Below are 57,671 nucleotides of genomic sequence, written 5' to 3' on the forward strand. Positions count from 1 at the left end.
CACCCTGAACGCACAGCACGTGGCTGAACGACGACGGGTCGACGATGTCGATCTCCAGGAAGATCACGTCCGCGCTGCCGGGCACCGGGTTGATGCCGCGCTGCTCGGACTCCTTCTCGTCGTACTCCGCCTTGTCACCGTCCTGACGACGGTTCGCGATCAACGTGATGCGGCCGTCGTTCTCGATCGTGTCGGTGATGAACTGCCGCGCCGCCGAGTCGAACTTGATCTTGTCGACGCGGAGCTCCGTCGTGCGGGAGATGCGCGACACCAAGGAGATCACGACGATGCCGAGGATGAAGCCGAACGAGATCGTGATGCCGTCCGGCTTCTCGATGACGTTCTCCACCAACGCGTAGATCAGGATCAGCGTCAACACCGTGAAGCCCGCGGTCGCGCCGCGCTGCTTCTTGCGCCACGCCGAAACGGTCACGGCGAACGAACCCGACACCATCATCGCCAGGATTCCGGTGGCGTACGCACCGGCCTGCGCGTTCACGTCGGCCTTGAAGATGATCGTGATGATGATGCAGATGATCGTGTAGACGATCACGACGGGACGGACCGCGCGGCCCCATTCCGGTGCCATGCCGTAGGAAGGCAGGTACCGCGGCACGATGTTGATCAGGCCTGCCATCGCGGACGCACCGGCGAACCACAGGATCAGGATCGAAGAGATGTCGTAGACGGTGCCGAACGCCTCACCGAGCAGCTCGTGCGCCAAATACGCCAGAGCACGGCCGTTCGCCGGGCCGCCGGGAGCGAACTTGTCCTGCGGCACCAGCACAGTCGTGATGAACGACGTCGCGATCAGGTACACGGACATGATCAGCGCGGCGGTGGTGAGCAGCTTGCGCGTGTTGCGCACCCGGCTCTCCATCCGCTCCTCCGGCGTCTTCCCGTCCGCCGACACCAGCGGCATCATCGACACACCGGTCTCGAAACCGGACAAACCGAGCACCAGCAACGGGAACGCCAGGATCGCCGGCCCGATCACGCCGAAGACACCGTTGCCGTGCGACCCCAGCGCGGAGATCCAGCGATCCAGTGCGTCCGGCGTCGCGAAGACGTCCACAAGGCCCACCACGGCCACAACGGCGTTCAGGGCGAGGAACACCGCCACCAACGGGATCGCGACGCCCACGGCCTCGCTGAAGCCCAGCAGGAACACGCCACCCAGAATCAGCAGCAGCACGATCGTCAGAATCATCTCGGAGCCGTGCAGCGACTCCGGCACGTACGGGTTCTCCAGCGCGTGCACGGACGCGTCGGCCGCGGACAGCGTGATCGTGATGATCCACGACGTCGCCACGAACCCGAGCAGCACGAGCACGAAGATCTTGCCCCGCCAGAACGGCAGCAGGTCCTCGAGCATCGCCACCGAGCCCTGGCCGTTCGGGCTCTCCTTCGCCACCCGCCGGTACATCGGCAGCATGCCCAGCAGCGTCAACGCCACGATGAGCAACGTGGCCAAAGGCGACAACGCGCCCGCCGCCAGCGCCGCGATGCCCGGCAGGTACGACAGCGTGGAGAAGTAGTCGACGCCGGTCAGCGTCATGACCTTCCACCACGCGTGCGGCTTGGCGTGCGAGTCGTGGCTCTCCGGGCCGGACGGCGCCACGCGGTCGGCGAGCAGCCACCTCCCCAGCGGCCCGCCCGGCGGTGCCGGTCGTTCAGGACTCGGTACCTCGGCCGGGATGGCGTACTCCGTGCTCATGGCGCAGAGCATGCCACCACCAGGTGATCAAGGCCTGAAGTCGGCGGGAAAACCAGCCTCCTGAACGGACAATCCGGACGGACGGAGCGTCCCGATGCTGCCCTGGGTGTGGAGATCCAGGAACAGGTCCACCACGTCCGGGTCGAACTGCTCGCCGCGACCGGCCCACAGTTCGCGCCGCGCCCGGTTCTCGTCCAGCGCGGTCTGATGTGGACGATTCGACCGCATCGCGGCCCAAGCCACGCATACGGACAAGATGCGGGCCTCGGCACGGATGTCCGCGCCGCGCAACCCGTCCGGGTAGCCGCCGCCGTCGTACCGCTCGTGCTGCTGTTTGATCACGTGCGCCACACCCGCGAACCCCGGCACCATCCGCGCGAGCCGGTAGCCGAAGTCGGGATGTTGCCGCAGCAACCGCCACTCCTCCTCGGACAGCGCGCCCGGCTTGGTCAGCACGACCTCGGGGATGATGACCTTGCCGATGTCGTGCAGGCGCCCGGCGAGCTGCGTGATCCTGATCGTCGGCGCGTCGAGCCCGAACTCCCCCGCGGCCACGCCCGCCCAGCGCGACACCGAGCGGCTGTGGTCGTAGCGGTGCAGCCACCCGTCCACCCGGTCGGCGACCTGGCAGAGGAACTCCGCCATCGCGCCGTCGGTGTCCGGATCGACCGCGGGCAACGGCTCCGGCCCGACGGCGACCCGGTTGCGCCCGGCCGCCTTCGCCGCGTACAGCGCTCGGTCCGCGATCACCACGATGTCGTCCGGGCCGTCGCCGTGCGTCGGAAAGCTCGCCGACCCCACCGAAACGGTCACCGACAACGGGATGTCGTCGTTGCCCGCGTTGACCGGAATCGGCTTCTCCGCCACCCGTTCGCGCAGCCGGTTCGCGATCACCGACAACCGGCCGGGACCCGCGTCCGGCACCAGCAGCGCGAACTCCTCGCCGCCGTAGCGCGCGAGCACCTCACCCGAGCGGGAAGCCGCGCGCAACCGGCCCGCGACCTCCATCAGGACGTCGTCGCCCGCCGGGTGGCCGTAGTTGTCGTTGATCGACTTGAAGCGGTCGACGTCGATGATGAACACCGCGACGGACCCGTCGTTGCGGCGCGCGCGAGCGATCTCCAACGGCAGCTGGGCTTCGAAGAACCTGCGGGTGTGCAACCCGGTGAGGCTGTCCGTGATCGCGAGCTTGCGCTGGTCCGCCACGAGTCCCGCGAGCCGCGCGATGATCAGCAACGACAGCAGCGCGCTGCCCGCCGCGATCACCAGGACGTCCTGCGACGACTGGCCGACGTCGTGGATCAGCATCAGCACCGGCGCGGCCAGAGCGGCCGACGACAGCGCGATGATCCGCCCGCGGGACAGGCCGACGTCCTTGACGTGCGCGCGGTCGACGAGCCGCGCCATCGTCGGGTGCAGTGCCGCCGCGCCCATGCACAGGTTGGCGGACAACCAGATCGCGTCGAGGAAGTTGCCCGCGTGGTAGCTGCCGTCGAGGCGCTGCAGCACGTAGATCGTGTCCGCGGTGAGGATGCCGAGCAGGTTCGCCGTGAGCAGCACGAACGCCTTCGGTCGCGGACCGGCGCCGAAGATTAAACGCAGTGCCACCACGAAGAGCGCGAGATCCATCATCGGATAGCCGAGCGAGGCGATCTTCACCAGGACCGGTGACGTCAGCCGCGCCTGCGGGCCGATCACGTAGAGCCAGGACGCCATGCCCGCGACGACCGCGAGCACCGCGGCGTCGAGCAGGCTCGGCAGGTCCAGCCCCGGCGTGCGGCGGCGGATCAGCAGGATCACGCCCGCCACCATCAACGGGTAGTGGCCGAGGTAGAAGATGTCGGCGAACGACGGGTAAACCGTGTACTGGAAGACGTAGTGCGATGTGTAGAACGTCAGGTCCGCGATCGCGTAAACGACCTGGCTGAGTGCCAGGAACACCCACGGCCGCCTCCATTGGGGACGGTTGTGGCGCACACCTGTGAATGTCGCGATGGCCGCCGAGGCGCTGATCGTGCAGTAGAGCACCACCCGCACCGTTTGTCCCGTTGTCCCCGCAGGGCTGACCGGAATCAGGTAGTAGAGACCCAGCAGCAGGTGACCTGCCACCAGGTACATCCACCACGCTCCGGTACGGCCGGCACGGAAGATGGTCACACGAGACCCCTCGTTCTACGACTTGGTCGAGCCAGGTGATGATGCCCGACTTGGGATGATCGCGGCACCGTCGTTACTCCAATGAGGTGACCCACTAATACGGACGCTACCGCAAATCCCTGTTCTGTTTTCAGCGTGAAAGAAAACCGAGTGCCGCTGCGGCAGCCGGGTACGCCAGCTCACCCAATCCGCCCACGGGTGCGTCCGACGCCACTACGACGACGTTGATCTCGGGTGTGTCGCCGATCCGCGCCCACGGGTAGTCCCCGAACGATTTTTGCACGACTTTTCCCTGTTTGACGGTGATTCGCGCACCTCGTACCACGGAGACGGCATCCATGATCCCGCCTTCGACCTGTTGGCGGACACCCGACGGGTGCAGCGCGGTGCCGACGTCGACCGCCGCGGTGATATTCGTGCTGCCATCGTGTCTCGTTTCAGCGATCACCGCGATGACCGAACCGTAGTCGCGATGGCAGGCAACGGCTTGTGCTTCTCCGTCGTGCGCTTCCGCGGCGGCTTCCAGAACTTTTCTGACCCGTTGGTCAGCCAACAGCTTCAACCGGCGTTCGACCTGGTTGTCCGCCATGTCGAGGCCACTCAGGAACAGCTCGTCCGCATAAACCAACTGACCTGCGTAGACACTGCGCCAGAAGCCGGTTCTGATCGGCGGCGGCAGGATCGCGAAGTGGACCTCACCCTCCACGCCGTACGGATACTTGTTACCCGACATCATCTTCATGACCTCGGGGTTGCTCGTCATGTCGAGCATCGCGGAGAGAGGCCACGTCGAAACCGCGTGATCCCGCCAGACGGGTAGTCCTTCGTCGTTGACCGTTGCTCGTATGCGATGGACCGACAATGGACGGTACGAGTCGTGCTGGATGTCGTCGTCTCTCGTCCACACCACTTTCACCGTCTTGCCGGTGTGCCGTGCGAGTTGGACTGCCTCCAGGACGAAGTCGACCTCGAACTTCCGCCCGAACGCGCCGCCTGCTCTGGTCGGGATCACCCGGACGCTCACGAACTCTTCTTCGAGAAGTTTGCGCACCCGGTCAGGCGCTTGTGTCGGTGCCCACAACGTCAGCTCGTCGCCGTTGACTTTTGCCGTTGCCGTCGGCGGTTCCATCGGCACGTGAGCGAGCATCGGTGTGACGTAGATCTTTTCGACGTACTCACCCGGTGGCGTATTTCCTGCCGGCAAAGCGGCTTCGAGCTCGGCGGCCCACTGGTCGCTGTCCGCGTCCGGAAAACCTCCCTGCCAGGACGTTTCGAGGTTTTCGCGTGCCTTGATCGCGGTGTAGGTGTCCTCGGCGACCAGTGCGAATCCGTGGTCGAGCCGGACGACTTCGGCGTCGCGGACCCGTGAGGCGTCGAAACCCGTTGGGGTGGCGCCGATCCACGGCGGCCTGGCGACGACCGCGACCAGGTCGGCCGGCTGGTCGATGCCGTACGCGAGCTTGCCCCTGACGATCGCGTCCTGATCCACCCGTTTGACCGCCGGGTTTCCCAGCACCTGCCACTCGTCCTGCGGTGTCAGCTCGACGTCGCCAGGGGTGAGCGTCGCGGCTTCCTCCGCGAGTTCCTGATAGCTGAACCGCAGGTCTCCGTGCCGCACGAAGCCTTCGGCCGCACGGCATTCGGACTCCGCGACCTGCCAGCGTCGCGCGGCGGCCTTGACCAGCAGGTGGCGGACGGTCGCGGCGGCCGTGCGGATCGGCTCGTGGACGCGCTGCATCGTGTTGGAGTTGGCGGAGATCTGCGGGCCGTAGACGTCCGGATCGCCCTCCGCCTGCTCGATCCACAGGCTGTCGACGGAGACCTTCAGCTCCTCGGCGACCATCATGGCGATGGCGGTGCGGACTCCTTGTCCCGAGTCCGGAACCGGGACTGTGACCGTGATTCGGCCGGATTCGGCGTCGATGCGCACAAATGGATTCATCATGGAGTGGTTCACCGCGCGGCCTTCATCCGTGCGACGGCGTTCCTGATCGCCTTGCGGATCCGCGGGTACGTGCCGCACCGGCAGACGTTGTCCCGCAACGCCTCGTCGATGTCCTCGTCGGTCGGGTCGGGGTGCTTGGCCAGCAACGCGATGGTCGCCATGATCTGGCCGGGCTGGCAGTAACCGCACTGCGTGACGTCCTCGTCCAGCCACGCCAGCTGCACCGGGTGATCTTCGACGCCCTCGATGGTCAGCACGTCCTGCTCGGCCATGCTCGCCACGGTGTGCTGGCACGGCTTGAACGCCTGGCCGTCCACTATGGACGTGCACGCGCCGCAGAAGCCGACGCCGCAACCGTACTTCGTGCCGGTCAGGCCGAGGCGGTCGCGGAGCACCCAGAGCAGCGGGGTTTCGGGATCGGCTTCGACCTCGCGGATCTCACCGTTGATGTGCAGCCGGTGCATGGTCACTTCACCGAGCGTAGCGGCCGCGACCCCGTTGTAGACGGGATATCGTTGCGCGCGTGGACGGCGTTCGGTTCGGGGTGCTTGGGCCGCTGCTCGTCACGCACGGGCTGCGGGACGTCCGCATCTCCGCAGGTCAGCCCAGTCAGGTCCTGGTTCTGCTGCTCCTGCACGCCGGCCAGACCGTCAGCGTCGACCACCTCATGTCGATCTTGTGGGACGGCGATCCGCCCGCCAGCGCGCGCAAGGCCGTGCAGGTCCACGTCTCGCAGCTCAGGCGCGCTCTCAAGGACCTGCCCGGGGTGTCGCTGGAGTGGTCGCGGCAGGGGTACCGGCTCGACATCCCGGACCGGTCGCTCGACCTGCAGCTGTTCCGCGAGGCCGAGGACCCGGACGAGGCGCTGGCGCACTGGCGCGGGCCCGCGCTGGCCGAGCTGACCACGAACACGCAACTCGCGAACCAGCTGGAGGAAGAGCGGCTCGGGGCGATTGAGCGACGTGTCGACAAAGCGATCAAGGAGGGCCGCCACCACGAGGTTCTCGGCGAGCTGACCGGGTACGTCACCGAGCACCCGACCAGGGAACGGTTGCGGGGCGCGTTGATGGTCGCGCTGCACCGCAGCGGACGGCAGGCGGACGCGCTGCGGGTGTATGACGAGGGCAGGCGGCACCTGGCCGACGAGCTCGGGCTCGATCCGGGGCAGGAGCTCAAGGACCTGCACGCGGCGATCCTGCAGGGCGACATCCCCGCTGTGCCACGCGAGCTGCCCAAGGCGCCGGAACCGTTCGTGGGGCGGCAGGCCGAGATCTCGTTGATCACAGGTTCCGCGGAGACTGTGATCGCTGTGCACGGGCCGGGTGGGCAGGGAAAGAGCGCTCTCGCGACCGCCGCGGCGCACGCGATGGCCGACCGTTTTCCGGACGGGCAGCTGTACGTGGATCTGCACGGCGCCACGCCCGGTCGTTCGCCGTTGTCGTCCGCGGAGGTGCTCAGGAGGTTTCTGCGCGCTCTCGGCACACCTCCGCTCGCGGTGCCCACCGACACGTCGGAAGCGGCTGCTCTGTACCGGTCGACGCTGGCTCGCCGCAAAGTGCTGATCCTGCTGGACAACGCGGTGGACGCGGCTCAGGTCGGTCCGTTGCTGCCGGGTGAGGCCGGTTCGTCGGTGCTGATCACGAGTCGCCGGATGCTCGCGACGGTCAGCGCGTTGCACGTCCGGCTCGACCCGCTGCCGGAGGACGACGCGGTGCGGTTGCTCGGTTCTGGCAGCGATGCCGCGAAGCAGGTCGCGAAGGCCTGTGACTACCTGCCGCTCGCGCTGACGATCGCCGCCGCACGGCTGCGGTCGCGGCCGGACTGGACGACCGAGACCCTCGCCCGCCGGCTCGCGGACCAGCGGCACCGGCTGGACGAGCTGCACTTCGACGACCTCGGGGTGCGGTCGAGCTTCCAGCTGAGCTTCGAGGGGCTGTCCGACCGGTCGACCAGGGCGTTCATCCTGTTGTGCTGCCTCAACGTGCCGACCGTGAGCGAGCCGGTCGCGCAGGCGTTGCTCGGGCAGGACGACGTGGATCGCGTGCTGGATCCGTTGGTGGACGCCAAGCTCGTCGAACCGTGCGGGCCGGAGCGGTACCGGGTGCACGACCTGTTGCGGTTGTTCGGTGCCGAGCACCCCAGCGACGAGAAGCACGAGGCGCTGGAACGTGCGTTGTCGTACTACCGCGAGACTCTCACCGCGGCGTTGAAGCAGCTGCGGCCGCACGCCTACGGCGCACTGACCGGTTCCGCCACAGGACAGGACCTCGACGAACCGTTGCGGTGGCTGACGGACGAGGCGGAGAACCTGCTGGCGGCCGCGCGGTCCACGATGACCGAACACGCGCTGGCCATCGCGCACATGCTGTACCCGCATCTGTTCAAACAGGACAGAGTCGCCGATCTGGTCGAACTCGGCCAGATCGCTGCTCAGGCGGCACGCACGATCGGCACATCGGAGGCGTTGCAGACGGCGCTTCTCGTGCAGTCGGCGGCGAACCGCAGGATCGGCTCGTTCGAGACAGCCCTGGCGCAGCTCGAGGAAGTGCTGGCGGCCCGCGCCGACGACCCGTTCGGACAGGGCCGTGCGCTCGCCGGTATCGGCACGATCCAACGCGAGCTGGGCCGGCTCGACGAGGCCTCGTCCACCCTCGCGCAGGCCGTCAAGCTCATCTCGGACCACGGACCTGCTGGTGCGCAACGGGTTCCGCTCTCGGCACTTGCCCAGGTGCACCAGGTGGCCGGCCGATATTCGTCGGCGCTGGAAGCCTCGGAGGAAAGCCTGAGGTTCGCTCGTGCGGATCAGGACGCGGCCGGCACGGCGTATGCGTTGGCGTCGCAGGGTCAGGCGCTGTTCAAGCTCGGCCGGTTGGACGAGGCGCTGACGGCGCTGGACGAGTGCATCGAGCTGTGCCGGGCGACGGGCGAGCACAACGACGAGTGGCAGGCGCTGTTGTGCCGCGCGGAAGTTCTGCTGGCGTCCGGGAAACTTGACGAGGCCACGAAGGACGCCGAGCGCTGCCTGGAGATCACGAGCGCTCGTGGCGACCGGTACGGCGAGGGTGTGGCACGGCGGATGCTCGTCAAGGCAGGGCACGAAAAACACGCGGACCGGGCGGCCGAACTGCTCGGCACACCCGGTCTGCGCAAGGACAACCTGCTGGAAAGCGTGCTGGGTTGATCAGCAGCGCTGGTCGGTGGCCGCCCAGCCCTCGCCGCCGCTGCCCCACTCGAGCTGCCCGTACGCCTTGGTGCAGTCGCTGATCGTGTTGGCGCCAGTGGACCACACCTCGGCCTGGTGGTTACCGCCGCACATGTAGTCGACCAGGGTGCCGTTGGTGACGCCGGAGCAGGCCCACCAGTTGACGTTCTTGTGCGAGTTGCGGAAGCCCTCCCACACGTAGGTGTAGGACCAGTTCTTGTTGCAGCCCTTGAACTGCTTCACCGAGGCGATGTTGGTGCCACCGGACTTGATGTAGGCCGTGCTGCCGATCTGCGTCACCCGGCTGCAGTGCGGGTTGGTCTCGGCACTCGCGGGCGACGCGATGGCGAGCATGCCTCCCAGTGCGAGCACGCTCGCGCCGACGACTCCTGCGATCTTGCTGAACATGCTTCTCCCTCAATGGTTTCCTGCGAAAGGTCTGCGGTGCGACGCTCAGTCGGTGATGTAGCCGGTCATGGCGCGCCCCCTCAGCAGTCGCTCGACTGGAGCCGGGCAGTGCGGTGGACGCCGTCGGAGTCGACGTAGAGCACCTCGCCACGGGCGCAGCCGGGCGCGTAGACCATGTTTCCCCAGTGGTTGCCGGGCGTTCCCGGCGCGACGAAGCCGACGTGGTCGCTGCCCGTCCACACGGTGATGCGCAGTGCCGAGTCGCCGCCGGAGTAGTTCGAGACGCGCACCCAGTTCGTCTTGCAGCCCGGCGACCAGCGCAGCTCTGCCGTTCCGCCCTTGTACATCGGCGCGGTGTCGGCGACCGTGGTGCTGCCGGCGCACCCGGCGGTGACCGGGTCCTTGTCGTTGCAGGAACGTCCGCTGCAGGACGCCGCCTGCGCGTCCGGCGCGACGAGGAGCGTCAGCGCGGCCGCGGCGATCAGGGCTGTCGACTTCATGGCGCTGACATTGCTGAACGGCGCTCACAACGACCTGACAGGTGCACCCGGCAAGGTGTCAGCGAGGTGTCAGAACCGCATCTCACGCTACTTTTCTCAGCGTGCCGAACCCGGTGGACGCGACCAACAACTTCTCCATGCCGAAGCCGCGCGGCCGCTCACGTCGGCAGCTGGGGCCGGATCCCGTGGTGCACGGACGGGAACGGGAGCTGGCCGCGTTGGGCGCTCAGCTGAAGCGCAACGGGGTCGCGTTGCTCTGCGGCCCGCCGGGGTCCGGCAAGACCACGCTGGCCGTCCGGCTCGCGCACGAGGTCGCCGACGGGTTCCCCGGTGGTCAGCTCCGCGCCGACCTCTCCAAACACACGATGGACGAGGTGCTCGTCCGGTTCATCCGCGCGTTCACCGATCCCGAGACGCCGATCGAACCCGAGCCGCAGGACCAGCTGATCGAGCTGCTCAGCGGCCTGCGCGTCCTGTTCGTGCTCGACAACGTCAGCGAGGACCACGACCTCGGCCCGTTCCACCAGGAAGGCTCGGCGGTGATCGCGACGAGCCGTGAGCGCCTGGGAGGCGTGGACCTCGGGCCGATGAGCGTCGAGGACTCGCTGACGTTGCTGCGAGCGCACCTGGGCCCTCGGATCGACGAGGACCCTGCGGTGGCACGCGCGTTCTTGAGCGCCTGCGGGCAGCTGCCGTTGGCGTTGATCATCGCGGCGAAGCTGGCCCGGCTCCGGACGACGGCCCCGCTGGCGACGCTGGTCGAGGAGATTCCTTCCGAACGCGACAAGGTCTACAGCTCGTTCACGTGGGCGTACCGGCAGCTCTCGCCTGCGGAGGCCCGTGTGTTCCGGCTGCTCGGGGACGGGTTCGAACGGGAGTTCTCGATCTCCGCTCTCAACGCCCTGGCCGGCGAGGACGTGCGAACGGCGCGCAACAAGCTGCTCTCGCTGCACCTGCTGGAGAACGCGCCGGACGACCGGATCGCGATGCACTCGTTGTTGCGGGACTACGCGAGGACGTTGGAGCCGCGCGAGCCCGGCGGGCTCGACCGCCTGCTCGACCACTACGTGAGTGCGGCGGCTGATGAGACCGAGAACGCCGTCGCGGCCGTGGGTTTGGCGGATGATCGACGCCGCATCGCCCTTGCCGCGCAGCTGGTGGAGGCGATGTCGGTCGAGGTGCAGACCGCGGCTGTGGCGGCGGCGCGAGCGTTGGGTGAGCAGGCCGCGGAGGCGTTGGCCCTCGCCCATCTCGGGCACGCGCTGTTCGACCGCGGACGCTTCGACGCCGCCGAGGAGTGCCATGAGCAGGCGTTGGCGATCCGGCGGGAGTCACGGGCGCTGATGGGGCTGGCCAACGTGCACCTGGTGGGCGGACGCACGGACGAGGCCGTGCGGATCTACCTGGAGGTGCTGGAGATCCGGGTCGCGGAGGGCGATGCGCGCGGAGAGGCGAGAGTCTGCCTGAGCCTCGGCCGCAGCACCGGTGACATCTCCTACTACGAACGCGCCCGCGACATCAGCGTTTCGCTCGGTGACCAGGAGGGACTCTGCCGGGCGTGGAACGGCATGGGAAACCTCCACCAGCGCTCGCAGCGCCACCAGGAAGCCATCAGGTGCTACGCCGCGGCGCTGGAGGCCGTCGTCGACGCGTCCTGTCTGCTGAACATGGGCCTTGCCCACGAGGCTCTTGGCGACGACGAGAACGCGTTCAGCTGCTACGACCGGGCTGCCGAGCAGGCGTTTCTCCTGCGGGATCAGGAGATTCTCCGCGATGCCGCGCAGTTGCTGAACGCACTGGGGTTCGTCGCGGAGGCGGTGCGGCGGATGCGGCAGGCGGAGACGCTGTACCTCACAGATCACGGACTGCGCACGTAGGCGAGGGCGAACGTCGAGTCAGCCGGTGCGCCGGCCTGGTCGTAGCAGCGGATCTGCACCAGCACGCCCGGCGGGAACGAATAGCCGTTCCACGCCCAGATCCGGCAGTACCTCGGCTCCTGTCCGCTCGCGCTGACCAGCACGGCGTCGGCCGGATAGACCTTCGGGTTGCCGATCTGCGCGTACTGGACCTCGTAGAAGCCCACGCTCTTCCTCGTGACCGCAGGTGTTTCGCCGTTGCTCGCCCACGACCTCGCGTTGCCCGTTTCGAGGTAGGCGGCCGATGCGGACGGGTCGTGGTGCAGCGCGGAGTTCTGCGTGTAGGTCAGGTTCCAGTCGGTGTCGGCGTCGCACGCGACCCTGATGCGCGTGGCCTCGACCGTGCTCCGGCACCGGGCGCGGCTCTGGCCGACCGGCGAGACCATCGCGAACCCGTTGCCGCCCAACGTGGTCACCTCGTACTGGCCAGGTCCGGTGCGCATGACTCCCGGTGCGCCACCGCGATAGGCCACCGCCGGGCCGTCGCTCGCGAACACGATGGCGAACGGGAGGTTCTTCCTGCTGCCGTTCGGCGCGAAGCAGACGACGTCGACGAGCAGGTCCGCGCCCTCTGCGTGCGTTCCCGCGGTCTGGCACGAGGCCGGTTCGTAGTAGCCCCAGCCGTTGCTCAGCGCGGCGTGCACGGTGCCACCGCTGACCTCCGGAATCCGCACGACATAGGTGCCGTCGCCCGTCCTGATCAACGAGATGTATCGCTCGACGCCGTTGCGGCGCCAGGTTCCCCACTGCCACTGCCGGTGCAGCTCGACCTGCTGCCCGACCGGCTGCTCGTACTGGTGCTCCGGTGTGCTCGCGTAGGCCCACGTAGTCGGCCCGTGCGGTCCGTCCGATGTGGACGTTCCAGCCTGCTGTCGTTGTTGCTGAGTCGTTCCTGGAGGGGCTGGCACGATGATCGTCTTTTCGGTGGTGCTGGTGGGACCTGCGCTGGGTGACACCGACGGTCCTGCCGGCGGCGTGGTGGACGTGGGCGGCTCGGAACTGCCGGGCGGCTCCTGGTTCGGGGCGGCGACCTGTCTGTCCTGCACCGGCTCCACCCGTTCCGAGCCCGGCACGGCCAGCAGGAACACCACGAACCCGACGACGGCGGCCGCGGCTTTCCACACGTGCGGATCGGACGCCACGGGCCCGGCCTTGGTCATGAAGTCGGTCAGCGCCTTGACCGGCTTGGTGACCACTTCGGACACGACACGCGCCGGACTGCTGAGGAACGCGAACAGCTTGCGGTCGTCGTCGTCCGGCACCGCGACCACGCCGGGCGCCAGGTACTCGACACGTTCCCGCAGCCGCTTCGGATCCTTCGGCTTGCAGATCGCGCACGCCATCACGTGCTCCTGCAACGCCTCGTCCTCGCTGATCTTCGTGAACTCAGCGCAGCCCTTGTCCCGCGCCTCGAAGACCGCCACCCGCCGGGCAACGGCCTCGTAGGTCTCCGCGGTGGCCTCGCCGTCGGCGATGGCCTTCCGCTGCTCCGGCATCGTGTCGAGGACGGCGGCCAACGACTCGGGAGTCATCGCGTCAGTTTGGAGCCGACCGAGCGTTCGCGAAACGACCAATCAGTGGACAGATCATGGCCAGGTACACCGGACCTGGAATCACGTCAGCAAGCGGTGCGCGATCGGTAAGCGGCCTGGGCGACCGTGACTTCCATGACCTGGTTGCGCAAGCCTTGGGTAGGCCCGTTGGCCTTCGTGGTGGTGGCGTTCGTGGCGTTCTCGTTGCCGCCCTATCTGACCGGTGACCGTGCATCGGCGCGTGTGCAGTCGGACTGGGGACCGCACTATCCCCTGCTGGTGGTGCACGTCGTCTGCGCGTCGATCGCCATCATCACGTGCGTAGTCCAGATCTGGCCGTGGTTCCGCACCCGCTTCCCCGCGTGGCACCGCCGCGTAGGCCGCGTCTACGTGCTGGCCGGCGTGCTCCCAGCAGGACTGTCCGGCCTGGTCATCGGCTGGATGACACCGTTCGGCCCGGTCGCGCAGGTGAGCAACGTGATGCTGGCCGTGCTGTGGCTGCTCTTCACGTGGCTGGCGTGGCGCGCGGCCCGGCAGCGGCAGTTCCGCGACCACCGCAAGTGGATGATCCGCAGCTTCACCCTGACCGTCTCGATCATCACGAACCGGATCTGGGGCGTGGTCGCGTTCCTGCTGCTGGCGGACCGCGTGCCCGAAGCGCAGCTGCCGTACCTGGTCGCGGGGATCTCGACGTGGACCGGCTGGGTGGTGCCGCTGCTGATCTCGCAGTGGTGGCTGGAACGCAAGCCCCGTCGCAAGGCGCCGGTGCGGTCCGAGCAGCGTGAACCGGTCAGCGTGTGAGCCAGACGGTGTGCAGCTCGCGGAGCATCAGCACGGCCTCGTCCGCCTCGAGGTAACCGGCTCGCGGATACGGCACCTCGTGCGCGGACCACTCCTCGGGCGTGGATCCGACCTCCAGGTAGCAGGTGTCGTACTTGAAGTTCAGGTAGAACTCCTGTCCGGTGGGCAGAAAGCCCTCCGCCTGGATCAGTCCGTCACCGTCGCCGTTCATCTCGATCCGCCAGCCCTCGGCCCGGAGTTCGTCGAGCAGCCGGCGCCAAGCATCCCTCCGGTGAACACGCTCGCGGGTCGGGCCGGGCATGACGCGATCCAGCCGGACCTGCGCGCCGACGAGTGCCGTTCTGATCTCCTCGCCGCGCAGCGTCGCCCACACCCACAACGTCGCCGGCGAGGAACCCTGCATCCAAAGCCGGGCTCCGTCGACGTAGGAGCCTTCGTACTCCTTGAGTCCGTACAGGTCGACGCGGACCTCCAGCGCGACGCCCAACCGTTCTTCGACCACCCGTGCCGCGTCATCGAGGTCGAGGTCCACCGCGAAGTACATCGACTCGCCGATCCGATCCGTGGTCACGTCACCCAACGTAGTTGGGCTGACAAGCAGTTTTGGCGCGACTACGGTCGGCGGTCATGAGGCTACTGCTCGCTGTCCTGATGATGGCCGTCCTCGCACCCGCGACCGCCCAGGCCGCTCCGCCGACCGCCCAGTGCGTGTTCACCCCGACCCCGGAGAACCCGGCCGCCCGACCGGTCCAGCCGCCGCCCGCGACGGTTCCGGCGAAGGGCAGCGTGAAGGTCACCATCGTGACCAACTACGGCGTGGTGGTCGCGAAGCTGGACCGCGCCAACGCGCCGTGCGGGGTGGAGAACTTCGCGCACCTGGCCCGCAGCTGGTTCTACACGATGTCGCAGTGCTGGCGGCTCACGGACACCGCGCGGCTCGGTGTGCTGCAGTGCGGTGACATCTACCGCGCCGAGGAGGGCGGGCCCGGCTACAAGTTCGCCGACGAGGTGACCGGCAAGGAGACGTACCCGCGCGGCACCATCGCGTACGGCAACCAAGGGCCTGGCACGAACGGCAGCGAGTTCTTCATCGTGCACTCGTTCGCCAACATCAAGCCCCTGTACACCGTGATGGGTCACGTCACGCACGGCATGGACACGCTCGACCGGATCGTGAAGGCCGGGATCGTGCCGCAGCCGGACGGAACCCTCGACGGCGCGCCCAAGAAGCCAGTCAGGATCCTGCACGTTCTCGCAGGGTAGCCAGGATCTTCGACACCAACCCGAACGGCAGCATGCCCAAGCCGTTCAGCAGTTCGGGGCCTCGCTCGCCGGCGAGAACGCGACGGAGCACCCGCGCCAGCGGTATCGCGCCTGGGTTCTGCTCCAGGCCGGCGAGCTCGGCCTGGAGCTGCGCAGCCCACTGATCATCGCCTTCCGCCTGCAGCACCACCGCGGTCATCAACGGCGACCAGTCCCGCATGGTCTCGTGCGCCCGTTCCATCGCGCCGACGACCAACCCGCTCAGGTCCTCCGGAGCACTCGGCAACTCCGAGAGCAGATCCCACAGCCGCACGCCCTCGATCTCCTCGGCCAGCGCGCAGAAGTCGTTCAACGACATGCGTTCCGGCAGGCCGAAGGCGAACGCGAACATCGCCAGCATCTCGATCTCGTCGCGCAGGGTGGGTGCGCCGGACCGCAGTGCGATGGCCGCCGAGGCGAAGTAGTGGGCCAGCACGTGCGGCGACCCGTTGTCCACGCGGCCGAGCAGCACCGCGTAGTCGTGGTGCTGTTTGCTGATCTCGTGCGGATCCGTTGTCGCGTAGGCGAGTCCGAGCGCCTCTGCCTTCAAGTCGAGCGCACGGTCGTGCCGCCCCTGCTGATGCTCGATCGCCGCGAGCTGGTCCGCCACGTGGAACCGGCTGTCCGCCAGACCGGCCATCGTGCGGCCCGCCTCGACGGCACCGGGGTGCAGGCGCAGTCGCCCGTCCTCGATCTCGATCAGACCGTGTTCGGACAGCACCGCGAGCTCGTCGTCGGCGTCACCGACCACGTACATGTGGAGATCGTCTTCCCTGACGCAGCACAGCGTGAGGAACAGCCGCCGCGCCGGTTCCGGCAGCGACCGCACGGCATCGGCAGGATCCTCATCGCGTAAGAAGGGCTCCACACGCACCAGCTTCGTTCACATATGAGCATCCGTCAACTCGTCACCTTGGCCTGGAAATAGCGTGACGAGAGGCCCTGGCGTTGACATATGACAGAAAGGAAATCCAGCTGGAAAGAACCGGGAAAGCGATCCCGCTCACACCGGTGATCAAGCTTTCAACCAGCTGAGACTCACCCGGAAGGCCCAATGAAACCATTTGGAATTAAGGCCGACTTAAGGGTGTTTGTGATCCCGCTCGCCCTCCGGAATTAATTTCGCTGCTCATGCGCTTGCCTCACCTGAACGGCGGTTGTACCAGCCAGTAGCCTGGAAATTGGTCAACCCCCTCGCATTTACCGAACACGCCGATCCGCGCATCGGTCTGTTCGGCGTGCGCCCGAAACGGGAGATGAAGGAGACAAGGCAGTGGCACCCGAGTTCGAGCCGGCTCGACTCGACGACATCGACGATCTGCTCAGGCTGTACCGGCGGGCGCACGGCGCGAACTACCCCATCGCGATGGGCACCGACCCCGACGTCATGGCAGCCGAGATCGAGGCGAAGAGCACCACGTGGCTGGTGTGGCGCAACGAGAACCGCGTCGTCGCCTCGATCACCGGGCACGTCGAGCACGAAGACCGCCTGGGCAAGATCGCCGGGCTGGTCGTCGACCCGGACGCGCAGGGCGGCGGCATCGCGCACCACGCGGTCGGCCAGATCACCGACCGGATGCTCGCGACCGGTGAGGTCGACTCGGTCTACGGCACTGCCCGCACGATTCACATCGCGCCGCAAAGGGTGTGTCTGCGCAACGGTTTCCACGCGCTCGGGCTCGTGCCGAACCTCTTCAAGCACGCCAAGCGGGAGACCATGGCGTTGCTGGCGAAGCACCGCGACGGCGTGCTCGACCGGCGCGTCGAAGTGCACAAGGTTCCGCAGCAACTCGAAAAGCTCGTCACCGCAACGCATCGCACGATCGGCCTGCCGCATCTGCCGGAGTTCGTCGAGGGCACCGACTTCCCCGAGGCCGAGCCGTCGCGACTGGAGATCATCGAGGCACCGCAGTTCGTGCAGCGCCACTTCGAGCGCACCATCAACGACCCCGCACGCCGCTTCTACCCGCTGCACAAGCCGAACGTGCTGCTGGCGGACGAGCAGGGCGAGTACCAGCTCTACGGCCACCTCAACCGGCACGACGGCTACTGCACGATCTTCGGTGCCACGCCGGGTCCGCAGGCGGTCATCCCGCACCTCACGAGCGTCATCGACACGCTGACGAGCATGGGCGCCCCGCACGTCGAGACCCTGGTGCCGCTGCACGAGTTCGACGAGCTGAGCGCCTTGCTGGCCTTCGGTTTCCTGCCGGTGGCGCTGTACCCGGCGATGCGCAAGGACGGCGACCAGTACCAAGACTACGTGGTCATGGTGCACACGCCACAACCGCCCGACTTCCGCGGGCTCACGATCGACGAGGCGTTCCGGCCCTTCACCGAGCAGTACATCGAGCTGTGGACGCAGAAGTTCCTCAACACCAACGGAGTTTTCCGCGCATGAATCCACATCTCGGTCCAGCAACGGTGCCGGATCCGTCCTTGAGTGCCGTCCAACAGCTCTGCGACATCGCCGCGCCCTACGACCACAGCGACCAGGACCTGTTCCTGGAAGCCATGAACGAGTCGAACCGGTGGCACGCCCAGCGCAACGACTTCTTCCGCAGCCTGTGGAACGGCAAGCCCCTCAAGGACATCACCGAGCAGCCGTACGTGCACGCCAACTTCTTCAAGATGCACGAGGTGCTGTCGGTGCCGCGCGACGAGGTCGTCGTGCACGCCACCTCGTCCGGCACGACCGGGCAGAAGTCGCAGATGTTCTGGGACGCCTGGACGTTGCGGGCAGGCCAGCGGATGGTCGCGCGGATCTACGACCACAACGGGTTCATCGACGACACCGAGCCGGTGCACTACCTGATCAACCTCAACCAGCCGACGCCGAACGTGAAGCTCGGCAGCTCGTTCACCGGCCAGTTCATGACCGACTTCGCGCCTGTGCGCTCGGTGGACTACGGCCTCGCGCACACCGGTACTGGCCACGAGTTCGACGCGTTCGGCAGCATCCGCGCGTTGCGGAGCTTCGCGGACAGCGGCCTGCCGGTGCGGATCTTCGGCTTCCCCGCGTTCCTCAGCTTCACCATCGACCGCATGCGCGCCATGGGCATCGACCCGGTGAAGTTGAACGAGCGCTCGCTGGTCTGGTTCGGCGGCGGCTGGAAGGGCAACGCGGACAAGCAGATCTCCAAGGCGGAGCTGCGCGCGAAGATCACCGAGATGCTCGGCATCCCGGACGCGCGGATCCGCGACAGCTACGGCTCGGTCGAGCACTCGGTGCCGTACGTCGAGTGCTCCCACCACAACCTGCACGTGCCGACCTGGTCACGCGCGATCGTCCGCGACGTCCGGACGCTGGAACCGCTGCCGTACGGCGAGTCCGGCTACATCCAGTTCGTCTCCCCGTACATCACCTCGTCGCCCGCGCAGAGCGTGCTGATGGGTGACCTCGCCGCACTGCACGCACCTGAGGAGTGCGGTTGCGGCAACGAGACCCCGTGGTTCGAGATCCTCGGCCGCGCCGGTGTCTCCCGCAACCGTTCCTGCGCCATCGCAGCCGCAGAGCTTTTGAAGGGCAAGTAGATGAGGCACTTCTGGCAGGGCGAGTGGGTCGACGACGACTCGGTCGCACACCGTCTCGACACCCTGGAGGACCGCACCCAGCAGGTCGTCACCGGCCCGCGGCTGAGCCCGCTCGTGGTGCTCGCGGCGGCGGAGAAGCTGGTCCTGGACGATCACCGCGGCGCGCTGGCGTCGTGGGGCCTCGACTCGCTGGAGATCGAGGAGACGCTGGAGGCGCTGCGGCACGCGCTGAGCCGCCCCGAGCTGGAGCGCAAGCTCAAGCGCGAGCTCGGCAACCTCGACCCGGCGCGGATGGTCCGTCCCGACTTCCGCACGCCCACGTACGAGGCCTGGGTGCCGCTGGGGCTGCTCGCGCACGTGACCGCGGGCAACGCGCCCGCGGCGGGCGTTCTGAGCGCCGTCGAGGGCCTGTTGTCCGGCAACCTCAACGTCATCAAGGTCGCGTCGGACGACTCCGGCTTCACCGCCGAGGTGCTCGCCGCGCTGGCCTCGCACGACCACACCGGTCAAATCGCCGCACGTCTCATCGTGCTGCACTTCTCGTCGTCTCGCTCCGACTGGATGACCCGCATGCTCGGCGCGGCCGACGCTGTCGCCGTCTGGGGTGGCGAGGAGGCCATCACCAGCGTCACCGAGCTGGCCAAGCCCGGCGCACGGGTGATCGACTGGGGTCCGAAGCTGTCGTTCGCTTACCTGACGCGCGACCTGTGGTCCGATGTGGACACTCTGCACGCGCTGGCGGCGGACATCTGCGCGCTGGAGCAGCAGGCGTGCTCCAGCCCGCAGGTGATCTACCTCGACACCGAGGACCCGGCGCAGGTGTTCGCGTTCGCCGAGCGGTTCGCCTCCGTGCTGGAGCTGACCGGGCCGCTGACCCGCGAGCCCTCGCAGGCCGAGTGGGCGGAGATCACGAACACCGTGGTCGTGGCCCAGCTGGAAGAGCACCTCGGCCTCACGAAGGTGCACACCGGCGACCGCTGGCGCGTGCTGGCGGACGTGCGGCCGGCGTTGCGCACCTCGCCGCTGTACCGGACGGTGTGGGTGAAGCCGCTGCCGCGCAAGGAGATCACGTCCGTCCTGCGCCCGATGCGCCGCTACCTGCAGACCGTCGGACTCGCGGCCGAGCGCCCCGACGTCGCAACGCTCGCCCGCTCGTTCGTGTCCGTCGGCGTGCAGCGGATCACCACGCCCGGCTCGATGCTCGGCGGCGACAGCGGTGAGCCGCACGACGGCGTGTACGCGTTGCAGCGCTACAGCAACAGGATCTCCGTGCAGCTCGACGACAGGTTCGCGTTCGACGCGTCGCTGGACGACCTGGCCGAGTCGCGCCAGCTGCCGGTGCCCGCTGTTCCGGTGACGTTGAAGTCCGACTTCGAGACGCTGCAGGACCGTCCCGCCGACGTGTACTTCCGCAGCGGCGGCAGCTCCGGCGCGCCCAAGCTGTCCGCGTACACGTGGGCGGACTGGGACGAGCAGATGTGGGTCGGCGCCGAGGCGTTGCTCGCGACGGGGCTCGACCCGCGCCACGACCGGATCATGAACCTGTTCTTCAACGGGCACATGTACGCGAGCTTCGTCAGCTTCTTCTCCGCGCTGGAGCGGATGAACGCCGTGCAGTTCCCGATGGGCGGCGAGTGGGGCCAGCTCGACGCAATCGCACAGGCCATTGTGGACAACAAGGTCGACACGCTGCTGACCGCGCCGTCGTTCGTGCAGCGGCTCTTCGCCGAGCACGGCGATCAGTTGAAGGAGTACGGCGGCATCCGCAAGATCTTCTACGCGGGTGAGCACTTCGGCGCGCAGGCCATCGCGCGGCTGCGGGACGAGTTCGGCGTCCAGACGATCCGTTCGGCTGCCTACGCGACGGTCGACGCGGGCCCGGTCGGCTACCAGTGCCAGGCTTCGTCGGGCAAGGTGCACCACCTGTTCACCGGCCTGCACACATTGGAGATCCTGGACCCGTCGTCGGATCGCCCGGTGGTCGGCTCCGAGCCCGGCCGGCTCGTCTTCACCACGCACACGCGGCGTGGACAGCGGTTGGAGCGCTACGAGATCGGCGACCTCGGCCGCTGGGTCCTCGGCGACTGCGAGTGCGGCCGTCGCACGCCGCGGTTCGAGCTGTTGGGGCGCACCGGGGACGTGTTCCGGGCGGCCGCGCAGACGTTGAACTACCGCCGTTTCCTCACGATCCTGGAGGACGAGTTCAGCTACTCCGGCGCGTTGCAGATCGAGCTGAACGAGTCCTCGTCCGGCGAGGAGCTGGTGGTGCGGACGGAACGCGGCCGTGCGCCCGAGCCCGCCGCCACCCGGATGACGCTGCTGTCGCGCTACGCCGAAGTCGCGGAGGCGGTCGAGAAGGACAAGCTGCTGACCGTGCGCGTCGAGAACGCGCCGCTCGCGGACTTCTTGCGCACTCGCAGCAGTGGAAAGTTGATCGCGGTCGTCGACCAGCGCAGCAGCAGGAGTGTGTGACCATGTCCGTGCTCGACCTCATTTGCTACGCCCGCACGCACTCCCCGTTCTACAAGGAGCTGTACGACGGCATCGACCCGGCTTCCCTGGCCGACCTGCCGGTGATCGACCAGGCCGCGTTCTGGGCCGCGAACACCATCCGCCACAACCAGGTGCTGACCCGCGCGCACACCGACGGGCTGATCTTCAAGACCGGCGGCACGACCAAGGCTCCTCGGGTGTCCTTCTACACCAACGAGGAATGGGACGCGATGTGCCGCACCTACGCGGAAACGCTGCCCGCGGCGGGACTTCGGCACGGTGACCGGATCGCGAACCTGTTCGCGGCCGGGGAGCTGTACTCCAGCTTCATCTTCGCGCTGAACTCGTTGCAGCGCTCGCCGATCGACCTGGTGCAGCTGCCGATCACCGGCAGCGCGCCCGTCGAGTTCACGCTGACGACGATGCAGGACTTCGACGCCACCGTTGTCGCGGGCTTCCCGACGACGTTGTGCCGCTTGGCCTCTCATGTGGTTTCTTCCGCTGGTTCGCTGCCCTCTGTGCGGTTGATCCTGTTCAGCGGTGAGGCGCTGTACGACGATCAGCGGGCGTTGTTGTCCTCCGCGTTCCCTCAGGCCGAGTTCCGGTCGTTCGTCTACGGCAGCGTGGACGGCGGGATCATCGGAACCGCGGTGCTGGGCTCCGACGACCCGCGGGTGTTCCGGGCCTTTGTGGACAGTTCGGTGCTGGAGATCGTCGACGTCGAGACCGGTCACCCGATCACCACTCCTGGTCGTCCTGGCCGGTTGCTGCAGACGGACCTGACGCGGCGGTTGCAGCCGATGATCCGGTACCCCGTCGGCGATCTGGCCGAGTGGGTCGACGTCGAGGACGGGATCTTCCGGCTGCTCGGGCGTGCGGACGAGGGTGCCCGGGTCGGTCCCGTCACGCTGCACCTGGACCATCTGCGTGCCGCCGTCGACCGCGCCGGCGTGGTGCACAACGGCGTTCAGGTCGTGATCCGGCGGGTGGACGCGCGGGACCAGCTGGTGTTGCGGATCGCCGGTTCTCCGCAGGACGTGGCTTCAGTGCGGGACGAGGTCTACGTGATCAGCCCGCGGTTCGAGCTGCAGGTCGGGCGCGGGACCGTCGCTCCGCTGGCCGTCGAGTGGGTTTCCTCGTTGGAGGTCAACGCCCGCAGCGGCAAGACCCTGCGACTGATCGACGAACGCCCGTGCTGACGCGTTCGTTCCGGCTGGTGTGGCTCGGGCAGGTGCTGTCGCAGGGCGGCACCCGGCTGTACCAGATCGCGTTGCTGTGGTGGTTGCTGGAGCAGCTGCCCGCGTCGTCGCGCGGACTCGCGGCCGGGGCGTTCCTCGTAGTCGGCGTGCTGCCGTCGCTGACCCTGGCCGGGTACATCGGGCGGGTCATCTCGCGGGTGCCGTCGCGGACCGTGATGCTGCGGGCCGAAGCGGTGGCGTTCCTCGCGGTGTCTTCGTTGCTGCTGGTTTCCGACCCTCCTGTGTGGAGCGTCTACGTCGTCGGGCTCGTTCTGGCCACGTGCCAGGCTTTCTTCGACCCGACGTTGATGAAGGCGTTGCCGGAGCTGGTTTCTCCTGCGGACGTGCCGCGGGCGGTCAGCTACGGCTCGTCGACGCAGCCCGTCGCGAACTTCGCCGGCGCGGCATTCGGTGCGGTGTTGCTGGCCTCGGTCGGTTTCTCGGGTGCTATCGCGGTCAACGCCCTGACGTACCTGGTCTCGGTGGTCTGCCTGCTGCTGGCCCGGTTCGGTTCTGCCGGCGGCGCTCCTGGCGAGCGCGGGACGTGGGCGGTCCTGGACATGGTGCCCGGGCTGAAGCCGGTGCTGCTGGTGTTCGCCGGGGTCAACTTCTTCTCGACGCCGACCGCGCTGGTGCTGCCGCTCTACACGAAGTCCGTGCTGGGTGCGGGTGCCGGATCGTTGGCGCTGCTGGAGTCGGCGGTGTGGCTCGGGCTGATCGTCGGCGCTCTGGTGGCACCGCGGATTCCGGTGCGCGGCTCGGTGACGTCGTTCGGTGCTGTGTGCGTAGCGATGTTCGGGGTGTTCCTGGCGGTGCCCGGCGTGATCGTGTCGCTACCGGTCTACGTGGTGGCGCTGGTGTTGAGCGGGTTCTGCCTCGGGGTGTGCAACGTCAAGTTCATGACGTTGTTCCAGCAGGCGGTGCCGGACGCGGTGAAGGGGCGGTTCTTCGCGGCGCTGACGGCCGTGTTGAGCATCACCTTCCCGCTGGCCTACCTGAGCTTCGGCGTGTTCGGCGACCTGCTGGGCGCACAGGTGCTGGTGCTCGCGCAGGGTGCGGGGCTCGTGGCGCTCGGGGCGGTGCTCGCACGGCTGAAAGCCCCTGCCTTAGTGTGAGCCGGTGCGAAAGATCCTGGTCATCGGTATCGGCGCGGGCAACCCCGACCACCTGACGGTGCAGGCCGTGAAGGCGCTGCAGACGGTCGACGTGTTCTTCGTGCTGGACAAGGGGTCCGTGAAGCAGGAGCTCGTCGACCTGCGCGCGTCGATCCTCGCCGAGCACGTCACGCGCCCGTACCGCTGGGTCGAGGGCCGCGACCCTGACCGCGACCGGTCCCCTGTGAACTACGCGGCGGAGATCGACAAGTGGCGCCGCAACCGGGCGGACGTGGTCCTGTCGCTGCTGGCCGAGCTGGGTGAGGACGAGGTCGGGGCGTTCCTGGTGTGGGGCGACCCGTCCTTGTACGACTCGACGCTGGCGATTCTCGACGACCTGCTGGGTCGCGGTGAGTCGTTCGAGGTCTCGGTGATTCCCGGCGTGACGTCGGTGGCGGCGTTGACGGCCGGGCATCGCGTGTCGCTGAACCAGGTCGGCAAGCCGGTGCAGATCACCACCGGACGCCGGCTGGCCGAGGGCTGGCCGTCCGATGTGGACGACGTGGCCGTGATGCTCGATGCTTCGTACTCGTTCGAGGGCGTCGACCCGGACACGTGGATCTACTGGGGTGCGTACCTGGGCATGCCGGACGAGATCCTGGTGTCCGGGCGGGTCGGTGACGTGGCGGCGGAGATCCGTGCGGTGCGCTCGGAGGCCCGTGCCCGCAAGGGGTGGATCATGGACACCTACTTGCTGCGCAGGGCTTCCGCGGCCTCGTCGTAGAGGAACGGCAAGGTGCAGTAGCGGGTGCCTTTTTCGATTGGTGTCACCTCGTGCAGCAGTGAGCAGGAGAACACCAGTGCGTCGCCCGGTTTGGCGCGGTAGGTGCGGCGGCCGTACTCGGGGAACCTCAGTTCGCCGCCCTCGAAGTCGTCGTTGAGGTTGATCGTGACGGCGAACCGGCGGTGCGCGGTGGCCTTCGTCGTGTTGTCGCGGTGGGCTTTGAAGTGGCCGCCGGTCTCTTCGTAGCAGGCGATGATCCAGCGCTCGACCCGCGTGGCCTGGAACTGGAACGCTTTCTGGATCTCCGGGATCAGCCTGCGTTCTGTTCGGGCTTTGAGCTCGTCCTTGAGATGGCCTTGGAGGGTCAGGTCGCTGCGGCGTTTGTGGGTGTGGTCGTGGACGACGACCGTGCCGCCCCTGTCGTCGTCGCGCATGAAGCCGCTGTCGTGGCCGCCTTCGTTTTTGTAGTGGGCCACGAGTTCTTGGCAGAACTCCGGTTCCAGCACGCGCGGCACGGTGAGGATGGGCGCGGCCAGGTCCAGCTCGGTTTCTTGGGGCAGAGGCGTGTTCGCGGGCACCACGGCCTGCACGCGCAGGTTCTCGTCGAGCAGAACCGACGCGTCGCCGACGCCGTAGAGGCTCGCGATCTGGCCGTCGTCGACGATCACCGTCACGCCGTCGGGCGGGTCCTGTGGTTCGGGCACGACCCACACGACGCCCAGTTTCGTGTCGCGCAGGTGCTGGTCCAGCTCTCTTGCGAACGTGACGACTGTTGGGTGCCCTGCTTCGGCGCTCAGGTAGTAGTCGGTGTCAGCTTTGACGGCGAAGAGTGGAGCCCGGTCGCCTGGCGTGAGCATCAGAGCGTGTCGTTGCCGTCCGGCACGATCAGGATGTCGTTGCCTTGCGGCGCGATGAGAATGTCGTTGCCCTGCGGCGCGATGAGAATGTCGTTGCCCTGCGGTGCGATCAGGACATCGTTGCCGTCGGTCGCCGCTTCCGCCGCTTCCGCCGCCCCGCCCGTCATGGCCGTCGCGACGATCACCGAACCCGCGATCAGGATCTTGCGCACGTTCCCACCCCCAGTAGTGGTCCTGCGTTCCTGCTTCGAGGTTACTCGGCGATCAGCCTGCGCACGGCCTTCTCGACCATCGCGCGGGACGCGTTCGGCGTCGTGAAAGCCAGTATCGACATGTGCACGACCAGGTCGAGCAGTTCGACGGCGTCGTACGCGGCCGTGAGCTTGCCGTCCAGCTGAGCCTGCGCGATGGCCTCGATCTTGTGCTGGTACGCGACGGCTTCCGCCTCGGGAACGGTGTCGAAGCCGTTCTCCAGCCGGTGGTAGGCCGCGAGCCTGAGCAGCTGGGGCTGGTCAACGTACGAGTCGAACAGCCGCCCCGCGTAGCCCGGCAGGTCGTCCGGCGTGATGGGAACCGACTTGATCATGCGGTCGATCTGGATCTTCAGCAGCTCGTCGAACAACCCCTCCTTGCTGCCGAAGTAGGCGTAGATCATCGCCTTGTTGCACCCGGCCTTGGCCGCGATGCGGTCGACCCGCGCGCCGGCGATCCCGTACTCGGCGAACTCGTCGAGCCCGGCCTCCAGCAGCTTGGCCTTGGTCGCTTCCTTGTCCCTCACCACGCTCCACATTCTAACCAACCGGTTGGTAGTATCAACCAACCAGTTAGTTGATACCGCGTGCGCGTCACTTGAGCAACCCGACCGCGTCGGCGAACTTCCCGAAGCCCAGCGCAGCACGAGCGCAACACCCCTTCGACGAAAACCCCTGCGTCACCGTTTTCCCGTACAGGCCAACCTCGTGCCAACTAGCAACTAACTAGTTGGTTGACAGAGCGCCGCAGCCGTGGTTCTCTGGACTTAGCAACCAAACAGTTAGTTAGTCCAGCCAACCGGTTAGTTAGGGAGTGACGGGTCATGAAGGTCGCACTGGTGACGGGCGCGTCGTCGGGCATCGGCGAGTCCACGGCCGTTGAGCTGCAGAAAGCCGGCTACACCGTGTACGCGGCGGCGCGGCGGGTGCAGCGGATGGAAGGTCTCGCGGCCCAGGGCATCCGGGTGCTGGAGATGGACGTCACGCGGGACGAGTCGATGATCGAGGGCGTCAAGCAGATCATCGCGGAGGCCGGCCGCATCGACGTGCTCGTGAACAACGCCGGCTACGGGTCGTACGGAGCTGTCGAGGACGTGCCGCTGGACGAGGCGCGGTACCAGTTCGAGGTGAACGTCTTCGGGCTGGCGCGACTGGTGCAGCTGGTGTCGCCGCACATGCGGGAGGCACGCGGCGGCCGGATCATCAACATCTCGTCGATCGGCGGCCGGATCTACGAACCGCTCGGCGCCTGGTACCACTCGACGAAGTTCGCCGTGGAGGGACTGAGCGACTCACTGCGGCTCGAGCTCAAGCCGTTCGGGATCGACGTCGTGGTGATCCAGCCCGGCGGGATCAAGACCGAGTGGGGCGGCATCGCGGTCGAGAACATGAAGAAGACGTCGGGCAGCGGTGCCTACAAGGAGCAGGTGCGGCAGCTCAGCGGGCTCTTCTCGCAGGCTGAACGCGGCAGTGAGCCCAAGGTCATCGCGGACGTCATCGTGAAGGCGGCGCAGGCCCGCAGGCCCAAGACTCGGTACGCAGCCGGGTTTGGCGCGCGGCCGATCCTGTTCGCGCGCAGGGTGTTGTCGGACCGGGCGTTCGACGCGATGTTCCTCGGCGCGATGCGACGGTTCGCCTAGGCCCCGCCCGGCAGGTCTCGTCCGACAGGTCTCGCCCGGCAGGTCTCGTCCGGCAGGTCTCGTCCGGCAGGTCTCGTCCGGCAGGCCTCACCTGACAGGTTCCGTCCCGCAGGCCACGCCCGACAGGCCTCGCCCCGCAGGCTACGTCCTGCAAGCCACGTCCGGCTGGCGTCGTCCGGCAAGCCTTATCCGGCGGGCCTCATCCGGCGGGCCTCATCCAGCGAGCCACATCCGGCTGGCGTCGTCCGGCAAGCCTCATCTAGCGAGCCGTGTCCGGCGGCCTCATCCGGCAAGCCATGTCCGGCGCGGCCTCATCCGGCGGGCCACGTCCCGCAGGCCACGTCCGGCTGGCGTCGTCCGACAAGCCTCATCCGGTGAGCCACGTCCGGCGGGCCACATCCAGCAAGTCTCGTCCGGCGACAGTGGCGGCCGCGAGCCCCGAGCGTCTCCCAACCGCACCTCTTCACTGAACGAACTCGTAAGCCCTGAGCAGGTACCTTCGGGTTCATCACCACGAAGGGGAGTCGTGTGCACGAGGGGCTGTCGCAGGAAGCCGAGCAGCTGTACCTGGCGATGCTGCGCGGTGCGATGAGCAAGCCCGGCGCGGCGCACGCGGAGCTCGAACGGCTCGGCCTGGTCAGGGACCACGACGTGCGGCCGCCGAGGTCCGCGTTGGCCGCGATCGCGTCGAGTCACGAGGCCGCGGCCGTGCGGGCCCGGGAGACCGCCGAGATGCTCGCCCGCGCGTATGCCGAGCACCAGACGAAAGAGGTCGACTTCGTCGAGGTGCTCAAGGACGCGGACGAGGTGATCAGCGCGTTCGAGGAGATGCAGAGCCAGGCTCGGACCGAGATCCGGGCGCTGGATCCCGGTTCGTACCTCAGCCCGCAGCCGGAGGCGAGTCCCGCCCAGCCTCCGGCGCTGGCTCGGGGTGTCGGCTACCGGGTGGTCTACGAGTCGGCGCTGTTGCAGACCGAGCTCGGGTTCGCGTCGGTGCAGGAGTCGATCTCGGTGGGTGAGCAGGCGCGGGCGTTTCCCGGTGTGCCGCTCAAGCTCGTGATCGCGGATTCGGACCGGGCGTTGATCGCGGTTCCTACGGTCACGGGCGGGAACGTCGTGGCACTGCTCATTCACCCGTCCGTGCTACTGAGCGCGCTCATCGAGTTGTTCGAGGCGTTCTGGCGGATGGCTGTGTCGATCACGCCGGGCGGGCAGCAGGACACCCACGAGGAACCTACGACGGCCACGAGAAGGCTGATGGCGCTGCTCAGCGCCGGTTTGACGGACGAGGCGATCGCCCGCGAACTGGGCATCAGCGAACGAACCGTGCATCGTCGCGTGAGCCGCCTGCAGCAGCTTCTGGGTGCCCAGACGCGGTTCCAGCTCGGGGTTCAGGCGTCACGGCGGGGTTGGCTTTAGTCACTCAAGGTCACTGACATGAGGATCGTTCATCACTCTGTGAACATCTTTCGTGACAGATTTCAGACATGGCGACTTTCTGCCACCACCCACGAGTGTCAAACGAGGGAAATCCCCTTCAACTTCTGATGCAAGCGCGGCCTCACTCGGCCGTGCGGGGGCAGAAGGGGATCGATCTTGAGGAAGTACTTGAGAGGCGGGCTGGCCGCACTCACCGGAGCGTTGATCGCCACGAGCGTCGTGCTCGTGCCGACGGCGACCGCGGCGCCGCAGCAGGACCCGGACACGGCCAAGCTCGCGGGCGCGCTGGTCGGCCAGAAGGTCACCTGGGAAGAGTGCACGTTCCCCGGTGTCGCCGAGGAGACCGTCAAGAAGTTCAAGACCGTCAAGGGTCTGGCCTGCGCGACCGTCCAGGTTCCGCGCGACTGGCACAACCCGGCCGACGGCAACACGATCGGCATCCGGGTCTCCAAGACCGAGACCGCCTACAAGGGCACCAGCCGTCAGGGCATCGCGCTCGTCAACCCCGGTGGCCCCGGCGGCTCCGGCCTGCCGTGGGGCGCGGCGATGGCCCTGCGCACCCCGGTCCTCGCCGGTCAGTACGACTTCATCGGCTTCGACCCGCGCGGCGTCGGCCTGTCCTCGCCGCTCAAGTGCAGCTACACCGTCCCGAACAGCACCGACGTCAACGTGCTGAACAAGGCGAAGGTCGACGGCTGCCTCGAGAACCCGCTGACCAAGTTCATCACCACCGAGCAGACCACCTACGACATGGACTTCATCCGTGTCCTGCTCGGCGAGAAGAAGACGAGCTACATCGGCTACTCCTACGGCACCTGGCTCGGCACGTGGTACGCAGCCACGTTCCCGAACAAGGTCCACCGCATGCTGCTCGACTCGGCCGTCGACGCCTCGCAGACGACCCTCGAGAACACCTGGGACCTGCAGCCGCGCACCCGCGACCGCCAGTTCCAGGAGGCGCTGCTGCCGTTCATGGCGCGCGACAACGCCCGCTACGGCCAGGGCACGGACCCGATGGAGATCCGTCGCAACTGGGAGAAGGCCGGCGGCACCCGTGAGTTCGTCGGGCAGCTGTTCGTCGCGTGGTTCGTGATCCCGGCCATGTACGACACGACGCAGTACCACGCGGCGGCGTCCGCGGTGGCCTCGGTGATCGACGCGTCGAAGGCACCGGCCACCGGCACCGACTCCGAGAAGGTCGAGCAGATCGTCGCGAAGATGCTCGCCACGCCGGACCTGACCGACGAGAACAAGGCGTTCATCGCCAAGGGCAAGCAGAACGCGCTCGCCGCGATCGCCAAGAAGGAGCGCGTCGCGGTGAAGGCCACGACCGCCGAGGCCGAGGTCGAGACCTGGGACGCCACCTTCGAGGCCATCCGCTGCCAGGACGGTCAGTGGAACCAGAACCTGCACTACTGGAACTACTGGCTGGCTGACCTGACCGTGAACGCGCCGTTCATCGCGCCGTTCATGAGCACGCCGCTGTGCGCGTACTGGAAGACCACGAACTCGATGCCGAAGCCGGACAAGAAGACGTTCCCGCGCGTCCTCATGGCGCAGTCGGAGCTCGACGCCGCCACCGCGTACGAGGGCGGCCTGGCCACGGCGAAGTCGCTGCCCGGCGCCAAGCTGATCAGCGTCGACAACGAGGGCTCGCACGGCCTGTTCCCGTACAACACGGACTGCGTCGACGACCCGATCGTCTTCTACTTCCAGACCGGTGCGACCCCGCGCAAGCAGTTCACCGGCTGCCAGGGCCTTCCGCTGCCGCACGAGGACAAGACCTTCGAGGTCGGCGGCAAGCTCACCGACGGCAAGATCAAGATCAAGATGATCACGCCGGCGGTCAAGGAAGCCAACAAGATCGTCAAGGACCTGCTGAGCGGTTCGTCGACGGCTGCGGCCGACGAGTCGGGCATGCCGGCCAACCTGTAACACCCTTTAGAGCTGCGGGCCCCGGCACGGTGTGCCGGGGCCCGTTTCCATTCAGGGCCGCTGACCCGACTGATCGACGACGGCAGTCTGCAGCACCGCGGTGTCCTCGCTGCCGAGCACGGTGTAGGTGGCCGGGTCGAGAATCAGCTCGCCTCCCCGGTGATCACCCTTGTCCGGCCACGAGACCTTCACGCCCCGGCGACCGGCGGCATCTTCCTCGTCGTGCTCGAGAGTGATGTCGGGGATGAGGGCCAGGGCTTCGTACAACGCGGCCCTCGACTGCGGCGACAGGTAGTTCTCCCGGAGCAGGAAAGCCACGTCGTCGCCGGTGACCGGCCTGTCGTTCGCGTTCGACCGGTCGAGGTCGTCGAGGCCGTTGCCGTTGAGGTACGCCAGCATCGCCCTGGCGTCGGTGGGCATGTCCGGCCGGTAGGCGGGGGTGAGCGTGCAGGGCCCGAACTCGCCGGGAAGCGGCCTGGGGCCGACGTAGACCTGATGTTTGCCGTCGCGGCAGCCGGGCAGCATGCTGACGGTGGCCGGCGTGTGCTGCCGGACGAGGCCGTCCCTGGTCCCGTCGGCCGACAGCCAGGCCTCCCGGATGCCGTCGTCCTGCTCCGTCTTCGTGTAGATGAACTGGTCGGCGCGCGGTGGCGTCTCCTGCAGGCCGCGCACAGCAGCCGCCGCGCGGTGCAACGTCTCGACCGCCTCCGCGTGAGCCTCTGGCGAAGGACCGCCGAACGGTGCCACGACGACCACTGCGGCGATCGCGGCGGCGATGCCGACCACTCCGGCGAGGGTGAACCGGCGGCGCGACCGCGCGACCGCCGGACGGGCCTCGGCGCGGGCTCCGGCGAGCAGGCGTTCCCGGATCGGCGACAGTTCCCCGGACTCGGGCAGGCGGGTCTCCGCGACCATGCCGCGGATCAGCTGAATCTCATCCATGGTTGGCTTCCTCCCAGGTCGCGATGTCGTCGGCGGCGCGCAGCGTCAACCGCACTTTCTTGCGGGCGCGGTTCAGCCGGGAACGAACGGTGCCCACCGGAATGTCCAGCGCGGCAGCGACTTCGTCGTAAGCCAGGCCCTCCCACGCGACGAGCAGCAGCACGTCGCGTTCGGCGTCGGCGAGCTCGGCCAGCGCGGTGGCGAGGAGCTTTCCCATCGCCTGCGCAGTGACCTGCTCGGCGACCCGCTCGGCGTGGCCGGCCTGCGGCTCCGCGATGAGAGCGCGACCACGCAGCTTGAGCTCGCGTTCCTCCGCTCGCCAGTGCCGGCTGACGAGGTTCGTGGCGATTCCGTACAACCACGGCCGCGCGTCCGGCCTGCTCAGGTCGTACTGCCCCCGTTTGGCCAGCGCGGTCAGGAAGGTCTCCGCCACCAGGTCGTCGGCGGCCTGCCGGCCCATCCGGCGTTCCAGGTAGCGGCTGATGTGCGGACCGTGCCGGTCGAAGATGACCGCGAACCGTTCCGGATCGTGCAGCGATGCCTCGATGACTGTCGCATCGTCGGCATCCTCCCCCAACGCGTTCAATGACCGACCTCTCGTCGTGACGGGCAGTTCACCGCGTTATTCGCAGATGCCCCGGCACGAGTTCACGGTCTAGCGCTGCCACCACTTCTTCTTGGCGACGTCGGTGATGACGCAGGTGATGTTGTCAGGGCCGCCGTTGCCGTTCGCCAGCGCGATCAGCTGCCAGGCAGCCTCTGTTCCGTCCTCAGTGGACAGCAGGATCTCGTGGATGTCTTCCAGGTGCGCGTAGTCCGTGAGGCCGTCGCTGCACAGCAGGTACCGGTCACCCACCAGAGCCTGGTGCCACGACAGGTCCGGGTCGTGCGAGTTGCCGGACTGCAGGGCGCGCAGCACGTACGCGCGGCGCGGGTGGTTCGCGGCCTCTTCGAGCGTCATGCGGCCCGCGTCGACGAGAGCTTGGACCATCGTGTGGTCGTGGGAGATCTGCCTCAAATCCCCCTCCCGCAGCACGTACGCGCGGGAGTCGCCGATGTGGGCGAGCTGGAACGCGAGGCCCTCCCAGCGCATCGCGGTCAGCGTGGTGCCGGCGTGCTGCGGGGCCTCGGCGTCGAGCCTGCGCGCGATCTCGGCCACCGCGGGGCCGAGGTCGCCCTGCCACCCGGCGAGGACGTCCACCGCGATCGCGCTGGCCAGCTCGCCGTGCTCGTGGCCGCCCATGCCGTCGGCCACGGCCTGCAGGTCCGCGCGGACGTAGACCGAGTCCTCGTTGTGCTCGCGCACAAGCCCAGGATCGGTCGCCACGGCGATGCGCAGCTCGTATGTCATGTCGTCAGTACACCAGTTGTGAAGTGAGTTCACAAGCAATACGGTTGTGAACCATGGATGAGACGGTCAACGCCGGGGACATCGCTCGCCTCGCCGACGTGGGGCGGGCGGCCGTGTCCAACTGGCGGCGGCGGTTCGAGGACTTCCCGGCGCCGGTCGGCGGGACGGCCTCCAGTCCGTTGTACCTCCTGCGCGACGTCGAGGCATGGCTGCGGCGCAACGGAAAACCGTTCCGGGTGTCACCGGCGGAGCGGCTGTGGACGCAGCTGCGGACCGTCGACGACCTCAAGCTCGGTGAAGCGCTCGCGAACGTTGAAACGGACGCGAAGACGTTCGAGTTCCTGCACGCCCGCTACCTCGAAGCCCACTCGCGCCTGCTGAACCCCACGCCGCCCGAGATCGCCGAGCTGGTCGTGGAGCTGACAGACGGCGACACGGTGATCGATCCGGCGTGCGGAACCGGAAGCCTGCTGATGGCGTCGAAGGCGCGCAACAAGATCGGCCAGGAGCTCGACCCGACCACAGCGGTCATCGCGCGGCGCCGGTTGCCCCACGCGCAGATCATCACCGGAGACTCCTTGCGGCACAACGGGATCGACCAGAAGGCGGATGCGGTCGTGTGCGACCCGCCTTGGCACGACCGGACTTGGGGCCACGAGGAGCTGGTCGGTGACGCCAGATGGACGTACGGCCTGCCCCCTCGCGGCGAACCGGAACTGGCCTGGTTGCAGCACTGCCTGTCGCTCACCAAGCCCGGCGGCCAGGTGGCCGTGCTGCTCCCGTCGGCCGCCGCGAACCGCAGACCCGGCAAGCGAATCCGCGGCAACCTCCTGCGCGCAGGGGCGATCCGCGCGGTGATCACCGTGCAGCCGGGCCGCGACCTCTGGCTGCTGCGCAACCCCGTCGGCAAAGCACCCGAGCAGATCGCACTGCTGGAGGAACCGGGACCGGTCGAGCCGAACACGCGGGTCATCGACCTGCTCGACGACGACGTCGACCTCAGCCCGAGCCGCCACAGCCGCACCGACGCCACGGCCTACCTCGACCGGCAGGACACCTTCGCCCTTCCCGACCTGCCCGAACTGCGAGAGCGGGCAACACCGCTGACCACGATCGGCGACCTGGTCCGCAACGCTCCCGGCACGCACGTCGTCGTCTCCCCCACCGGCGCGTCCTACGAGATCGACCCGGACAGGATCGACCCGGACTTCCTCGAAGGGGTGCTGCGCGCCGCGTTCGCCCGCACCCCCACCGGATCCACACGGCTGGACGTGCGCCGGACGCAGGTGCCGTCGCTGCCGCTCGACGAACAACGCCGGTACGGACAGGCCTTCGCGCAGCTCAAAGCACTCGAAGAAGGCCTCCAAGAAGCAGCGGACCTGGTCCGGCTCGGGTACGCGGGCCTGCTGGGCGGACAGATCGGCCCGACGTGACGGTTAGGCTTCGCACGTGCTGATCGCCGACCGCTACGAGATCGACGACCTGCCGTTGGGGCGGGGCGGCATGGGAGCCGTGCACAAGGGCCGGGACCTGCGCCTCGACCGCCGGGTCGCGGTGAAGCTGCTGCGGTTGCCCGGCAGCGACGACGAGGTGCAACACCGGTTCGCGCGCGAGGCGCGGATCGTCGCCAAGCTCGAACACCCCGGCGTGCCCGTCCTCTACGACTTCGGGACGTACGACCAGCGCCTGTTCCAGGTCATGCAGTTCGTCGACGGCGTCACGATCGCGGACCTGGTCCACGAGTTCGGCCCGCTCCCGGAGGCCTGGGCGGCGAACATCGCGGCACAGGCGGCCGCGGTGCTCACCGAGGCCCACGAGAGCGGCATCTGCCACCGCGATCTCAAGCCCACCAACCTGATGCTGTGCCCGGACGGCGCGGTGAAGGTGCTCGACTTCGGCCTCGCGCTGCTCAAGGAGAGCGACGTCGCCCCGTTCAGCCGAGCCGGCCAGATCCTCGGCACGCCCTCCTACATGGCCCCCGAGCAGATCCAGCGCGGCGCCGCCGAACCACGCAGCGACCTCTACGCGCTGGGCTGCGTGCTGCACGAGATGCTGACCGGCGAACAGCTCTTCACCGGGCCGACGGCGTACGCGGTGTTCGACAAGCACGTCAAGGAAGCTCCGCCGCGCACCGGAAGCGCACTCGATCCGGTCGTGCAGCGGTTGCTGGCCAAGGATCCCGCGGACCGCCCGGCCACGGCGCTGGACGTTTTCGTTGATTTGCAACGGTTTGCCCAGGATCCACCGTCATTGCCCGGTTTCGTGCTGAACCCGTCCACCGCAGGGATGTACGCGAGCGTCCAGGTCAGGCCGGAATCCGGTTCACCTCGTGATCTCCGGTCGCCCACAGGTGCTGCACCGCGTACGCACGCCAGGGCCGCCACGCCTCCGACCGCTTGATCAACGCACCCGGCGTCGACGGCAGACCCAAAGCCTTGGCCGCCAATCGAATTCCAAGATCGGTCGGCAGAAACGCGTCCGGGTCACCCAAAGCGCGCATCGCAATCGATTCCACAGTCCACGGACCGAAGCCCGGCAGCGTGGTCAGCCACTCGCGCGCGACCACCCGATCGGCGGTAGCCGACAGGTCCAAACCGGACTGAAGCGCCTCCAGCAGAGCCGACATCGTGCGGCGACGCGACTCCGGCATCGCCAAGGACGAGACGTCGAACTCCAACGGGAACAGGAACAGGTCCCCAACAGGCGTGCCGTAACGCGACACGAGACGAGCGGCGTGCGTGCGCGCAGCCTTCGTCGACACCTGCTGGCCGAGCACCGCGCGGATCGCGAACTCCGCACCGTCCACCGTGCGCGGCACACGACGTCCTGGAGCGCTGATCACCAGTTGTGCCAACAACGGGTCGGAAGACAACGCGCCATCCACCACGAGCGGGTCGACGTCGAGGTCGAGCAGGAAACGGCAAAGGTCTAGAGCAGTACTCAAATCTCGCGGATCGGAAAGCTCCAAAGTGCACGCGACGTGATCGGTCAAGGGCCTCAAAGACGCGATCCCGCAACCGAAAGGGAGACGCAATGAGCGCCGGTACACGCCGTCCCGCCACTCCTCGACGCCGGGAACGGCGGTGGCGATCAGGTGACCGAACAGGTTGGACGGGCAGAGAGGTGCCTTGAACGGCAAGCGTTCCGTGGACGTGTCCAAGCGCATGCGGTCAAGCATGACGTCATTCCAACCGAGACGCTGGCGGGAAAGAGACATCATTCTGGACGGGGCCAACCGGGTGACCTGCTTCGTGAAGCGAACTCACGTAGCTAGTCTGACTGCTGCGCCGTTGCAGCAGTCAGTTCAGCAGGGAAGGGCGGCGTCGCGTGCGATGAGAGCGGCCTGGACGCGGTTGTCGCACCGCAGTTTCGTCAGCAGTCTGCTGACGTGGGCCTTGATCGCCCCTTCTGAGAGGTACATGAGCCTTGCGATGCGTGCGTTGGCCATGCCCTGTGCGAGGTACACCAACACCTCCTGCTCCCGCCGAGTGAGCAGGCTGATGCGGCTGCGCGCGGCGTCGCGGCGTTCCGAGTCGGCGCCGGTGAAGTGGTCGACGAGAGCGCGCGTCGCGGACGGCGACAGGATCGCCTCTCCCGCGGCCACCACGCGCACGGCGTTGACCAGAGCGTCGGGTTCGCCGTTCTTGAAGAGGAAGCCCGCCGCGCCGGCGCGCAGGGCGGGGAACAACATCTCCTCGGTCTGCGGGGTGCACAGCATGATCACCTGTGTTCCCGGCACGTGCCTGCGCACCATGCGCACCGCACCGAGGCCCTCCATGCCGGGCATGGCGGTGTCCATCAGCAGTACTTGCGGGCGGTGGCGCCGGGCAAGCTCGACCGCCGCGCTGCCGTCACCCGCCTCGCCCACCACCACGACGTTGCCGGAACGCTCCAGCACGCCGCGGACTCCTGTGCGGATCAGAACCTCGTCGTCAGCGATGCCAACGGTGATCGTGCGCGGCTTGTCCACCAGTTGCAGACCCGCGCTCGCCCACGAGTACTCGGACGAGGTGCTCGTCGTCAACGTCATACGCACTCCCTGTCAGACCGGACCAGTCACCAGTTTGTTCCCGAACGAGGGTCTCGGGAAGGTAGGCATAACGAGCACAGTGCGAACCGTCTCGCGCGCACAGACGTGTAACGGGTTGCACACGGCAGGTCACCACCCGCGACCTGCGCTGTCGCCGGACCGAGACAGGGACGGCCTGCCGTTACGGCTGGAGGAGAGGACCCCATGATCAGCACCGGACGTTGCGCCCTGTGCGACGGGGCGCTGCCTCCCGCCACCTCCGAGCAGCGCAGGTCCTACTGCTCCAACGCCTGCCGCCAAAGGGCTTATCGGCGTCGCGCGACGGTGTCCGCGCCGACACCGGTGAGCAGCAAGAACTTGAGAGTGCTCTCCAACCTGCCCGCCGCGCGCGACACGTTCATCGGCCGCCAGCAGGAGCTCTCGAAGCTCGACCAGCTCATGCGCAGGCACCGTCTCGTTACGCTCGTCGGCAGTGCGGGTGCGGGCAAGACGCGGCTCGCGCTGGAGGCAGCGGGCCGGTTGCGGCGCGGGAGAACGGACAGAGTGCTCCTCGTCGAGCTCGGCGAGGTCCGCACGCCGCAGGACGTCATGCCGACCGTCGCTCACGCGCTGGGTGTCGTCGCGGAGTCGGACGAGCCGTTGCGCGACACGGTCCTGGAAACGCTCGTGAACATGAAAGTGGTCGTAGTCCTCGACAACTGCGAACACCTTCTCGACACGTGCGCCGAGCTGACCGACCTTCTGCTGAACCGTTGCCCCGGCGTCCGGGTGCTCGCGACCTCGCGCGAAGCCCTGTGGATCACGGGCGAGGCGAGCTTCCACGTCGAGGGTCTGCCGGTGCCGTCGACCGATCGCGACCTGGTGACGACCGCCGCGCCGCGCTCCGAGGCCGTGAAGCTGTTCGTGGACAGGGCTCGCGAGCGCACGCCCGACTTCCGGTTGACGCAGGCCAACACCGCCGCGGTGGCGTTGCTGTGCGCGCGTCTGGAAGGCATGCCGCTGGCGATCGAGCTCGCCGCGCGGTGGGTGCAGCTGTTGCCGGTCACGGACATCTGCGACCGCATGGACGAGCCGCTGGAGCTGTTGACGCTGGGGTGTCGGAAGTCGCCTTCGAGGCAACGGTCTCTGCGCGAGTCGATCGACTGGAGCTACCAGTTGTTGCAGCCCGACGAGCAGTTCGCGTTGCGGCGGCTGTCGGTGTTCGACGGCGGCTTCGACCTGGCTGCGGCGACCGAGGTTTGTTCTTCGGAACGGTCGGCGGAGCCCGTGCTGGACGTGTTGTCCCGGCTCCAGGCGAAGTCGCTGCTGACGGCCATTCCGGGCACGACCCGGTTTCGGCAGCTGGAGTCGGTTCGGCTGCACGCGCGCGAAAAGCTGGTCGCGGCCGGCGAGCTGGACGTCGCGTTCGAGGCGCTGGCCCGATGGTTCACCGATCTGTCGGACGTGCTCATCACCCAGCCGCTGTCGGTGCCGTTCGACGTGCAGGACAAGCTCGACAACCACGTCGACAGCCTGCTGGGCACGGTCGAGTGGGCTGCCGAACGGTTCGACGAACGCTTGCTGCTGCTGACCTCCGCGTTGGCTGACTGCGCGGCTCGACGCGGACGGCTCGGGCAGGCTCGCGTGCTGTTGCGGGATGCGTTGCGCCGTCCGTCCACAAGGGACGATTACCGCTGCGTGGCGCTGAACCACGCCGCCCGTTTCGCCGCCGAGCAGGGCGACCACGACGAGGCGATCGAGCTGTCAGGTGAGGCTTCCCGCTTGGTGCGTCCGCTGGGTCAACCGGCGCTGGTGATGAGCTGTCGCAGCACGTTGGCCGCGGTGCAGCAGTCGTCGGGCGAATGGGAAGCGTCGGACGAGAACAACACCGAGTGCCTGCGCGTCGCCGAGCTGTTGGGCGAGCCTCTTGCCCGTGCGACCTGTTTGGTGGACTTGGCCCGTACGGCGTTGTCGCTCGGTAAGCACGAACGCGCTGAGAACGCCGTCATGAAGGCGTTGCCGATCTCGCGCGCGTCGGGCGTCCCCGCGCGCATCGCTTCGGCTTTGAACACACGCGGCGTCGTCGCGTTGGTGCAGGGCGACCTCGACGAGTCGACGCACGCCTACCAGGAAGCACTGCGGATGGACGGCATCAACCCGTTGACCGCACCAGACGCTTTGGAAGGTCTGGCCGTGGTCGCGTTGATGCGCGGTCAGGCCGAGCGCGCGCTACGGCTGGAAGCGACCGGACGAGCGTTACGGCGCTCCGTAGGTGTGGTGCCGGATCCGTTCTGGGCGGAAAAGGTCGCCGGAGCCATGCGCACCGCACGACTCATGTTGCCCGTTGCGCGCGCAGAGGCTGCTTCTACGCCGTTGACCGCCACCGAGACCGAGGCGTTCATCCAGGACGAGGTGTGGCTCGACCGGTGCGAGGCCGCCCACGACGCGTTGGACGACCACGAGCGCCGCGTGATCGCCTTGCTGGCCACGGGGCTGACGAACCAGCAGATCGCGAACCGGTTGAACGTGTCCGTGCGGACCGTGGCCTCCCGGCTGCAGCGGTTGCGGGACAAGCTCGGGCTGCAGAGCCGGGAGGACATCGCCGCCTGGGGCGCGGAACGGGCAATCGGCTGACCGTGTAAAGGTTTACTCACACTTGACAGTTTCGGACGTGCAGCCCGAACCCCGTCCGGCCGGCTGCTTCCAGGCCCTCCTTCAGGTGCAGTGACGGGATCTCGTAGTCGCCGAAGTTCTGCCGCCGGAACGGGATCGGCTCGGTCGACTCCAGCGTGAGCAGCCGCTGCTCCCACGCCTTCGCGACGTCCGCGTAGTCCTCGCCGGTCATCCGGTCCACGCCGTACAGCACGAACGGCGGCAGCACCTCGATGCCGGGGTAGTAGAGGATCCCGTGCTGGATCGGGAACAGCAGGTCGTCGATGGGCCCGTTGATCCCGCGAGCGGCGTAGTGCGACTCCGGCCCACCCGTGGTCACCGACAGCAGAGCCCTCTTGCCCGCCAACGTGCCCTCGCCGAAGCGCTCGCCGTACTTCGTGTCGCTGTGCTCGCCGACGCCGTACGCGAAGCGGTAGGTGAACACCCGGTCGACCCAGCCCTTGAGGATCGCGGGCATCGTGTACCACCACAGCGGGAACTGGAAGATGATCGTGTCGGCCCACAGCAGCTTCTCCTGCTCGGCCCGGACATCCGCGGTGAGAGTCCCGGCGTCGAACGCCCGCCCGGAGTCCAGCACGACGTTCAACGGGCTCGGGTCGCCGTAGTCCTGCGCATCCGCTGTCGCCTTCCAGTTCATGGCGTACAGGTCACTCACCCGCACCTCGTGCCCGTTGGCGTCCAATGTGGACACGGCGAGGTCCTTCAGCGAACCGTTGAGCGACTTCGGTTCCGGGTGGGCGTAGACGATCAGCGTCTTCACGGTCGTTGCTCCTTCTGGTCAGGTGCCTCCGATCCTCGGGTCTTGTCGCCAGGCCGTTCAGGGCCTGGACTTCCTGGTACCAGCAGGACCACCCTCGCGGCCCGTTCAGCGGCCATACTCGGAAAGGTGGACGATCTTGCGGGCTTCCTGCGGCTTCGGCGTTCCCGAATCGACCCGGCGTCCGTCGGCATCCCGACCGACCGGCACCGCCGCGTGGCCGGACTGCGCCGCGAGGAGGTCGCGCACCTGTCCGGCGTGAGCGTCGACTACTACGTGCGCCTGGAACAAGGCCGTGCAACACAACCTTCTGACCAGGTCCTCGACGCCCTCGCCCGCGTGCTGGCCCTCGACGAGACCGAGCGCGAGCACCTCCACCGCCTCGCCTGCCAGCGCCGCCGCTCTCGGGTCCCGGGCGGCCGGATCCGCCCGGAACTGCTGCGCGTCCTCGACCTGGTCTCGGACGGAGTTGCGCTGATCATGAACCACCGCATGGACGTGCTCGCCGGCAACCAGCTCGCTTCACTTCTCTACAGCCGGCCGTTGCGGGGCCTCAACACCGCCCGGCACATCTTCCTGGAGGAAACCGACCTCTACGCGGGCTGGGAGACGTGCACCCTCGACGTGGTCGGACACCTGCGCCTGGCCGCGGGCAAGTACCCGGAAGACCCCCGCCTGGCCTCGTTGATCGGCGAGCTGGCGATGGGAAGCGAGCGGTTCCGGAAGCTCTGGGCGCGCGCGGACGTGCGCGCCCGTGCGCACGGCGGCAAGGCTTACCGGCACCCGCTGGTCGGGCTGCTCGAACTGCACCAGGAGAACTTCGCGCTGCCCGGTGAGCCCGGGATGGAGTTGCTGGTGCTGTCCGCGCCTCCTGGCAGCCCCGCGGAGGACGGGTTGCGGCTGCTGGCGAGCCTGGGCGCGGACGGATCGGCCGCGCTGGACGCCGGGGCTCGCGGATTCGTCCCGCCTACACGGACTTGACGATGCGGAGGAACGCCGACCAGGCGTCCGGACTGACGGAGAGGTGAGTGGCGGGGGCTTTGCTGTCACGGATGCCTACGCCCTGGCCGACTTCGACGCAGTTCTGGGCATTTGCGCTACGACTGCTCTTGCGCCACATGGCCACCCCTAGCTAGCGAGCTGTTCGATCCTCCTTCGCGATTCTTCCGCATCCAGCACGAAACCTTCGAGCGACTCCAAGACCGCGACGTGGGCCTTCACGGCGGGCGCGGCCTCGACGATGAGGGTGGAGTTCTCGGTGTCCAGGAAGACAGTCGGCTCGTACCTTTCAGACGTCATCAGGTCGAAGGCGCCGCCGAAGCCGGCGTGGGCACCGAGTTCGATCGGCAGGATTCGGATGTCGATGTACGGCCGCACCCACATCCTCAGCAGGTGGTGGAGCTGTTCGACCAGCACGTCCTGACCGCCGACCGGGAGCAGCAGGACCTGCTCGTGGATGTAGAACGTGCTCTTGAGCCGCTGCTTGAAGACGTCCTGCATCGCCACTCGCGCTTGGACGCGCTGCTCAACTTCATCGGGGGGCACGTTGGCGCTGGCGCAGATGAGGGCGCGTGCGTAGCGCGGCGCCTGGAGAAGGCCGGGGATGCAGAGCGGGCACCAGCTGGTGAACTCCTTGGCCTTCTTCAGGTGCTCGAACCACGTGCGCGGGAGGATCGGCTGGTGGTCGCCGTGGTGCTGCCACCAGTCCTTGGTGCCGGTCTCCCTGTGAATCCTCAGCAGGTGGCGACGCTCGTCCGGCGGTGTACGGCAGAACCCGAGCAGTACCGCTAGATCGACCTCTGAGCTGCCGCCTCGGCCGTTGACCAGGTCCGAGAGCTTGCCCGGATCCCAGTCGATCTGTTCGCAGATGTCCTGGGCGGTCATTCCGGTGGCGGACACGACAGCCCGGATCGCGTCACCGAACTCGCGGCCGCGCGCCGTGGAGAAACGCTTTGGCATGGAACGAAGTTAGGGCCGACCGTCCACAGTGCGCAGTGGCTCGAGCGGAACTCGACCCGAAGAGGCGTCGTCTCGGAACCCCTCCAATGGTTAACCCAATAGACAAAGACAGGACAGCCAGCGTCTCGCAACCGTTTTCGGACTGCTCCATTCGAGTGACGACAGAGGTCTAGACCTTGACCTTCGAGTGGTCTAAACCACATCGTTCGCGGTACCCCCTGCGACTGAGGAGACCGATGTCCAAGTTCCGATGGCATCTTGCTGCTCTCTTCGCGGCCGTCGCCGCGATGGTCCTCGGTATCGTCGTCGTCCCCGCTGCTAGCGGTGCCGGTGGCGTGTCCGCCACGTTCTCCAAGGGTTCGGACTGGGGAACGGGCTTCGAGGGCAAGTACACGATCAAGAACAACAGCACGGCGGCCCTGACGTCGTGGACTGTCGAGTTCACGCTGCCGGCCAACCACCGGGTGACCTCGCTCTGGGACGGTTCGTACACCACGTCCGGCCAGGTCGTCACGGTCAAGAACACGTGGAACGGCAGCATCGCCGTCGGTGGCTCGGCCAGCTTCGGGTTCAACGGCGCGTACACCGGCACGTTCGGTGCGCCCACCAACTGCAAGCTGAACGGCGCTTCGTGCGAGGCGGGCGGGACGAACCCGACCACGACCAGCACGACAACGAGCACGACCACCAGCACCACCACTTCGACGACTACGAGCACCACGACGTCGACGACCACGACGACGAACAACCCGCAGCCCGGCGGGAAGATCAACCTGGGCTACTTCACCGAGTGGGGCACCTACCCGGCGAAGAACTACCTGCCGAAGAACATCGACACCTCCGGCACCGCTGCGAACATCACGCACATCAACTACTCGTTCGGCAACGTGACGAACGGGCAGTGCGTGATCGGTGAGTCGTTCCCGGCGATCGAGAAGTCGTACACGGCGGCCGAGTCGGTCGACGGTGTCGCCGACGTCTGGGACGCGCCGGTTCGCGGTGCCTTCAACCAGCTGATGAAGCTGAAGAAGAAGTACCCGCACATCAAGATCCTGTACTCCTTCGGTGGTTGGACCTGGTCCGGCGGCTTCGGCCAGGCGGCGCAGAACCCGACCGCGTTCGCGAACTCCTGCTACACCCTGCTCGAGGACCCGCGGTGGGCGAGCCTGTTCGACGGCATCGACATCGACTGGGAGTACCCGAACTCGTGTGGTCTGTCCTGCGACACGAGCGGCCCCGAGGCGTACAAGAACCTGATGCAGGCGCTGCGTGCCCGCTTCGGCCAGAACTACCTCGTCACCTCGGCCATCACGGCTGACGGCACCACCGGCGGCAAGATCGACGCCGCGAACTACGGCGGCGCCGCGCAGTACGTGGACTGGTACAACGTCATGACCTACGACTACTTCGGCGCCTGGGCGGCCCAGGGTCCGACGGCTCCGCACTCGCCGCTGACGAACTACAGCGGCATCCCGACCGCGGGCTTCTACTCGGACAACGCGATCCAGAAGCTGAAGAGCAAGGGCGTCCCGTCGAGCAAGCTCCTGCTGGGCATCGGCTTCTACGGCCGCGGCTGGGCAGGCGTCACGCAGGCGGCTCCTGGCGGCACGGCGACCGGCCCCGCGCCGGGCATCGAGCCGGGCATCCAGGACTACAAGGTGCTCAAGACCTCGTGCCCGTCGAACGGCACCGTCGCGGGTACGGCTTACGCCAAGTGCGGTGACCAGTGGTGGAGCTACGACACCCCGGCCACCATCGGCACGAAGATGACCTACGCGAAGAACCAGGGTCTCGGCGGCGCCTTCTTCTGGGAGATGTCCGGAGACACCTCGAACGGTGAGTTGGTCAAAGCGATGAAGAGCGGCATCGGCTGATCTTCATAAACGCCGGGAGGGGAGCTGGTCAGCCCAGCTCCCCTTTCGTTTGCCCGGAAGAAGGTCCTAGCAGAAGACCTCGTTCCTCAGCTTCTCCAGTGCGGGCCCGGGGTTCCCGGACGTCGCCGCGGTCGTCGCGGACAGCACGAGCCTGCGGCGGTTGTCCGGTGTGGTGAACATTTCCGTCGAGAAGCCCGGAATCCCACCGCCGTGCCCCCACACCGGTGTGCCGCAGATCTGCTGGATCCGCAGGCCCAGGCCGTATTCCGGGCTGACCGCCGTGGTCCTGGTGAGCTCCGCCTGCTGGGCCGGCCTGAGCAGCTTGCCGCTGGACAGCGCGACGATGAAGGTGTCGAGGTCGCGCGTCGTCGAGATGATCTCACCGGACGCGCCCGCCACCGACGGGTTGATGTGCGTGATGTCCGATGCCTTGCCGTTCGCGGTCCAGAAGGCGTGCGCGTGCGGCCCCCTGATGTCCTCGTCGTCGCCGGGCAGGTAGGTGTCCTTGAGGCGCAACGGCTTCAGGATGCGCTGCTCGACGGCTCTGGCGTACGGCCTGCCGGTCAGCTTCTCGATCAGCATGCCCGCGACGACGTAGTTAGTGTTGGAGTAGCTGTGTTGCGTGCCGGGCGGGAAGTTGAGCGGCCTCTGCGCGGCGATCGCGACCAGTTCCGTTGCCTCCCAGTGCTTGTCGCGGATCGACTCGAACCCGTCCGGGTTCAACGGGAGTGCTCGCGTGTAGCTGAAGAGACCGCTGGTGTGCTGCAGGATCTGCCGGAAGGTGATTTCCTTGTACGGCAACAGATCTGGCAGATGGCGGGCGATCGGTTCGTCCAACGACACCTTGCCCTCGCCGACGAGCTGCAGCACGACCGTGGCGATGAACGGCTTGGTGGCGCTGCCGATGCGGAAGCTCCCGTTCGGCGGCACAGGCCCCGAACGGCCGGTGAACCGCTCCGGCCCGTCCGAGACCCGTACCTGGACGCTGTGCGCTCCTCCGCCCGACGTCAGCTCGTTCATCGCCTCCGTGATGGTCGACCGGTCGAGCCCTGGTCCTCCTGCGGTGGCGGCGAGCAGGCTCGCCGCCGTCAAAGTCGCTGTGATCCCTGGACTCATCGGCAGTAGACGGTTTCCAGCAGCTTGATGCCGATGCCACCGGGCGCGCGGCCGTTCGCGGCGTGCGTGATGGACAGCATGACCCGCTTGTCCTGGGTGCCGATCATCATCGTCGAGTAGCCGTGGATGAGGCCGTCGTGGCCGTAGAGGGTCTTGCACGACAGCTGCAGCACGGAGACGCCCAGGCCGTAGTCAGGGCTCGCGGCAGTGGTCTTCAAGAGTTCCTTTTGCTGCAACGGCTTGAGGAGCTTGCCGGCCAGCAGAGCGTTCAGGAACGTGTCCAGGTCGCGGGTCGTCGAGATCATCTCCCCGGCCGCGCCGCCCCACGACGGGTTGAGGCGCGTGACGTCCACGGGTTTCCCGCTCGCATCGGGGTAGTAGCCGTGGGCGTGCGGGCCGGGGACGTCCAGATCGGCGCCTGGCAGTACGGTGTCGTTGAGGTGCAACGGTTTCAGGATCCGCTGCTCGACAGCTCGGGCGTACGGCCTGCCGGTGACCTTCTCGATGAGCAGGCCGATCACGATGTAGTTGGTGTTGGAGTAGCTGTGTTGCGCGCCGGGCTCGAACGCGAGCGGCCGGCTCGTGCCGATCTTGACCAGCTCCAGCGGGTCCCACGTCTTGTAGCGGATCGACGGGAAACCTTCGGGATCCAGCGGCAACGCCTCGGTGTAGTCGAAGAGGCCACTGGTGTGCTGCAACAGCTGGCGGACGGTGATGCGCGAGTCGACGAGGCCGGTCAGGTAGCGCGTGACCGGCTCGTCCAGGGCGATCTTGCCCTCGCCCACCAGCTGCAAGGCCACTGTGGACACGAACGGCTTGGTGTTGCTGCCGATGCGAAAGGTTCCGTTGTGCGGCACGGGTTTGCGGGATCCGAGTTCGGCGACACCTGAACGGAACGTGCCGAGGCCGGTGATCCGAGCCTGGACACCCAGGGCGCCGCCGTCGGTGGTGACTTCGTCGAGGATCTCCTGCACGGCCTGCCGCCGGCCGGATGGTGCCGCGGAAGCGACTCCGGCGGTGGCGAGCAGGGCGGCTGCGGTGAGTGCGGCTACCAGTTTCATGAGCAAAAGACCCCGTTGAGCAGCTTCTGGAACGCGTCGCCGGGGTTGCCGGCGACCGGCGCGCTGGTGGCGCTGAGCTCGAGGCGGGTCTTGGTGTCCGGCGTGGTCAGCATCTGCGACGAGTAGCCGGGGATGCCGCCGCTGTGACCCCAGACCTTGGTGCCGCAGGGCAGGGTCTGGACGAACAGGCCGAGTCCGTACTGAGGGCTCGCTGCGGTGGTCTTGCTGATCTCCTGCTGCTGCGCGGGTTTGAGCAGCTTGCCGGCGGCCAGCGCGGTGACGAACGTGTCGAGGTCGCGGGTCGTCGAGACGATCTCGCCGGCGGCCCACGCGACCGACGGGTTCATGCGGGTGATGTCGGACGGCTTGCCCGCCACGGTCCAGTAACCATGTGCGTGCGGGCCGTTGATGTTCGGGTTGTCGCCGGGCACCGAGGTGTCGTTGAGGCGCAACGGCTTCAGGATGCGCTGCTCGACGGACCTCTCGTACGGCTTGCCGGTGATCTTCTCGACCAGCAGGCCGGCGACGACGTAGTTGGTGTTGGAGTAGTTCCACTGGGTGCCGGGTTCGAAGTCGAGCGGCTTGCTCGTGGACATCGCGACCATCTCGGCCGGTTCCCAGTGCTTGTAGCGGATCTTCTCGAACTCGTCCGGCGACAGCGGCAGGTCGTTGGTGTAGTTGTAGAGCCCGCTGGTGTGCTGCAGGACCTGGCGGACCGTGATGCGGCTGTCGATCAGGCCCGGCAGGTAGCGGACCACCGGCGCGTCCAGGTCGACCTTGCCCTCGCCCGCGAGCTGGAGCAGCACCGTCGACACGAACGTCTTGGTGATGCTGCCGACGCGGAACCGGCCGTTCTCAGGTACCGGCTGGTTGCTGTCCAGCTCGGCCTTGCCGGAACGGGCGGTGAAGCGCTGCCGCCCGTCGGTCACTCTGGCCTGCACACCAAGGCCTCCCCCGCCCTGCGTGATCTGGTCCAGAGCCTGCTGGACGACCTTGCGGTCCACGCCCTGCTCGTCGGCGAGAGCGGTTCCCGTCGTGGTCAGTGCCAGCAGGCTGACCGCCGTGACTGTTGCTGTTGATCGAATCCCCATGCCTCACACCTTGGCGAGGAACGGCGACCCGGCGCATCAGCCTTGGGTCTTACCGGAGCCCTAGGGGTCGCCCTGAGGCCGATCAGCAGAAGACCTCGTTGAGGATCGCGTAGTAGCCGGGAGTCGGGTCACCCGTGCCCAGTCCGGCGGTGGCGGACAGTTCCGCGCGACGCTGCAGGTCCGGGCTGTAGAACGCATAGCTGCCGTAGCCCGGCACGCTGCCCGTGTGGCCGACAACCGTGGTGCCGCACGGGGTCGGCTGGATGAACAGGCCGAGTCCGTACTGCGGGCTGACCGGCGTGGTCTTCATCAGCTCGGCCTGCTGGGCGGGCCGGAGCAGCTTGCCGCCGATCAGCGCGCTGTAGAAGGTGTCGAGATCGCGGGTGGTGGTCACGACGTCGCCGACCGCCCAGAAGACCGACGGGTTGTAGCGGGTGGTGTCGGTCGCCTTGCCGTTCACGAGGCCGTACGAGTGCGCGTGCGGGCCGTGGATGTCCGGGTCGTCGCCGGGGAACGTGGTGTCGCCGAGGTGCAACGGCCGCAGCAGACGTTGCTGGACCACGCGTTCGTACGGCTGCCCGGTGATCTTCTCGATGAGCTGGCCGAGGATGACGAAGCCCGTGTTGTTGTACTCCCACTTGGTGCCGGGCTCGAACTGGAGCGGTTTGCTCGTCGAGATCGCGATGATCTCCGACGGCGTCCACTGCTTGAAGCGGATCGGCTCGAAGTCCTGCGGGCTGAAGCCGATCGCGTTCGTGTAGTTGTAAAGGCCGCTGGTGTGCTGCATGAGCTGGCGGACGGTGATGCGCGCGTCGACCAGGCCGGGCAGGTAGCGGACGACGGGCGCGTCCAACGAGACCTTGCCCTCGCCGACGAGCTGCAGCACGACGGTCGTGGTGAACGACTTGGTGATGCTGCCCGCGCGGAACCGGCCGTTGAGCGGCACCGGGCGCTCACTTCCCAGTTCCGCGGTGCCGGAGCGGGCCGTGAAGCTGCGGCGGCCTTCCGTGACGCGCGCCTGCACGCCCTGGGCCGCCGTGCTGGTGATCTGGTCCAGAGCCTGCTGGACGACCTTGCGGTCGATCTGCTGGTCGTCCGCTACCGCGGTGCCGGTGAACAGCAAGCTTGATGCCGCGACCGCGGCGAGTAAACGAGTCCCCATGGCATCCAACATGCCGTCAGTAGGGCCTGGGCGCCGCTTTCATGGCCGAAACGAGCATGGACCGCACTTTCGGCCAATGCACGTCCTGCTGGCACGAGTACGGCGGGACGAAGCCGCCGCAGGTGCCGGACGAGGCGCCGATCTCCCACACGAAGCTCGGCACGCCCAGGTCCTCGTACACCCAGTCGTCGGTGGCACCGGACGCGTTGTAGAGGACCTCGCCCGGCTGGCCCGCCTTGAACCCCGACAACGAGGCCATGTCGGTGGCCATCTTGCGCAGCGCGGCGTCGTTGCCCGTCTTCTGCGTGCTCCAACCCCACGGGAACAGCACGTAGTTGCCGTAGCTGTGCATGGAGATCACGGCGCCGGTGGTGTCACTTGACGCCGCTGCGGTGTCGCCCGGCGCGCGGGTGTCGCGGTAGAGCTTGCGCCACAACGACTCCAGCGCCACCGTCTCGACCTCGGAGTCGGCCCGCGGGCCTCGGTAGGTTTCGCTGCACTTGTTCGCCGACGAGCCGACCTCACCCCAGTGCGAACCCGCGTTGCGGTTGAGGTCCACGCCGCGTGAGCCGGACGAGCAGTCGCCGTGCGCGTTCTTGCGCTGCAGCACCGGTGAGTCGCCGCCGGACTCGACGATCTCGACGCCGTCCGGGTTCGCGATCGGCACGACCCACACCTCGACGTCGCCGAGCATCGCGGTGAGGTCGGAGCCTACGAGGTCGTCGATGAAGCGCCACGCCATGTCGCCCGTCGTGATTTCCCGCGCGTGGAGCTGCCCCATCACGAACAGGCGCGGTTTCGGGGCGGTGGGCGTCAATGCGCAGTCACCAGGGCTTTTCCGCGTAATGCAAATGGCTTTCAGGTCGTATCCGCCGGCACCCTGGGTCTTGCGCCAGGAGTCGCCGTAGTCGACCACCGTCGCGAGATCAGGATGAGCCTGGGCGACCGCGTCGAGATGGGCGAGATGAGCGGTAATCGTTCGGTAGCCGCCGTAGTAAGTCGTATCTCCGAGAGAGCGCGGTGCCCATTGAGACGGAGGCATCGCCGTCTCAACAGTGGGTCGGAAACCATCCGATCGGAGTTTGTCGGCGGTGTGCGCGTCGCCGACGACGAACAGGTCGGCCCCGTCGCGCTGCTCCAGCACGTCGTAGCCGCTGCCGAGAAGACGTTGGGCCTCGGAGCCGAGAGGAGCGGGCACACGCAGCACGAACGTCGCCTGTGGACCTTCCGCCGGTGCGGGTGCGGGGCTGAGCAGAAGGCCGAGACAGGCGAGCAGGGCCAGAGCGGTGCGCATGATCAACGATGATGGGCTGTCCGGGTGAGTCACGCCAGTTCGTTCGACCGACCGGATGATTACCGTCCGGTGCTTGGGATCGGGAAACGGGCCACTTGGCGCGCTGTGACGAAAGTCAATAGTATTTCACCCAGCATCGCAGCGGTTATTGTGCTGGCAGGCCGAAACCGACTCGACAAACAGCGAGGTTCCGCACACACATAAGTCAAGGGAGTAACGAGCGTGCAAACCATGGATCATCTCTACAACGACACCGTCGCTGAGATCTCGCTCGACTTCCCCTGGCGCGGTTCTCTCACGGACGACGACGAGGGGTTGGAGCCGACCATCGTCCGCAGCATGGACTGACCAATTCGGGGGTTCCCCATGTCCGGCCTGTCCACCGTCGTCAAGGGCACCGGCCCTGCCCTGCTGCTCGTGCACGGCGCGGGCGGCAGCGTCCAGGCCAACTACGGCCCGCTCATCGGGACCCTCTCCCAGTACTTCACGGTCATCGCGCCGGACCTGCCGGGTTCGGGCAGCTCACCGAAGGCCGCGGGGCCGCTCGACCTGGAGAAGCTCGCCGACGACCTCGTCGACGTCGCGGTGAAGGCCGGGCACGAGTCGTTCTTCGTCTGCGGCTACTCGATGGGCTGCGCGGTCGCCGTCACCGCGGCCGTGCGACATCCCGAACGGGTGCGCGGGCTGGTGCTGAGCACGCCGTTCACGAAGATCGACGCTGCTACTCGGGCGAAGATCGACGAGTGGAAGTCGTTGCTGGACGGCTCCCGCGCGGTGCTGTCGCGGTTCATCCTGTCGGTGATGTGCAGCAGGGAGTACCTGGCCCGGCTCACGCCCGCGCAGGCGGAGGGCTTCGCCGAGCTGATCGGGGCGAGCGTGCCGACCGGGTCGCCGTCGCACGTCGACCTGATCCTGAAGATCGACCTGACCGATCTGCTGCCGCAGGTCTCGCAGCCCACGCTGGTGATCGGCGCGTCCGGTGACCAGCTGCTGTCGCGTCACCTCGGCAAGCAGGTCTCGGACCTGATCCCGGGTTCGAAGTACACCGACATCGCGTGTGGGCACGCGATCGCGTTGGAGTCCGCGATGCCGTGGGCGCGTCTGATCACGGACTATCTGACGTCGGTGTAGTCGCTGTTGGTTCGAAGGCGGTGGGCCAATGCCGTGTGGCGGCGGCCCGCCCCGACCGTTCTGACGGCTTGGCCGATGGCTTTCTTGCTGCCGACGAGGACTACTAGCTTCTTGGCGCGCGTGACGGCGGTGTAGAGCAGGTTGCGCTGCAGCATCATCCACGCGCTGGTCGTGATCGGGATGACCACGCACGGGTACTCGCTGCCCTGCGAGCGGTGGATCGTCATGGCGTACGCGTGGCTCAGCTCGTCCAGTTCGGAGAAGTCGTAGTCGACCTCTTCGTCCTCGTCGGTGCGGATCGTGAGCTTCTGCTCGACCGGGTCCAGCGCGATGACGTTGCCCAGGGTGCCGTTGAAGACGCCGTTCTTGCCCTTGTCGTAGTTGTTGCGGATCTGCGTGACCTTGTCGCCGACCTTGAACACCCTGCCGCCGAAGCGTTTCTCGGGCAGACCCTCTTTGGACGGTGTCAGAGCCTCTTGCAGGATCGTGTTGAGCGCGCCGGCGCCTGCTGGGCCGCGGTGCATCGGGGCGAGGACCTGGATGTCCTTGCGCGGGTCGAGGCGGAACTTGCGCGGGATGCGGTTCGCGACCACGTCGACGGTCATCGTGGCGGCTTCCTCGGCCTCGTCGGTGCTGAAGAGGAAGAAGTCCGGAAGTCCCTGCACCTGCGGATAGTCGCCGCTGTTGATGCGGTGGGCGTTCGTGACGACGCCGGACTCCTGGGCCTGGCGGAAGATGTGCGTGAGGCGGACGTTCGGGATCGGACTGCCTTGTGCCAGCACGTCTCTGAGCACCTCGCCCGCGCCGACGGACGGCAGCTGGTCGACGTCGCCGACGAGCAGCAGGTGCGCGCCGGGCGGCACGGCCTTCACGAGTTTGTTGGCCAGCAACAGGTCCAGCATCGAGGCCTCGTCGACGACGACCAGATCGGCGTCGAGCGGGTGGTCGCGGTCGTACGCCGCGTCGCCGCCCGGCTTGAGCTCGAGGAGCCGGTGGACCGTGCGGGCTTCGTGGCCGGTCAGCTCGGTGAGGCGCTTGGCGGCACGTCCGGTGGGCGCCGCGAGCACGATCTTGGCCTTCTTGGCCTGCGCGAGACGGACGATCGACCGCACGGTGAAGCTCTTGCCGCAGCCCGGTCCGCCGGTGAGCACGGCAACTTTCTCCGTCAGCGCGAGTTTGACCGCTTCTGCCTGGTGCTGTTCGAGGTCGGTGCCGAGCCAGGCGAAAGCCTTGTCCCAGTTGACGTTCGCGAAGCTGGGCATGCGGTCGTTGTCGCTGTGGAGCAGGCGCTTGAGCTGCGCGGCCATCGAGATCTCCGCGCGGTGGAACGGGATGAGGTAGACGGCGACCTCTTCGTCCGGGAACACCTCGCGGACCACGCCCTCTTCCCCGACGAGCTCGGCGAGGCAGTCGATGACCAGGCCCGCGTCGACCTGGAGGATCTTGATGGCGTCCGCGATGAGCGACTGTTCCGGCAGGTAGCAGTTGCCGTCGGTGGTGGCCTCGGACAGCGTGAACTGCAGGCCCGCCTTGACGCGTTGCGGGCTGTCGTGCGGGATGCCGACGGCTTTCGCGATGACGTCGGCGGTCTTGAAGCCGATGCCCCAGACGTCGTTCGCCAGTCGGTACGGCTCTTCCTTGACGACCTCGATGGCCTTGTCCGTGTACTGCTTGTAGATGCGGACCGCGAGTGACGTGGAGACGCCGACGCCCTGCAGGAAGATCATGACTTCCTTGATGGCCTTCTGCTCTTCCCACGCGGCCGCGATGGCCTTGGTGCGCTTCGGGCCGAGCTTCGGGACCTCGATGAGGCGTTCGGGCGTCTGCTCGATGACGTCGAGCGCGTCGACGCCGAAGTGCGTGACGATCTTGTCCGCGAGCACCGGGCCGATGCCCTTGATCAGGCCGGAGCCGAGGTAGCGGCGGATGCCCTGGATCGTCGCGGGCAGGATCGTCGTGTAGTCGTCGACGTGGAACTGCTTGCCGTACTGCGGGTGCGAGCCCCAGTGGCCGCGCATCCTGATCGACTCGCCGGGCTGGGCGCCGAGCAGCGCGCCGACGACCGTGACCAGGTCGCCGCGGCCGGTGTCGACCTTCGCGACGGTGTAGCCGTTGTCCTCGTTGGCGTACGTGATCCTTTCCAGGACCGCTTCGAGGACGTTCATGGCCCGAACTTACAGAACGCCTCCACCAGGGCGCGGCGGGCGTCGCGCGGTTCGGTGAACGAGTCGACGGTCGCGTCGGCGATCATCGTGATGTGCTCGGGGCCCGTGACCAGGGTGATCCGGGGGACGACGCTCTCCGCGAACGCGTGCAGCAGCTCAGCGCCCGCGTGGACCTCCCCACCGGGTTGCGGTGAGCCGGCGATGGCGATGAGGGGGATGCCGTAGGCGTCGCACATGCGCACGAACCGCGCGCCCTGCTCGGCCGTGGTGGCGTCGAGCGGGCCGGACTCCTCCAGGACGCCGACCGTGCGGCCGTCGAGCGTGCCCAGGCTGGTCCTGAGGGAGTGGCTGTCGCCGAGCAGCAGCGGGGCGGCGTCGAGGAGCTGCGAGGTGAGGCCGTCCATGTTCGGAGCCTATTGAAATGGTTCGCTTTGTTAACAGAGCGCGCGTTCCCCGCTTCGGTAACCGAACGGTAACTGCACACGATCTTCACAACTTGTCCCGGCGTCCTCCACGTCCTGCCCATAAAGTCGCCGTCATGACAGGTCAGCGCCGGGTGCTCGTCGTGGAGGACGACATCACGATCGCCGAGTCCGTGGCCGTGCGGCTGCGGGCCGAGGGGTTCGTGGTGTCGGTGGCTCATGACGGGCCTTCGGGGGTGGCTCTTGCCGCCGCTTTCCTGCCTGACCTGGTCGTTCTGGACGTGATGCTGCCGGGGTTCGACGGGCTCGAGGTGTGCCGGCGGATCCAGGCGTCGCGTTCGGTGCCGGTGCTGATGCTGACCGCGCGGGGGGACGAGACCGATCTGCTGGTCGGGCTCGCCGTGGGGGCGGACGACTACCTGACGAAGCCGTTCTCGATGCGTGAACTGGCGGCGCGTGTGCACGTGCTGCTGCGCCGGGTGTCACGGGCGGTTGCTTCTCAGGCGTTGGAGCTCGGGGATCTGGTGATCGACCTGGCTGCCCGGCGGGTGTCGCGGTCGGGGGTGGAGGCTCATCTGACGCCGACCGAGTACGACCTGCTGGTGTTCCTGGCCGAGCGGCCGTCCGCCGTGCAGGCTCGGGAGCGGTTGCTGGCGGAGGCGTGCGGGTGGCACGAGGGCGCGTCGTCGCGGACGGTCGACAGCCATGTGAAGGCGCTGCGCCGGAAGCTCGGTGCCGACCTGATCCGAACCGTGCACGGGGTGGGGTACGCGCTGGAGGTGCCCCGGTGAGGTTGTTGTCCGGGTGGCTGGATCGCGTGCTGGGCTGGGTGAACCTGCTGCCGCGGCCGTTGGACTCGGTGCGGTCGATCAAGCTCAAGCTCGGGATCGTCATCGTGGTGTCGGGGTGCGTGTCGTTCGCCTACTTCCGGTACGTGACGGGGTGGTTGCCGCCGCGGACGACGCTGATCGCTTTGGTGTTGGGGTTGTTGACGTCGCAGTTGCTCGCGCACGGCATGACTTCGCCGTTGCGGGAGATGACGTCCGCAGCTCGGTCGATGGCGTCCGGGGACTACTCGCGGTCGGTTCGGGCGACGTCTTCGGACGAGGTCGGGCAGCTGGCCGAGGCGTTCACGGTGATGGCCTCGGATTTGGCCGCGGCTGATCAGCAGCGGCGCGAGTTGATCGCGAACGTGTCGCACGAGCTGCGGACTCCGATTTCGGCTTTGCAGGCCGTGCTGGAGAACGTGGTGGACGGGGTGGCCGTCGCCGATGCCGCGACGATGAAGACCGCTCTGGCGCAGACCGAACGCCTTGGACGGTTGGTGTCGGAGCTGCTGGACCTGTCGAAGATCGACGCTGGGGTGCTGTCTCTGAACCGGGAGACGTTGTCGGTGTCCTCGCTGGTCGCCGACGTGGTGGCCGAGGCTGCTGTGGCGGCACCAGCGGCTTCGTTCTCGATCGACGTTCCCGGGGATCTCGTTGTGCTGGCCGACGGGGAACGGCTGCACCAGGTGCTCGTGAACCTGGTGGACAACGCTGCCCGGCACGGACCCACCGGGGGGTTGGTGTCCGTGTCGGGGTCGGTTTCCGGTTCTTGTGTGGTGCTGGAGGTGCGCGACGAGGGGCCGGGAATCGCTCCGGCCGACCGGTCGCGGATCTTCGAACGGTTCACCCGAGGGGAGAGGGCGGGCGGTGGTGGGACCGGGCTCGGTCTCGCCATCGCCCGGTGGGTGGTGGACCTGCACGGCGGGACGATCGCCGTGGTGGATCCCGGGTCGTGCATCCGGGTGACTTTGCCTCGCTGACATTTGGTTCTTGTTCGCACCGCTGGGCGGTGTGACGGTGAAGCGCGCCCTTTTTCGGGCTTGGGAGAGACATGACTGACACGCCTGAATCCGCAGAGTCGTCCTCGGACGACGGGGCTGCCGCGCGGCGGAGGTACCGGCAGTTCCGGAAGGTCGGGTATCGGCCGGTGAGCCCAGGCTCGGAGGAGGAGCCGGAAGAGGTTGACGAGCCTGTCGACGAGACCGACGAGCCTGAAAAGCCTGTCGCATCTGAAAAGCCTGTCGCGGCTGCACCGGTCGCCACCGCCACCCTGCCGCCGCCCTCACCGTGGCAGGGCCCTCCCCGCTACCCCACCGCGGGCCCGATGGTCGTCCCAGCCCAACCCGGCGTCCCCTTCATGCCCTGGTGGACCCCACCAGCCGACCCAGCACCGACGAAAGTCCTGGCAGTTGGCCTCGTCGCGGGCCTGGCCGGCGCCTTCCTGGCCCCTCCCAACAACGGCATCGGCTGGCTCCTGGCAGGGCTCTTCGGCGTGGGCGCGGTCCTCTACTACGCGGGCAAGCCGACCGTCGAGCGCGCGCTCTGGCTGGCGGGCGCGCTCGCGTTCCTCGCGATGGGCTTCCTGCGGGCGGCCGAGTGGATCTTCCCGCTGGCGCTCATGGCCTCGTTCCTGTGCGGCTCGATCGCCATGGCGGGCGGCAAGACGGTGCGTGGGCTCGTTTTCGGCGCGCTCGGTGTCGGGCTCGGTGGGCTGCGGTCGATTCCGTGGGTCGCGAAGGGGTTGAGCAAGCGCGGGCCGATCGGGATCCGGCCGGTCATCTCGGTCGGTGTGGCGCTGGCGTTGCTGCTGATCTTCGGGTCGTTGCTGGCGGGCGCTGACCAGGCGTTCGGGAAGTTCCTCGAGGGGCTGGTACCGGACCTCGAGGTCGGCGTGTTCGTGCGAATGGCGTTCTTCGGGGTCGTCGCGGCGGCCGGCGCGCTGGGGGCGTGTTACCTCGTGGCGGCGCCTCCGAAGATCAACGAGGACGCGGAGAGCAAGCCGGGGTCGTTGCGGATCAAGGACTACGCGCTGCCGGTGGGTGTGCTCGTGGTGCTGTTCGCCGGGTTCGTGGGGACGCAGCTCGCGGTGCTGTTCGGCGGCGAGAAGTACGTGATGGAGACGGCGGGTGTCACGTTCGCCGAGTACGCGCGGTCCGGGTTCTGGCAGCTGCTGTGGGTGGCGATCCTGACGCTCGGCATCATCGCCGGCGTGGGGCACTTCGCGGCGAAGAAGACCACGCAGGAACAGTTGTGGTTGCGAGTGTTGCTCGGGTCGCTCGCCGTGCTGACGCTGGTGATCGTGGCCAGTGCGTTGAGCCGCATGTGGTTCTACCAGCAGGCGTACGGGTGGACCGTGCTGCGGCTGCTGGTCTCGTCGTGCGAGGTTTGGCTCGCCGTGGTGTACCTGATGGTGATCGCCGGCGGGATCTCGTTGCGCGCCAACTGGTTGCCCAAGGCGATCATCGGGACCGGTACGGCGTTTCTCCTTGCGGTGATGGCGATGAACCCCGAACGGGTGGTTGCCGACTACAACGTGTCGCGGTTCGACGCGACGCAGAAGATCGACACGGTCTACCTCGCGACGCTGTCGGAGGATGCGGTGCCGGCGCTCGTCAGGTTGCCTGAGCCGCAACGGTTCTGCGCGCTGCGGTGGGTGCGGGACCGCAACGTCGAGGAGGACTGGCGCGACTTCAACCTGGCTCGGTACAACGCGAAGAAGTCACTCGAAAGTGTTGCGGTGACTGAGGCCACCTGTGAGTCGGCTTACTCGGGTGAGAGGTAGTGGGTTAACTCACGGTAAAGTGGCTGGTCCACAAGTTGCCGAGAGGGTGAGAAGTGACGCTGTCGTGAGCATTGCGGCTGAACCCGTTGTTCTTCGATCGATGTTCATGGCAGGGGATGCGCCCACCCCGCGCACACTGCTGGACATCGTGCGCGCGAGTGCTACCGAGCACCCGAACGCGCTGGCCGTCGACGACGGCACCACCGCGCTGACGTACCGCGCACTGATCACTGAAGTTCTTGAGCTGTCCGAAAAGCTCGCCGCCGAGGGCGTCGGGGTCGGTGACCGCGTCGGCATTCGCGTGCCGTC

At 67.6% G+C, this 57,671-nt stretch carries 50 protein-coding genes (2 of these 50 running past the window's edge); 23 read left to right on the top strand and 27 right to left on the bottom strand.

Going from position 1 to position 57,671, the window contains the following annotated elements:
• From AB0M24_RS24200 to AB0M24_RS24215, 4 genes are all read right to left on the bottom strand, one after another.
• Positions 1-1,717 carry the 5' portion of an amino acid transporter gene (locus tag AB0M24_RS24200; RefSeq protein ID WP_363771889.1) on the bottom strand. Its footprint begins 257 nt before the window's first position, so the window shows 1,717 of its 1,974 coding nt (coding positions 1-1,717); its start codon is at positions 1,715-1,717; its stop codon lies beyond the left edge, outside the window.
• A 27-nt stretch (positions 1,718-1,744) separates the two neighbouring features.
• The gene (locus tag AB0M24_RS24205) at positions 1,745-3,874 is read right to left on the bottom strand and encodes a diguanylate cyclase (protein WP_363771892.1); all 2,130 of its coding nucleotides are present in this window, start codon (positions 3,872-3,874) and stop codon (positions 1,745-1,747) included.
• A gap of 130 nt (positions 3,875-4,004) precedes the next feature.
• Entirely contained in the window at positions 4,005-5,819 is a 1,815-nt protein-coding gene (locus AB0M24_RS24210; RefSeq protein WP_363771895.1) for a molybdopterin cofactor-binding domain-containing protein, read from the bottom strand.
• A gap of 8 nt (positions 5,820-5,827) precedes the next feature.
• Entirely contained in the window at positions 5,828-6,283 is a 456-nt protein-coding gene (locus AB0M24_RS24215; protein ID WP_363772153.1) for a (2Fe-2S)-binding protein, read from the bottom strand.
• 59 nt (positions 6,284-6,342) lie between these two features.
• Between AB0M24_RS24215 and AB0M24_RS24220 the strand changes: the two genes are divergently transcribed.
• Entirely contained in the window at positions 6,343-9,000 is a 2,658-nt protein-coding gene (locus tag AB0M24_RS24220; RefSeq protein ID WP_363771902.1) for a BTAD domain-containing putative transcriptional regulator, read from the top strand.
• Here AB0M24_RS24220 and AB0M24_RS24225 read toward each other — a convergent pair whose 3' ends face one another.
• Together AB0M24_RS24225 and AB0M24_RS24230 are read right to left on the bottom strand one after the other, a co-directional pair.
• The gene (locus AB0M24_RS24225; protein ID WP_363771905.1) at positions 9,001-9,429 is read right to left on the bottom strand and encodes a hypothetical protein; all 429 of its coding nucleotides are present in this window, start codon (positions 9,427-9,429) and stop codon (positions 9,001-9,003) included. It lies immediately after the preceding gene.
• A gap of 80 nt (positions 9,430-9,509) precedes the next feature.
• The gene (locus tag AB0M24_RS24230; RefSeq protein WP_363771908.1) at positions 9,510-9,929 is read right to left on the bottom strand and encodes a DUF2690 domain-containing protein; all 420 of its coding nucleotides are present in this window, start codon (positions 9,927-9,929) and stop codon (positions 9,510-9,512) included.
• A 101-nt stretch (positions 9,930-10,030) separates the two neighbouring features.
• Between AB0M24_RS24230 and AB0M24_RS24235 the strand changes: the two genes are divergently transcribed.
• Complete coding sequence (locus AB0M24_RS24235; protein ID WP_363771911.1) at positions 10,031-11,806, top strand: tetratricopeptide repeat protein; 1,776 nt, start codon at positions 10,031-10,033, stop codon at positions 11,804-11,806.
• Here the strand turns inward: AB0M24_RS24235 and AB0M24_RS24240 are convergent.
• Positions 11,788-13,377, bottom strand: coding sequence for a hypothetical protein (locus AB0M24_RS24240; RefSeq protein ID WP_363771914.1), 1,590 nt, complete (start codon positions 13,375-13,377; stop codon positions 11,788-11,790). The two genes, AB0M24_RS24235 and AB0M24_RS24240, sit on opposite strands and share 19 nt — an antisense overlap.
• Before the next feature lie 135 nt (positions 13,378-13,512).
• Between AB0M24_RS24240 and AB0M24_RS24245 the strand changes: the two genes are divergently transcribed.
• A complete protein-coding gene (locus AB0M24_RS24245) occupies positions 13,513-14,178 on the top strand; it encodes a DUF2306 domain-containing protein (protein ID WP_363771917.1) in 666 nt (221 codons plus the stop codon).
• Here AB0M24_RS24245 and AB0M24_RS24250 read toward each other — a convergent pair.
• On the bottom strand, positions 14,168-14,749 hold the full coding sequence (locus AB0M24_RS24250; protein ID WP_363771920.1) for a hypothetical protein: 582 nt from the start codon (positions 14,747-14,749) through the stop codon (positions 14,168-14,170). The two genes, AB0M24_RS24245 and AB0M24_RS24250, sit on opposite strands and share 11 nt — an antisense overlap.
• A gap of 56 nt (positions 14,750-14,805) precedes the next feature.
• On the opposite strand from AB0M24_RS24250, the gene AB0M24_RS24255 reads away from it, so the two are divergent.
• The gene (locus AB0M24_RS24255; RefSeq protein ID WP_363771923.1) at positions 14,806-15,441 is read left to right on the top strand and encodes a peptidylprolyl isomerase; all 636 of its coding nucleotides are present in this window, start codon (positions 14,806-14,808) and stop codon (positions 15,439-15,441) included.
• On the opposite strand, the gene AB0M24_RS24260 is transcribed toward AB0M24_RS24255, so the two are convergent.
• Positions 15,413-16,348: a hypothetical protein gene (locus tag AB0M24_RS24260; protein ID WP_363771926.1), complete on the bottom strand. Its 936-nt coding sequence runs from the start codon at positions 16,346-16,348 to the stop codon at positions 15,413-15,415. The two genes, AB0M24_RS24255 and AB0M24_RS24260, sit on opposite strands and share 29 nt — an antisense overlap.
• Before the next feature lie 405 nt (positions 16,349-16,753).
• On the opposite strand from AB0M24_RS24260, the gene AB0M24_RS24265 reads away from it, so the two are divergent.
• Genes AB0M24_RS24265 through cobF form a run of 6 tightly spaced genes read left to right on the top strand, consistent with a single transcriptional unit; the run spans position 16,754 to position 24,623 of the window.
• Positions 16,754-17,881, top strand: coding sequence for a GNAT family N-acetyltransferase (locus tag AB0M24_RS24265; protein WP_363771929.1), 1,128 nt, complete (start codon positions 16,754-16,756; stop codon positions 17,879-17,881).
• Complete coding sequence (locus AB0M24_RS24270) at positions 17,878-19,014, top strand: hypothetical protein (protein ID WP_363771932.1); 1,137 nt, start codon at positions 17,878-17,880, stop codon at positions 19,012-19,014. Before AB0M24_RS24265 ends, AB0M24_RS24270 begins: the two co-directional genes overlap by 4 nt.
• Positions 19,015-21,486: an acyl-CoA reductase gene (locus AB0M24_RS24275; RefSeq protein WP_363771935.1), complete on the top strand. Its 2,472-nt coding sequence runs from the start codon at positions 19,015-19,017 to the stop codon at positions 21,484-21,486.
• 2 nt (positions 21,487-21,488) lie between these two features.
• Complete coding sequence (locus AB0M24_RS24280; RefSeq protein WP_363771938.1) at positions 21,489-22,706, top strand: phenylacetate--CoA ligase family protein; 1,218 nt, start codon at positions 21,489-21,491, stop codon at positions 22,704-22,706.
• Entirely contained in the window at positions 22,700-23,860 is a 1,161-nt protein-coding gene (locus tag AB0M24_RS24285) for an MFS transporter (protein ID WP_363771941.1), read from the top strand. Before AB0M24_RS24280 ends, AB0M24_RS24285 begins: the two co-directional genes overlap by 7 nt.
• A 4-nt stretch (positions 23,861-23,864) precedes the next feature.
• A complete protein-coding gene (cobF, locus tag AB0M24_RS24290; protein WP_363771944.1) occupies positions 23,865-24,623 on the top strand; it encodes a precorrin-6A synthase (deacetylating) in 759 nt (252 codons plus the stop codon).
• Here cobF and AB0M24_RS24295 read toward each other — a convergent pair.
• The 3 genes from AB0M24_RS24295 to AB0M24_RS24305 are packed head-to-tail and all read right to left on the bottom strand — an operon-like array spanning position 24,587 to position 26,261.
• Positions 24,587-25,480: a 2OG-Fe(II) oxygenase gene (locus tag AB0M24_RS24295; protein ID WP_363771947.1), complete on the bottom strand. Its 894-nt coding sequence runs from the start codon at positions 25,478-25,480 to the stop codon at positions 24,587-24,589. The genes cobF and AB0M24_RS24295 overlap by 37 nt on opposite strands.
• A complete protein-coding gene (locus AB0M24_RS24300; protein WP_363771950.1) occupies positions 25,480-25,692 on the bottom strand; it encodes a hypothetical protein in 213 nt (70 codons plus the stop codon). The genes AB0M24_RS24295 and AB0M24_RS24300 overlap by 1 nt, the downstream gene beginning before the upstream one ends.
• A gap of 41 nt (positions 25,693-25,733) precedes the next feature.
• Positions 25,734-26,261, bottom strand: a complete 528-nt coding sequence (locus AB0M24_RS24305) for a TetR family transcriptional regulator (RefSeq protein ID WP_363771953.1) — start codon at positions 26,259-26,261, stop codon at positions 25,734-25,736.
• Positions 26,262-26,555: 294 nt separating this feature from the next.
• On the opposite strand from AB0M24_RS24305, the gene AB0M24_RS24310 reads away from it, so the two are divergent.
• The 3 genes from AB0M24_RS24310 (at position 26,556) to AB0M24_RS24320 (ending at position 30,746) form a co-directional block, all read left to right on the top strand.
• Complete coding sequence (locus AB0M24_RS24310) at positions 26,556-27,371, top strand: oxidoreductase (protein WP_363771956.1); 816 nt, start codon at positions 26,556-26,558, stop codon at positions 27,369-27,371.
• A gap of 528 nt (positions 27,372-27,899) precedes the next feature.
• Complete coding sequence (locus AB0M24_RS24315) at positions 27,900-28,790, top strand: helix-turn-helix domain-containing protein (protein ID WP_363771959.1); 891 nt, start codon at positions 27,900-27,902, stop codon at positions 28,788-28,790.
• Positions 28,791-28,967: 177 nt separating this feature from the next.
• Complete coding sequence (locus AB0M24_RS24320; RefSeq protein WP_363771962.1) at positions 28,968-30,746, top strand: alpha/beta hydrolase; 1,779 nt, start codon at positions 28,968-28,970, stop codon at positions 30,744-30,746.
• Positions 30,747-30,797: 51 nt separating this feature from the next.
• Here AB0M24_RS24320 and AB0M24_RS24325 read toward each other — a convergent pair whose 3' ends face one another.
• From AB0M24_RS24325 to AB0M24_RS24335, 3 genes are all read right to left on the bottom strand, one after another.
• Positions 30,798-31,688, bottom strand: a complete 891-nt coding sequence (locus AB0M24_RS24325; protein WP_363771965.1) for a CU044_5270 family protein — start codon at positions 31,686-31,688, stop codon at positions 30,798-30,800.
• Entirely contained in the window at positions 31,681-32,274 is a 594-nt protein-coding gene (locus AB0M24_RS24330) for an RNA polymerase sigma factor (RefSeq protein ID WP_363771968.1), read from the bottom strand. The genes AB0M24_RS24325 and AB0M24_RS24330 overlap by 8 nt, the downstream gene beginning before the upstream one ends.
• Before the next feature lie 69 nt (positions 32,275-32,343).
• Positions 32,344-33,039 carry a protein phosphatase 2C domain-containing protein gene (locus tag AB0M24_RS24335; RefSeq protein WP_363771971.1) on the bottom strand — a complete coding sequence of 232 codons (696 nt, stop codon included), beginning with the start codon at positions 33,037-33,039 and terminating at the stop codon, positions 32,344-32,346.
• Positions 33,040-33,092: 53 nt separating this feature from the next.
• On the opposite strand from AB0M24_RS24335, the gene AB0M24_RS24340 reads away from it, so the two are divergent.
• Together AB0M24_RS24340 and AB0M24_RS24345 are read left to right on the top strand one after the other, a co-directional pair.
• Positions 33,093-34,472 (top strand): N-6 DNA methylase, encoded by a 1,380-nt coding sequence (locus AB0M24_RS24340; protein ID WP_363771974.1) that lies wholly within the window; start codon positions 33,093-33,095, stop codon positions 34,470-34,472.
• 16 nt (positions 34,473-34,488) lie between these two features.
• Entirely contained in the window at positions 34,489-35,439 is a 951-nt protein-coding gene (locus tag AB0M24_RS24345) for a serine/threonine-protein kinase (RefSeq protein WP_363771977.1), read from the top strand.
• Here AB0M24_RS24345 and AB0M24_RS24350 read toward each other — a convergent pair.
• A complete protein-coding gene (locus AB0M24_RS24350; protein ID WP_363771980.1) occupies positions 35,345-36,205 on the bottom strand; it encodes an AlkA N-terminal domain-containing protein in 861 nt (286 codons plus the stop codon). The genes AB0M24_RS24345 and AB0M24_RS24350 overlap by 95 nt on opposite strands.
• A gap of 138 nt (positions 36,206-36,343) precedes the next feature.
• Positions 36,344-37,069 (bottom strand): response regulator transcription factor, encoded by a 726-nt coding sequence (locus AB0M24_RS24355; protein ID WP_363771982.1) that lies wholly within the window; start codon positions 37,067-37,069, stop codon positions 36,344-36,346.
• A gap of 204 nt (positions 37,070-37,273) precedes the next feature.
• On the opposite strand from AB0M24_RS24355, the gene AB0M24_RS24360 reads away from it, so the two are divergent.
• The gene (locus tag AB0M24_RS24360) at positions 37,274-39,682 is read left to right on the top strand and encodes a tetratricopeptide repeat protein (RefSeq protein ID WP_363771985.1); all 2,409 of its coding nucleotides are present in this window, start codon (positions 37,274-37,276) and stop codon (positions 39,680-39,682) included.
• Positions 39,683-39,698: 16 nt separating this feature from the next.
• Here the strand turns inward: AB0M24_RS24360 and AB0M24_RS24365 are convergent, their stop codons facing one another.
• Complete coding sequence (locus AB0M24_RS24365; RefSeq protein WP_363771988.1) at positions 39,699-40,481, bottom strand: NAD(P)H-dependent oxidoreductase; 783 nt, start codon at positions 40,479-40,481, stop codon at positions 39,699-39,701.
• A 126-nt stretch (positions 40,482-40,607) separates the two neighbouring features.
• Here AB0M24_RS24365 and AB0M24_RS24370 point away from each other — a divergent pair, with 126 nt between their 5' ends.
• Positions 40,608-41,459 (top strand): helix-turn-helix transcriptional regulator, encoded by an 852-nt coding sequence (locus tag AB0M24_RS24370; protein WP_363771991.1) that lies wholly within the window; start codon positions 40,608-40,610, stop codon positions 41,457-41,459.
• On the opposite strand, the gene AB0M24_RS24375 is transcribed toward AB0M24_RS24370, so the two are convergent.
• On the bottom strand, positions 41,446-41,598 hold the full coding sequence (locus AB0M24_RS24375) for a DUF397 domain-containing protein (protein ID WP_363771994.1): 153 nt from the start codon (positions 41,596-41,598) through the stop codon (positions 41,446-41,448). The two genes, AB0M24_RS24370 and AB0M24_RS24375, sit on opposite strands and share 14 nt — an antisense overlap.
• Before the next feature lie 8 nt (positions 41,599-41,606).
• Positions 41,607-42,437 carry a helix-turn-helix transcriptional regulator gene (locus tag AB0M24_RS24380; protein ID WP_363771997.1) on the bottom strand — a complete coding sequence of 277 codons (831 nt, stop codon included), beginning with the start codon at positions 42,435-42,437 and terminating at the stop codon, positions 41,607-41,609.
• A gap of 236 nt (positions 42,438-42,673) precedes the next feature.
• Between AB0M24_RS24380 and AB0M24_RS24385 the strand changes: the two genes are divergently transcribed.
• Complete coding sequence (locus tag AB0M24_RS24385; RefSeq protein ID WP_363772000.1) at positions 42,674-44,311, top strand: glycosyl hydrolase family 18 protein; 1,638 nt, start codon at positions 42,674-42,676, stop codon at positions 44,309-44,311.
• Positions 44,312-44,377: 66 nt separating this feature from the next.
• On the opposite strand, the gene AB0M24_RS24390 is transcribed toward AB0M24_RS24385, so the two are convergent.
• The 5 genes from AB0M24_RS24390 to AB0M24_RS24410 form a co-directional block, all read right to left on the bottom strand.
• Positions 44,378-45,427, bottom strand: coding sequence for a serine hydrolase domain-containing protein (locus AB0M24_RS24390; protein WP_363772003.1), 1,050 nt, complete (start codon positions 45,425-45,427; stop codon positions 44,378-44,380).
• A complete protein-coding gene (locus AB0M24_RS24395) occupies positions 45,424-46,488 on the bottom strand; it encodes a serine hydrolase domain-containing protein (RefSeq protein ID WP_363772006.1) in 1,065 nt (354 codons plus the stop codon). The genes AB0M24_RS24390 and AB0M24_RS24395 overlap by 4 nt, the downstream gene beginning before the upstream one ends.
• Positions 46,485-47,579, bottom strand: coding sequence for a serine hydrolase domain-containing protein (locus AB0M24_RS24400; RefSeq protein WP_363772009.1), 1,095 nt, complete (start codon positions 47,577-47,579; stop codon positions 46,485-46,487). The genes AB0M24_RS24395 and AB0M24_RS24400 overlap by 4 nt, the downstream gene beginning before the upstream one ends.
• Positions 47,580-47,661: 82 nt before the next feature.
• Positions 47,662-48,741, bottom strand: a complete 1,080-nt coding sequence (locus AB0M24_RS24405; RefSeq protein WP_363772012.1) for a serine hydrolase domain-containing protein — start codon at positions 48,739-48,741, stop codon at positions 47,662-47,664.
• A gap of 16 nt (positions 48,742-48,757) precedes the next feature.
• A complete protein-coding gene (locus tag AB0M24_RS24410) occupies positions 48,758-50,035 on the bottom strand; it encodes a M14 family zinc carboxypeptidase (RefSeq protein WP_363772015.1) in 1,278 nt (425 codons plus the stop codon).
• A 366-nt stretch (positions 50,036-50,401) separates the two neighbouring features.
• Here AB0M24_RS24410 and AB0M24_RS24415 point away from each other — a divergent pair, with 366 nt between their 5' ends.
• A complete protein-coding gene (locus AB0M24_RS24415; RefSeq protein ID WP_363772018.1) occupies positions 50,402-51,166 on the top strand; it encodes an alpha/beta hydrolase in 765 nt (254 codons plus the stop codon).
• Here the strand turns inward: AB0M24_RS24415 and AB0M24_RS24420 are convergent.
• Complete coding sequence (locus AB0M24_RS24420; RefSeq protein WP_363772021.1) at positions 51,148-53,331, bottom strand: ATP-dependent RecD-like DNA helicase; 2,184 nt, start codon at positions 53,329-53,331, stop codon at positions 51,148-51,150. The two genes, AB0M24_RS24415 and AB0M24_RS24420, sit on opposite strands and share 19 nt — an antisense overlap.
• Complete coding sequence (locus tag AB0M24_RS24425; RefSeq protein WP_363772024.1) at positions 53,328-53,735, bottom strand: carboxyl transferase domain-containing protein; 408 nt, start codon at positions 53,733-53,735, stop codon at positions 53,328-53,330. The genes AB0M24_RS24420 and AB0M24_RS24425 overlap by 4 nt, the downstream gene beginning before the upstream one ends.
• A gap of 134 nt (positions 53,736-53,869) precedes the next feature.
• Between AB0M24_RS24425 and AB0M24_RS24430 the strand changes: the two genes are divergently transcribed.
• The 4 genes from AB0M24_RS24430 to AB0M24_RS24445 form a co-directional block, all read left to right on the top strand.
• A complete protein-coding gene (locus AB0M24_RS24430; protein WP_363772027.1) occupies positions 53,870-54,544 on the top strand; it encodes a response regulator transcription factor in 675 nt (224 codons plus the stop codon).
• A gap of 38 nt (positions 54,545-54,582) precedes the next feature.
• Complete coding sequence (locus AB0M24_RS24435) at positions 54,583-55,560, top strand: HAMP domain-containing sensor histidine kinase (RefSeq protein ID WP_363772156.1); 978 nt, start codon at positions 54,583-54,585, stop codon at positions 55,558-55,560.
• A 71-nt stretch (positions 55,561-55,631) separates the two neighbouring features.
• Positions 55,632-57,362, top strand: coding sequence for a DUF4173 domain-containing protein (locus tag AB0M24_RS24440; protein WP_363772030.1), 1,731 nt, complete (start codon positions 55,632-55,634; stop codon positions 57,360-57,362).
• Between the two features lie 106 nt (positions 57,363-57,468).
• On the top strand, positions 57,469-57,671 hold the 5' portion of the coding sequence (locus AB0M24_RS24445; RefSeq protein WP_363772033.1) for a Pls/PosA family non-ribosomal peptide synthetase. It continues 3,529 nt past the right edge of the window; the window shows 203 of its 3,732 coding nt (coding positions 1-203); it begins with the start codon at positions 57,469-57,471; the stop codon falls past the right edge of the window.

The organism is Lentzea sp. NPDC051838 (genome assembly GCF_040681245.1).
Classification (GTDB): domain Bacteria; phylum Actinomycetota; class Actinomycetes; order Mycobacteriales; family Pseudonocardiaceae; genus Lentzea.

Coding starts and splice junctions, on each gene's coding strand:
- AB0M24_RS24405 (WP_363772012.1), bottom strand. CDS start 48,741: ATGGGGACTCGTTTACTCGCCGCGGTCGCGGCATCAAGCTTGCTGTTC.
- AB0M24_RS24210 (WP_363771895.1), bottom strand. CDS start 5,819: ATGATGAATCCATTTGTGCGCATCGACGCCGAATCCGGCCGAATCACG.
- AB0M24_RS24230 (WP_363771908.1), bottom strand. CDS start 9,929: ATGAAGTCGACAGCCCTGATCGCCGCGGCCGCGCTGACGCTCCTCGTC.
- AB0M24_RS24380 (WP_363771997.1), bottom strand. CDS start 42,437: ATGCCAAAGCGTTTCTCCACGGCGCGCGGCCGCGAGTTCGGTGACGCG.
- AB0M24_RS24240 (WP_363771914.1), bottom strand. CDS start 13,377: ATGACTCCCGAGTCGTTGGCCGCCGTCCTCGACACGATGCCGGAGCAG.
- AB0M24_RS24415 (WP_363772018.1), top strand. CDS start 50,402: ATGTCCGGCCTGTCCACCGTCGTCAAGGGCACCGGCCCTGCCCTGCTG.
- AB0M24_RS24430 (WP_363772027.1), top strand. CDS start 53,870: ATGACAGGTCAGCGCCGGGTGCTCGTCGTGGAGGACGACATCACGATC.
- AB0M24_RS24420 (WP_363772021.1), bottom strand. CDS start 53,331: ATGAACGTCCTCGAAGCGGTCCTGGAAAGGATCACGTACGCCAACGAG.
- AB0M24_RS24350 (WP_363771980.1), bottom strand. CDS start 36,205: ATGCGCTTGGACACGTCCACGGAACGCTTGCCGTTCAAGGCACCTCTC.
- AB0M24_RS24335 (WP_363771971.1), bottom strand. CDS start 33,039: ATGACATACGAGCTGCGCATCGCCGTGGCGACCGATCCTGGGCTTGTG.
- AB0M24_RS24385 (WP_363772000.1), top strand. CDS start 42,674: ATGTCCAAGTTCCGATGGCATCTTGCTGCTCTCTTCGCGGCCGTCGCC.
- AB0M24_RS24295 (WP_363771947.1), bottom strand. CDS start 25,480: ATGCTCACGCCAGGCGACCGGGCTCCACTCTTCGCCGTCAAAGCTGAC.
- AB0M24_RS24340 (WP_363771974.1), top strand. CDS start 33,093: ATGGATGAGACGGTCAACGCCGGGGACATCGCTCGCCTCGCCGACGTG.
- AB0M24_RS24245 (WP_363771917.1), top strand. CDS start 13,513: ATGACCTGGTTGCGCAAGCCTTGGGTAGGCCCGTTGGCCTTCGTGGTG.
- AB0M24_RS24410 (WP_363772015.1), bottom strand. CDS start 50,035: ATGCGCACCGCTCTGGCCCTGCTCGCCTGTCTCGGCCTTCTGCTCAGC.
- AB0M24_RS24255 (WP_363771923.1), top strand. CDS start 14,806: ATGAGGCTACTGCTCGCTGTCCTGATGATGGCCGTCCTCGCACCCGCG.
- AB0M24_RS24440 (WP_363772030.1), top strand. CDS start 55,632: ATGACTGACACGCCTGAATCCGCAGAGTCGTCCTCGGACGACGGGGCT.
- AB0M24_RS24390 (WP_363772003.1), bottom strand. CDS start 45,427: ATGAGTCCAGGGATCACAGCGACTTTGACGGCGGCGAGCCTGCTCGCC.
- AB0M24_RS24400 (WP_363772009.1), bottom strand. CDS start 47,579: ATGGGGATTCGATCAACAGCAACAGTCACGGCGGTCAGCCTGCTGGCA.
- AB0M24_RS24395 (WP_363772006.1), bottom strand. CDS start 46,488: ATGAAACTGGTAGCCGCACTCACCGCAGCCGCCCTGCTCGCCACCGCC.
- AB0M24_RS24355 (WP_363771982.1), bottom strand. CDS start 37,069: ATGACGTTGACGACGAGCACCTCGTCCGAGTACTCGTGGGCGAGCGCG.
- AB0M24_RS24325 (WP_363771965.1), bottom strand. CDS start 31,688: ATGGATGAGATTCAGCTGATCCGCGGCATGGTCGCGGAGACCCGCCTG.
- AB0M24_RS24360 (WP_363771985.1), top strand. CDS start 37,274: ATGATCAGCACCGGACGTTGCGCCCTGTGCGACGGGGCGCTGCCTCCC.
- AB0M24_RS24425 (WP_363772024.1), bottom strand. CDS start 53,735: ATGGACGGCCTCACCTCGCAGCTCCTCGACGCCGCCCCGCTGCTGCTC.
- AB0M24_RS24215 (WP_363772153.1), bottom strand. CDS start 6,283: ATGCACCGGCTGCACATCAACGGTGAGATCCGCGAGGTCGAAGCCGAT.
- AB0M24_RS24375 (WP_363771994.1), bottom strand. CDS start 41,598: ATGTGGCGCAAGAGCAGTCGTAGCGCAAATGCCCAGAACTGCGTCGAA.
- AB0M24_RS24225 (WP_363771905.1), bottom strand. CDS start 9,429: ATGTTCAGCAAGATCGCAGGAGTCGTCGGCGCGAGCGTGCTCGCACTG.
- AB0M24_RS24310 (WP_363771956.1), top strand. CDS start 26,556: ATGAAGGTCGCACTGGTGACGGGCGCGTCGTCGGGCATCGGCGAGTCC.
- AB0M24_RS24270 (WP_363771932.1), top strand. CDS start 17,878: ATGAATCCACATCTCGGTCCAGCAACGGTGCCGGATCCGTCCTTGAGT.
- AB0M24_RS24280 (WP_363771938.1), top strand. CDS start 21,489: ATGTCCGTGCTCGACCTCATTTGCTACGCCCGCACGCACTCCCCGTTC.
- AB0M24_RS24275 (WP_363771935.1), top strand. CDS start 19,015: ATGAGGCACTTCTGGCAGGGCGAGTGGGTCGACGACGACTCGGTCGCA.